This is a genomic window from Variovorax boronicumulans NBRC 103145, from assembly GCF_001591345.1.
GTDB lineage: Bacteria > Pseudomonadota > Gammaproteobacteria > Burkholderiales > Burkholderiaceae_C > Variovorax > Variovorax boronicumulans.
The window spans coordinates 55,616-111,606 of sequence record NZ_BCUS01000002.1; the positions used below are offsets into that span (position 1 = coordinate 55,616).

Consider the following 55,991-nt stretch of genomic DNA (forward strand, 5'->3'; position numbering starts at 1 on the left):
ACCAGAAGACGTCGTGTACCTACTACCAGGGAGTGTCGTCCCGCCGAACGGGCGCTCCGCACGATGAGAACTACATGGGGATCACGGCAGAGGGGAAGCATCGATTTCGAGTAGTGAAGGGCCTTCCGATTGAGGAGCAGGAGCGCCGCTTCTCGGCGCTGCGAGAAGCCGAAAAGGCGAGGGCTCAAGCTCGCAAGGAGGAGGAATATCAAGCGTCTATCGCGCGGCTGGCGCAGCGTAAGCGGGAGAGCACCGCAGCCGTTCTTCGCGATCAACTGCAGGTAGGCGTGGATAGTCTTCGCCGCACGCTGCGTTCTTGTCAGCAGGGCCAGGATCTGTTGCACGACTGGTGTCTGCCGGAGGGGGACTTGCAGCGCGTTCTTCGCCAGGTCGAGATGCTGGACCGCGCGGTGCGAGAGGTAACGCCTATCCGTCACAGCTCGCACTCGGTGGCCCGTCTGTCGCTGGTGCAGTCATGAGGCGGCAAGTCATGCCCATATGCGACGGCATAGGTAGCGGCGATCTTGCCGGGCTACTGGGCATCCTCCGCGCGGTCGATGTTGTGCTCGATGGCAATCAGTCCGAGTTGCGCGGTGCTGTCGAGACATTGGTTTTCTGACAAGCCGCGGATCTCAAATAGTCGCCCGATCGTCGCGAACGCTACATTTCAAACGCCAGCCCTAGGCTGATCCCCGAAAACCCGCTTCCCTGACGGGCTGGGCTGGCAATCTCTCAGGGGTGCGAGGGGCGCGAATGAAATCGGATAGTCGACAGAAGACGTACGGCGACGCTGGCACAGTGAAGTATCAAGGTGCGCTTGAACGGCCAATTGTTGCGAACGACGTCCGCGGACTGCTGGCCGACGAAGCGCGCATTGCCGAAGCTACCCGTCAGGTCAACCTTATGCTCGAAAAATTGCCGCAGCTCGCTCAAGCACACGGGGTTGAACCCGGCGATTGGTTCGCACTAGTGATGGCAATGGCGAAGGAGCACGTGCCTGGATTTCGGGTAATCGCCAAGGCTGGGCGCGATGAGTTGTGGAGTGATCTCGAGAAAGCTGAGCTGAAGATCGAGGTCGATGCTTACCGAAAGGCTGGGCGAAACCTAAAGCAAGCGATCGAAGCCGTCTTAGCCAACGGCAGGTGGGAGCAAAAACGGCCTACGCACAGCGCACTGGATACGCACTACAAGCGTGCTGACAAGAGCCTGGTGGCAATGGTGCTCGATGCTCGAGCTTTCAGGGCGATCAACGACGAGCGCTAGGTTCTTCAGGGAGAAAGTGTTCCAGGGGTATTTCGCCCCGATTTTTGGCGCGAAGATGAGTGCTTATCAACTTGCCGTGAGGCGTAAGGATAAGCAGTCATGCAACCGAAGACCATTCAACAGTTTCCACCGCTGGAATCTGTTACTCGTCCCACTGTGCCGACAGAGTGGGCGGCTCACTTTCTCGACCGGCAGCCCCAGACGCTCCGAAACTGGGCGATGGGGAAGGGTTCCGGACCCATCCGGCCGCTGAGAATCAACGGCCGACTAGCTTGGCCAGTCAGCGAGCTCAAGCGCGTCCTCGGGGTTTCGCAATGAGGGCCACGCAGCCGATCGAGTCGGCCACCCATCCCGCAGCCCTGCTGCGCTTCTCGACTGTGCAGGCTCTTACAGGGCTGAGTAGGTCCACCATCTACACCCGTATCGGGGCGAAAACTTTCCCACAGCCAATCAAGCTCGGCACCCGCTGCACGAGGTTCAGGGCGGGAGAAATCGCAGCCTGGTTGGAGTCGATCAAGTGAGCACCGTCAATGGCACGCAGCAAAGCTCCAGCCGACCCACGCGGCGGGCACATTCGGCTCTACTGGGCGATCGTGGACAGTCCCGCTTGGCGAGTGCTGACGCATGCGGACGTGCGGGTATATCTCGCATTGCGACGCAAGCTGGGGCGAACCAACAACGGCGACATCAATGCCACGCTGGCGGAGCTCAAGCACGCCGGCATCTCAAGCAGTTCGACGCTTGCGTCAGCGCTGAGACGCCTGGAGTTGCTCGGCTTCATCGAGAAGACCCGGCAGGGCGGTATTGCCAACGGCGGGAAGCTCTGCAGTCTGTATCGCTTCACCGACGAACCGACTTTCGAGATCAAAAAGGCGGGGGTGTCAGCTGGCGCGGCGACGAACGAATGGCAGAGTTTCACGTCGATGACGGAGGCTCGTGCGGCGCTTCGATCGGAGGCTCCAAAAATTGCATCGAAGGTTCGACTATCGAATCGGAGCGCTTCGACTATCGAACCGGAGAGGGCGTTTTCCGCTTCGACTATCGAACACGAGGCCGATTCTCCGATTCGATCATCGAAGCGGAAGAAAAAGGCCCCAATCGTCCCGGAACCCGCATGAACACTGGGTTTGCGGCGAATTTCAGCGGTCGATCGGAAAAAAGCGCTCCGCTTCGACTATCGAACACCATTGCATGTTGCCAGGGTAAGCGTTGCATGACTGCCTTCCCGGCCACCAAGGAAGGGTCTCAAGCATGACGACCACCTACACCATCCCCGGGCTCGACATCGAGATCCAAGGAACGCATGCGGAAGGGCGCGCGGTCTTGTTGAAGCAGGAGTTCGGCGGCAACGTGCACCAGGTCGAGCTGCAGGAGTTGCATGTGCGCTGGCTCGCGCAGCAGTTGGGCATCCTGGAAACGTGCAACCTTCAGCGTGCATTGGGGCGGTCACTTGAGATGGCAAGCAAGCTGTGTCGCCTCCTGCAGATCACGAACGATCTCGGGCACGAAGACCTCGACATCGAGTTGGCCCACGCGGTTGAGTTGGTGGACTTCCTCGAGTTCATCTGCGACGGCTTCCGAGACCAGCACGCGCCAGCGTTACAGGAAGTCAACACGGCCGCACTCAAAACCACAAGCGAGACCGGCGAGCTCTTCGCCGAAGGAGTAAAGCAATGAGCAACATCACCCTCTTCAACTTCGAAGGCGCCGCGGTGCGCGCCATGCAGATTGACGGCGAACCGTACGTTGTGGGTAAGGACGTAGCCGAAGCGCTGGGCTACAGCGACACCACGAACGCTATCAAACAGCATTGCAAGGGGGGGGCAAAACACCACCCCCTTCCGACCGGCGGCGGCGTGCAGGAAATGCGCGTGCTGTCCGAGCCGGATGTGCTGCGGCTGATCGTGAACAGCAAGCTGCCGGCGGCCGTGCGCTTCGAGCGCTGGGTGTTCGAAGATGTGTTACCGAGCATCCGCAAGACCGGCGGCTATTCCGTGAACCTCGCCGATCCTGCTCAGCTGCGCCAGGTGCTGCTCGGCTACACCGAGAAGGTGATCGCCCTAGAGTCGCAGGTGTCCGTCATGGAGCCCAAGGTCGAGGCGCTGAACCGCATAGCGCTGGCCGACGGCTCCATGTGCCTGACGGACGCGGCTAAGCATCTGCAGGTGCAGCCGAAATGGCTCTTCCGCTGGCTTCAGGAACATCAGTGGATCTATCGCCGCGCTGGTGGCTCGGGCTTCATCGGCTATCAGAGCCGCATCCAGGTCGGGTACCTCGAGCACAAGGTTTCGACGGTCGAGCGCTCTGACGGCAGCACGAAGGCCACTGAGCAGGTGCGGGTGATGGCCAAGGGGCTGGCAAAGCTGGCCGAGATGCTCAGCTCGAAGGAGGTCGCATGAGCAACAGTCATATCGTCGACGATGACGCGCTCATCGCCGAGCTGCCTGACCTGCGCATCGAGGTGAGCCACAGCGAAGACATGGTCATTCTGGAACAGTGCGGCAGCAGCGGAAACGAGGCCGACCGGATCGCGATCCATCGCTGGCAGGTCCGCATGCTAGCCGAGCAGTTCGGATTGCTACCGGCTCGCACGCAGGCTCGAGCGACCGTCGAGACGTTGGCGCGGCGGCTGCTCAAGTTGCGCGAACGCATCGATCACCTCGGAGAACACCTTCACGTGCACGTCGAGGACCAGTACTCCCTTCAGTACGCCATCGCCACGTGCGAGATCGCCGATGAGTTCATCGCAGACCTCGACGTGCTGACCGGTGGCACGGTCACCGCGCCGAAGCGCGCGAGCGAGGTGCCCCAGTGAAGAAGTCCACTCTGCCCTTGAATCTGGCGAAGCTGTGTGCTCAGGTTGCCAACGAACAAACCAGGCGGCAAACCTGGGAGCTTGGGCATGAGCTCAAGCGTGAGTTCGAAAGGAGGATTGCCGATGGCGAGACCGTCGAAGCTGCAGAACGCGAACTGCTCCTGAGGCTCAAGGCGGCCGTGATTGAGCAGATGAAGCGGTGAACCATGGCTAGGCAACCCATTCCGCACAGGCATGTGTGCGCGCGCGCAAGGCCATGGAATTTTAGGACGGCGGGTGTCCTGGAGGCCTCGCCGTGATCGCGGGCCTAAGCGCTGCTGAGCGCATTGAGGCAACCACGGTTTTGCTGGCCGCGTTTGCGGTAGCCGAAGACGTCACCGTCACAGCGGACATGCGCGTCAGCGAAAAGGATGCTGCAGACCTGCTGGGTTACGCGCCAGGGCACCTGAAGAATCTGAGGCAAGAGGGCCGCGGGCCAGTGAGCTATCAGCGAGGTGTCGGCGGTTCGCGTGTCAGTTACCGACTGACTGACCTTTCAGCTTGGATCGAAGCGGGCCGAGAAGGAGCAGGAAATGACATCTAACGGTATGGAGTTCCTATGACCGCACGCCGAGACTTCAAGGCATCAGAACTCAAAAACGGAAGTAGTGTGACGATTGACGAGCAGCTTGGTGTAGTCCATCACTTCGGTGGTGGCGTCTATGCAAAAGAGACGGTGGTGCCTGCGGGCTTTGTCCTGGTGCAGCACAAGCACGAACACGACCACCTATCTGTGCTGGCCTCTGGCACCGTGGAGCTGCTGGTCGACGGGGTGCGAAGCGAGATGACGGGCCCTGCATGCATCACGATCGCTGCGGGCAAGCATCACGGTGTCAAGGCGCTCACCGATGTGGTTTGGTACTGCATTCACGCCACCGACTGCACGGACCCCGAGCAGGCCGACAAGGTGCTGATCGTGCCTTCGGATGAAGACATGGACGCCATCGCGCGCAGCATGCTGTGAGCCCGATCAAGCTACTCCACCGCGGCCTGAACGTCGAGCCGATGCGCGCGGCGCTCGCGGCGCATCCCGACCTCTGGCACCAGAACAAGGCACGCACGTCGCCTGAGGATTCGCCGCATCACGGCCTCTCCGACATCTGGGCGCGCTTCGCTGATCCGGCCACGATGCGGCCGGACGGCTCGCATGAAAGCGTCTGGTATCAGCCGGCAGACGTGCTGCCCGTGCGCGACCTGGTGTTTCCGCTCATGGCCGCCGTGCGCGGGGAACGCCTGGGCGGCGTTCTCATCACGCGCATCAGGCCCGGCCAGACGTGCAAGCCGCACACCGACCCTGGCTGGCACGCGCGCTATTACGAGAAGTTCGCGGTGCAGATCGCGTCTGCTCCCGAGCAAGCATTCCATTTCGAGGGCCACACGCTGGTGACGGCGCCTGGCGACGTCTTCTGGTTCGACAACTCGCACACCCACTGGGTGACCAACGAGAGCGACACCGACCGAATCACCATGATCGTCTGTATCAAGACGGAAAGGAACTGATATGCCATGGGGTGCAGCAGTTGGAGCGGGCATTGGCCTTTTGGGTGATGCCATGAAAAGCGACAAGAACGGCGGGGCCGGGTCGCAATCGCAAAGCAAAGAGCCGTGGGCGCCCGCGCAGCCGTGGCTGATGCAGAACCTGATGCAGGGCCAGCTCCTGCAGAACCAGTACACGGCGCAGCCGTTCAGCCCGCGGCAACAGGCCGCCTACGACAACAGCTACGCGCAGAGCGACTACATGCGCGACCTGGTCCCGAGCCTGCTGGGTCAGATGCAAGAGCAACCGGTGGGCTTCGATCCCGCGAACCCTCTGGCGCGCTCGAAGGCATGGGACTGGAACGCGCTCGCGGGCACCGGCAACGGGCTCGGCCAGCGCTCACTGCGTGACGTTGCAGATTCCGCTCCCGTGAAAAAGGAGCAGTCGCTGGGCGACTTCATCCAGCAAAACGGCATCGTCAGCGGCATGAACATGACGGGCACGAGCGACACGGGCCTGATGGGCAACGGCGGCTTCGGCGCCTTCCGCTACGGCATGCCGGCGCCCAAGGCTGGCACGCAGGCCTACCGTGACATGACCGAGTATTTCAACTACGGCGGCTCGGACCCGAACAACTACTACGGGCGCGCGGCCAGCAACCCCTACGTCGATCCGAACGCGAACCCGAACGCCTGGATGTGGACCAGCGGATTGGCAGGCGGGGCGCCCGGCGAAGCCGAAGGCCCCAGCTCTGGCGCACCTGGCGGCGCGGCGAGTTCCGGCCCCGGCGGCACTTTCTAAGGAGGCACCATGGGCGGCTATTTCGCCATCCAGCCTTCTGCAGAGTCCGCGCAGGAGCAGCACGCCCCGGCATTCCACAGCGAGTGGAGCGATCCCATCGGTGGCCTTGTACCTGCGGACCCACGTCGTCACGACGCCTTTGTCGCCTACGCCAAGCTCGTAGCCGGCGTCCTCAGGCCGCACCTTCTGCCGTTCCTCGCCGGGGGCCGGGCGCGGGTATTGATCGGGCCGGAGATGTTCAGCTTCGACCTACCCGCAGCGCGCGGTACTTGGATCAGTGTGCCGGAGATCGCGGCATGCCTGCAACTTCTTCCTTGGGCAGAGCCCGATGAAGCTATTCACTGAGGAACCTATGAGTCTTCTCGACTTTCTGAACACGCCTGACGCCCAGCTCGGGCTCGGCCTTCTCGCTGCCGGTGGCCCGTCCGCTACGCCCATGAGCTTTGGTCAGCGCATTGCACAGGGTGTCCAGTACGCTCAATCGAGCAAAGATGCCGATCTGCGGCGTCAATACGTGCGCTCGCAGATCGACGAAAACACTGCGCAAATCGCCGCCCGCAACCTACAGGCGCAGCGCGACCAGGCAATCAACGCCCTAGTGACGGGCCGCTTGGCTGGTCAAGGCGCAGACGCACCAGCCGCGGTGCCGTCTGTCGGGACGGGGACGAAAGCGCCCAGCGCCGCGGCGGCCCTGCCTGGCGGGCCTCTTGGTAGTGCGCGTCCGAACGTCGGGTCTAGCGGCTCGTTTCCCTTCTCGCTTGACGACATCACCGCGCTCCAAGGGTATGGATACAAGGGTGCCGATGGCTTGTTCAACATGTACAAGTACGCCACTGATGGCGTGAAGCGCGAGGCCGGAAACTACTATCAAGATCCTCGGTCTGGCGAGATCCGGTACATGCCAAAAATAGGCGAAGGGCAGACCATTGGTCCGAATGGAGAAGTCGCGACTGCGAGGGGATACGCCGCGTCAAACGCGAACATCAAGGGCCTCGAGACGCAGGCAAGTGAGGCGGCCAAGTATCCCTTCACAGTGGGGGCGGATCGATCGAGGCAACTGACCCAAGCGGCGCTTGACCCTCAGGCCTATATCGGCGAGGACAACAACACGTATAGCGGCACGCGCTTGCAGGGTGTACTCGCCTCCGGCGGCGGTCCTCTCATCGGCTTGCTGCCGCAAGCAGGTCCCGGCGTTGGCCCTACTGCCGGCGCGGCGCCCTTGATCGGGCGCGAACTGGGCGGCAGCGCAGGCACCCCGCGACCGTTCATGACCGGTCGCAACCCGGTGACCCAGCAATCCGGTATTGCGCTCAACGACAACTGGATCAAGAACGCCTATCAGCCCGCGCTCGATGCAGGAAACGCTGCATCCGACGCTCTGACGAACATTGAGGCGCTACGCACCATTGACCTGAGAACTGGATGGGGCGCGGACGCGAAGGCGACCGCGGCCAACGTGCTGGCCGGACTGGGCATCGCGCCGAAGAGCGCCGAGATGTTTGCCGCCAACGCGCAGAAGTTCCAGTCGGTGGCTATGGACCGGTTGATGAAGAAGCAGGTCGAGCAGAAGGGGACCGCGACGGAAGGTGATGCGAAGCGCATCAGTCAGACCTACGTTTCGCTGCAGAACACGCCGTCGGCGAACGACTTCATTCTGGATCTTGCTCAGGCCCAAGCCAACCAAGATCAGCGCCGCGCGCAGTACTACGAAGCGGCTCTGCCGCTGGCGCAGAAGGCCGGCGACCTGACGCGCGTGGATCGCGAGTGGCGAAAGATCAAGGGTTCGATCTGGGCCGATCCGGCCCTGCAGCGCTGGAGTCGGTGATGGAACTGTTCAACCTGCTCGAGTCGCAGTACGGCCTGCCGGCGGGCTTGCTAGACAGTGTCTGGTCGGCCGAGTCCGGACGCGGGCGCAACATGCGCTCCCCGAAGGGCGCAGAGGGGCACTTCCAGTTCATGCCGGCGACCGCGCAGCAGTACGGCGTGGCCGACCCTAGCGACCTGGGGCAATCCGCCGCCGGCGCCGCGCGCATGTACGCGGATCTTCTCAAGCAGTACGGCGGCGATCTGCCACGCGCGCTGGCCGGCTACAACTGGGGCCAAGGAAACATGGCTCGCAAGGGATTCGAAGCCGCCCCGGCTGAGACCCGCAACTACATCGCGAAGGTGACGAACGCCATGGGACAACCGCAAGCACGCGCGCCGCAGCAGGATGCGCCTTCCGATGACTGGGCCACGCTGAACGCGCAGTTCGCTCCGGGATCCACGCGGAGTACGCAGGAGTCCGATCCCTGGGCCGAGCTCGGCGCGAAGTTCGCGCAACCTGTGCCGACAGATGCACCTCGCGCCCGTGCAGCCCGCTCTGAAGTTGGAGCGACGACCGCGGCGCCGTCCACCAGCTTTGGCCGCCGCGCGCAGACAGCAGCGCTCCCGCTCGTGGGGCCGACGCTGGCCGCGTTGGACATCAACCCGGACATGCCTGCAATTGCGAAAGGCATTGCTTCCGGCTTCGCAGACCTGGGGAACACGATCATCAACCGTGGCACCAAGGTCGGCGCCGACATATGGGCGGGTATCGACGACCCGTACGGCTTGATGGATCCGAGACTCAAGCGGCCTGCGGCCAATTTGACCAACCTCGTGACGGGCGAGAAGCCGATGAGCCAGGCCGAGCGTGAGAACGCTGTGCGCGCGGCGTCGCTGGAGGACTTCAACCGCGAGAACGCCAGCGCCTGGTTCTCCGGAGGGCGCCTGGCCGGCAATATCGCGGCGACCTTCCCTGCGGGCGGCGTCATCGCTGCGCCAGTACGTGCGGCCGCGCCTGTGCTGGCACCATTGGCCGATGCGCTGGCGACGGGCGGCTTTCGCACGGGGCTCGCGCCGGCGACGCTGGCCGGGCGCGTGGGGAATGTAGCGCTGCGCGCCGCAGGTGGCTCAGCAACCGGAGGCGCAACTGCGGGCCTGGTGAATCCGGATGATGCTGCCGTCGGAGCAATGATCGGCGGCGTTCTTCCGCCAGCCCTTCAAGGCGTCAACAAGGCGGGTGATCTCGCTGGCAGGGCCTACCGCGCATTGGCCGTCTCTCCGGCTACCGCCGCAGCCCGAAGTGTTCTCGATGTCGGTGGGTTCACCACGCCGGCACAGATTGCCGAGGTGCAGGCTGCGCTGCGTGCGCAAGGGCCGGCCATCGTGGGAGAAAGCCCGACCGTCTCGCAGATTCTGCAGAACCCGGAGATCTCGCAGCTCGAGCGCACGGTGCGCAATACGCCCGGCGGCGCCCCCGCGCTGATTGCGCGTGACCAGGCGCAGAACGCGGCGCGGCTGAATGTGCTCAACGACGTGGCCTCTGTGGCAGCAGATCTGCCCGCCGCGCGCACAAACTTCGGCAACACGATCGCACCGCGCGCGGCTGACGCACGCAATGCCGCATCGAAAGCGGTGCGTCAGGCCTTCGATGCGGTCGACCCGCTTAACGACACGCAGTTCTATTTGCCGTTGCCCGAGATGGAGGCCGCGAAGGCGAAGTTTCTGGGGCCGGGTACGTTCGGCACCGGTAGCAAGGCTCAGTCAGCGATCGACACCGCTACCGGCATGGGCACAGAGATGCGTCCCCGGACCAGCCTGACGGGCTCAGACACGGTACGAAAGACTGTGCCATTCCAGACCGTTCAGAACCTTCGCAGCTCAATCGGGGAGGCCGCCGAGCAGGCGCGCATGAGAGGCGCGAACAAGGAAGCCGCGGCGCTCGAAAGCATGAAAGCCGACATCGATAACCGGGTCAATCTGGTGGCCGCAGGCAAGGGCGATGCGGCGGAGAACTTCCCCGCCGACATCGTGGCGCAGTGGCGCAAGGCCATCGACCTGCACGCCGACAAGCAGAATCGCTTCGCTCGCGGGCCGCAGGCTGGGATGTTCCGCAAGGGCGGCGACGGCAACTACGCGGTTGAGGGCGGCGAGCTCGCGCCGAAGTTCTTCTCGCCACGGCTGTCGCAGTCGGAAGACATCGAGGCCCTCAAGCGCATGCGGCTTGGCACCCCAGTAATTGACTCACTCAAGAGCTATGCGACCACTGACGCATCGCGGCGCGTGACCGGTGACGGCACGCTGCGGAGCAAAGCATTCAACGACTGGCTGAATGCGCACGGCGGCGCGGTGCGAGGCCTCTTCGACGATGGTGAGCGGGCCCGGCTGACGGGCGTGGGGGTCGACCTGAAGCGCGCATCGGATGCCAGGGACCTGGGTCGCGCCACGGGCTCCAACACATCGCAGAACGTGCAGAACGCGCTGGGTCTCGGAATGCTCGACAGCCGCGCCGTGAACCTTCTGGCCAGTCGCACGCCGTTTGTCGGGAAGTTCACTGGCCCCATGCTCGATGCTTTGCGTGAGTCAGCGAAGCGCGGGAAGGCTGGGCGGCTGGGTGGCCTGTTGTCAGATCCTGCGGAGCTGGATCGCGCTATCGCTGACTACTTGAGTCAGTCGGTCCGTGGTCCTGGACTGCTGGGGCATGACTCGCAGACCGTCCCTTTTCTGCTGCGTTCAAGTCCTCTGTTAGCGAGCGACCGGTCCTGACGCGGTAGAAGAAGCTGACCACGAACACCAGCACGGCAAGACCGATGGCCTTCCAGAGCAGGTACTCAGTGAACAGTGACGAGGTCATCGGCCGATTCTAGATGCCGCTACTGTGTTCTCGCTGTGTGATGCCAGCGCATCCAGTTGGTCCCCGCGCGACTCCTTCCGAGCGGATTCGATCGAAGCCTCAAGTTCTATGGCGAATGTCGTCCAGGGGCAGAAGGCCCCAAGTCGCTGTTGGCGATACCTTCTAGGAGCATGACGCGGAGGCGTCTGCGTTTTCTCTAGATCGGTCATATTCCGTATTTCTGGCTAGCTTCAGAGGAGTGAAATGCGGAAACACAAAGAAATCCGAGCTTCTGCGTTGCCTGAGTCCTTTCAGGACGCGCAACAAGCCATCCTCCAGCGCCTCGACACGGTGACGCATGCCCTCGTGGCGCTCGCTCGCATCGCGGGCGCGCGGCTCACCCGCACACAGATGTGCGAGCGGCTGGGCGTCACCAGCCACACCATCACCTACCGCGTGCGCCGCGGCGACCTGCCCAAGCCCGGCGCCGATGGCCGTTGGCTGCTGGCCGAGCTCATCGAGTGGGAGTCACACATCGGGTAGCAACCGATCCAGTGTGCACCACAGATCGAGGGCGGAAAGAGGCCTTGGGGTCCTGCCATTCGCGCTCCTTCTCACCACGTCTCAGTCCGTCTCAACTTTTCTCATGGATTTGCGCAGCGTCTCAGGGGGGATTAATTCGTCTCACGTTCGGCGCAGATTCTCAAAGAATCTCAGGTTTTCTCATCTGCACGCCGCATCTTTCAAAGCCGTGGTCACGGAGGCACGCTTAGTATGTTTACAGCGGCTACGCCTCGAAAATACTCGTGCTTTCCGGGCTACCCCCCGGTGAAGGAGCGGATGTTTGGCATGCGAGCGGTCGTACCGCCGGCATGACGAAGGAACATCGCGATGAACCCGGCGTTGCACCGATGGCGGATGCGATGGCGAAGCTGCGGGCTACGACCGCCGAACCCCGCCGGTGTCGCTCCGATCCTTCCGGTGCCCGCTGGGCCGCCGCCCGCGGTTGTGGTGGAAGTGGCGGGCACGCCGGGTGTAGCCGAAAACACGAGTCCTGCACTGCCACCCGTGGTGCCGGGGCCTGGCTCACCGTTGGATGGCAGTGGAAGCGGCATTGAAACGCAGCGGTTCAGCGACAACGGGATGGCTACTTCAGTTTCATGAGGTAGCGAGTGAGCACCCAACCTGCCATCTCGAGGCCTTCTGAATCTCTCCAGACGACTTGTGTCCACGCGTCTGCAGACTGCACAAATTCGACAACGGCTCCCGCCGGAAGTTGGCCAACCACAGGCGAAAGCACCTTTCCATTCAAGTGAACAGTTAGGTCCTCCGTGGTGATCCTGCGCATGGCGGCATACGCTGGAGGGAACTCAAGCTTCTTGATTTCGCGTGCAATATCCTTTGCAAGAGCTTGCCGATCTTCATTCGCACTCACCTTGGAGAGTTTGTCTTTGACGTAAAAATCCCAATAGGGGGTGATCATGAAGAGGGCGATCATCAGAAGGATTGATAACGCTTGGAGGGGGTCTACCTTTTGGAAAAGCAATTCGGAAAAGCTCCGAAGTCCAAATTCGACGGTTCCATTCGCCTGTGCAACGGCATGTGAAGCTTCCGCGTTGGCTTCCTGCACCGCCCCGCGGAAAGAGTCATCTTGAATTTGGCCCGCTGCTGAACTGATGCTCTCTTGCAGTTCCGGCCACTGTGATCTCTTTAGAACGCCACTCGACGCCATGGCTTCGGAGATTGCGAGCCATCGGTTCATTGGGTTGTCTGCGTTCTCAGTTCCGAGAATTTTGGACACTCGTCCCGGCATGTCCAGCATGGAGCGGTACCAGTCAAGCTGCATCAGCCTAGCGGCCGGCGGAGAGACCAGTGCAGCCACGTTCTGCAGCTTGTTGGCGTTCAGGTAGGGAAACGCGACGTCGACAAGCATGCGCCGTGCACTCGCGGTTTGCTGGAACATGCGCTGGAGTTCGGTGGGTGTCTTGAATTGCTCTGCCAATGAACTCATCGCCTTTAACTGGTCCGCCGCGCGCTGCTGACTTGTTATCAGTTTTTCCAGTGGGGTACTTGTCAGCAGCAGGTTCAGCCTATTTTTCGCGTCATCCATAACTTCTCCTCGTTGCAAGGATGTTAGTTGCGATTGGTGGGCCCTCAGTAGGGTTCGCTTGCCTCGTTCTGCCTCGACACCATCACGCCCAGCAACGCCACTCCGGCGAAGCACTACCAAGGCCTTGGCGGCCACGGCGAGATGTGGCAGCTGACGGGTGCGATGCGGCGGCGGCACAACTGCCAAAGACGCCGGCGCGCCCGCCGCAAAGGGACACGACGTTTCGTGTCGCTGGGGGCGAGACGGCTTCGTGCAGGTGATGGTGTTACGGAGCCTGCGGAAGGTGCAGCACCCAGAGTTGCTGGGAGGGTGCGACTCATGGTCATACACAAGACCTGGCAGAGCTAAGGGCTCTCAAGAACCTGACTCGTGGTGCGGTTGGAAGACTTGGCGCCACTGCTGAGCCGGCTGTTGCCGCAACGATGAACCTCAACTTCAAATAGTCGGCGCCCCAATCCGCCGGTTGCGTCTGGCTACGAAACTAAGTGAGGGGTTTTCGAAACATGATGGGAAAAATTCGATTTTTGATATGAAGATACGAAACAATGCGGTGATTTTTCGTGACGGCGTGTACACTGAACCGTTAGCGAAGCATCAATGTGGAACACATCTCCGAAGTCCTGAAAATTCTTGACGGCGCGCTCAAGTCGAATGCGAGCCTGGCGATGAGCTACGCGGGCCTCTTGGCTGACAAGCTTCATGACCAAGGCGACCGCGCGCAAGCGCGAATGATCCGAGAACGGCTTGCTCGCGCGCCCGCTGCGGTTGCTTCGGCCCAGGATGCAGAGAGGGGAGTAAGTTTCTCAAGCCTGCCTGTCGATGGGGAAAGCAGGCTTCATACCGTGGATGTCAGTCAACCTCGTAGCGAAGATATTCATCTGGTGCTTCCGAATGCGCTCGAAAGGCGGGTTGAAGACTTTCTTTCTGGCGTGCGCCACTATGACCAACTCGCACGCGTTGGCGCGGCGCTTCCCAATCGGATGTTGGTATACGGTCCGCCAGGTACCGGAAAAACGCAACTGGTCAGGTGGCTGGCCGCACAATTGAACCTTCCTCTGCTGACGGTGCGCTGCGACACGCTGGTCAGCAGCCTGCTAGGGCAAACCAGTCGGAATCTTCGCCGTGTATTTGACTACGCGGAACATCGGCCATGCGTGCTTTTCTTGGATGAGTTCGACGCGCTTGCGGGTGCTCGGGGCAACGAGCGAGATGTGGGTGAACTGCAGCGCGTCGTGATTGCGCTGCTTCAAAACATGGACGCGCTCAGTGCGTCTACCGTTCTGGTTGCCGCAACGAACCACGAGCGACTCTTAGATGCAGCCGTTTGGCGCCGTTTCAGCTTTAACCTGCCGATGCCGCTGCCTGCTGATGACGCACGACGCGCCCTATGGGGGCGATTCTTGGGCACCATGGTTTCAGATCCGCAGGCCATCGAGGAGCTTGTCGCAGCCTCCCTTGGCGCGTCCGGTGCACTCATCGAGCAAGTCAGTCTGGATGGCAAGCGAGATGCGGTTCTCAAACATGCCGGATTGATCGATGTTCCCGGTCTGTTCCGTCGGTTGGGCATTTCGATGGCGCTGGCAAAGGGCGTTGCGCTGAGCACGGAGGAAGAAGAGATGCAGTGGCTGAGGCAATGGCAGCCGCAAGTGTTCACGCTTCGTGCGCTCGCTCATCTCTACGATACCTCGACGCGGCAGATTACAAATATCACCAAGGAGAAGGCAGATGGCAACTCGGAGGGAAGCGACGCCGCGTCGCGGCGCAAATCGAATCGAACCCGTCGCAAGTAATCCGTTTCAAAGAGTTGAGTTTCGAGCTACGGATCTCACGGGTGTGGCTCCCGGCGGGGACGGGCCCACTGAGTTTGTGGATGTCGATGCCCGGTATCGATTGCAACTGGTCCAATCGCTGGATCAAGCGTCCGCCCAAATGCATGCCGAAGTGCAGGCGTCGCGAAACAAGCTGGGAACGTTCATTCTTCGGCTTCGGCAGCAAGCCATTGCCAAGAGCCACCGCCCGATTCAGCTGATCGCTGAGACGGGCCTGTTGCCTGCAGGGCATGAGCAAATAGACGAAGTGCTGGTCGCCGCGCATGCCGGTAGCCTCACCACCTTGCGCGACGTAGTTCTTCGGCGCAACACGAAGGCAATTCGTGCGAACCTCAGCGCGATTACGATGATCGAGCCTTGGGGGGCCGAACGGCGTGTTCCTTCAGGACGTCAATCGTTGCGCGCGCGTGGTCGAGCCATCGTGCGCCTTTTTCGATACGGAAACGACCAAGCGAATGTGGCCGTCGAAGAAGCTGTTATCGATGAGCTTCGTGGGTTGCATCTGAACGTGCAGCACCTAGATGCGGCTGCGTTTGGATGGTCCATCTTTCGACTCGCAGGACTGGAGGATGCGTCAGATCAAGTCTTAGATCGCTTGTCGCTTCTGGCCGGGATTCGGCGAATCGCGCCAGAACCTATTGCGGAGCCTTCAGCAACGCGTACAGGAGCACCGTCCAGAGTCAGCGGCCCGTCGCCCGCGATAGGCCTTCCTCCAGATGGTCTACCGACGGTCGCCGTGTTTGACACTGGAGTGAGCGCGCAAGCGCAGCAACTTCAACCGTGGGTCGACGGCTTCGACACTTATGTGCTCCCGCCGGATACCGACTATGAGCACGGAACCCATGTGGCCTCATTGGTGACCAGTTCTCACACGATGAATGCCAACCACCCCGAGCTGCCTGCGTACGGGAGCTTGGTTTATGACGTCTGTGGTCTCGAAGCGGGAAGCGCGAATATTACAGACCTGATCGAGCGCCTGAAGGAAGCCATTCCGAAACGGCCCGATGTGAAGATTTGGAACTTGTCACTGGGCGTTCCTGTGCCTTGTGACGAGCAGTCCTTCAGCGAGTTTGCGATGGCGCTGGATCGACTGAGCGATCAACACGGCGTCTTGTTTGTGGTGGCTGCGGGAAACTATCTTCAACAACCGCGTCGGATTTGGCCGGCGGGGGCTCTCCTTCAGGACAGGATCGGCAGTCCTGCCGAATCGATACGGGCGTTGACTGTGGGCTCGGTGTGCCATGCTGCTGGGACCGACTCCCTGAATGCTGCGGGTGAGCCTGCAGCCTATTCTCGCCGGGGCCCGGGGCCGGTGTTCACGCCCAAACCGGACATCGTCCACGCGGGTGGCAATGTGCACACCCCTTGGAATACAGGCTCCTCCAGCATGGTTGTTCTCAGAGCAAACGACACCATGGGGCACAGCTTCGGGACGAGCTTTGCTGCACCGGTGGCTGCAACCATGGCCGCTCACGTGTGGCAATCGTTGGCGGGCGCAGGGCGAACACCGACGCCTTCGTTGGTTAAGGCGTTGATGATTCATGCTGCACAACTGTCCTCCACCGCCTATTCGCCTGCCGAGCGTCGCTACTTCGGGACCGGTTTGCCGTTGGATGTCATGGACTGTCTGTATGACACGCCAGACAGCTTCACCCTTCTATTTGAAACAAGTCTGGTGCCCGGTATGCGCTGGCGCAGGTCGCCTTATCCGCTGCCCGCTTCACTGATACACGAGGACAAGTTCCGCGGTGAAGTGATCATCACCTGTGTCTACGCGCCCCCCCTGGACTCCAATGCGGGGGCGGAGTATGTCCGTGCGAATGTCGAATTGAGCTTTGGTGTTTTGTCCGGTGACAACATCACCAGCAAGGTCCCCATGAAGGGCGAGGACTACACCGATGGTTATGAAGCGGCGCAGATTGAACATGGAGGCAAGTGGGCTCCGGTCAAGGTCCATCGAAAGGCGTTCCCTGGCGGGATTTCTGGCAGCGAATGGGCGCTACAGGCCCGTCCCTACCTTCGCGCCTTCGAGCCGCCGCTGACGCAGCCGATCCAAGCGTACATTGTGTGCACCTTGCGCAGCCTCTCGGGTGACATGTCCGTCCATGCTGACGGCCTAAGGGCACTGAATGCCACCAACTGGATCAGCAATTCGGTTCCCGTGCGAGTGCCTGTGCGGATTTAGGGAGCAGCCGCTGGCATCAGAAGGCGAGGGAATCTAACTGTGAGCACTGGAAACCAGAGCTACCGCATCATGGGAGGCCGTCCGGTCTTCACGACCCTCTGCAAGCGCTCCTATGCGTTGACCATTTGAGGCGTGCGAGATCCCGCGCTGGGCATTTCGCGGTAACGTTTCGCGAAGAGCGAAGCCTCTTTCTGCGCGAATGTCCACTTGGCCTTATCGATCTGATCGGCTTCGATTTTCATCAGGCGGTCCCAATAAAACTTGAAATGAGCGTTATCTGGTGACTCAATCATGTCCTCAAGGATGCTTGCAAGGCTCGCCAATGCGTCTTTTTTTCGATATAGATCAACCACATCGAGTCCGCTGATTGCTTGAGTCATGGCCGGATTCTCCGCGGTATTTTCGCGATTCAGCGCCATAACCCATTGACCGTGTGCGAGCTTGTTGCGCAACATGCTGGGGTCAAAAATATACTCATCAATCAACGTGTTGAGCTTCTGACGCACATTAGGGACATGGCTGCTCTTGGGCGAAACTACGAGCATCAGTGTGAGCTCCGCGCATTTGGTCCATCCGGCTTTGACTCCGTTCGAAGTAATCGCCTTCTTTATCTGGCTAATGTGTCCCAAATTTAACCCATACGGTGTATGAATGAGTTTGGAGAAGGTCGCTTCTGCCAGCGCGCAATAGAGCAGTGCGAGAAATTTTGTATTGATCGAAGTTGCGTGGACATTCTTCGCGCGAATCGAATCATTCAACTGGCGGTTTGTGTGTTTCCAAGCGCGTTCTAGTTCCCGCACGTTTTCTGTTTGAGCTTGAAAAACCGCCAGGCGCTCATTGTTATTGATCGTCACACATTCCCCTCCACCGGTAGCTACAAGGCACTTCGGTAAATGCCCTCTAGCTACCTGGAATCGAACCAGGATCTCACCTTGAAAGGCGCGTCTTTGCCAAATTAGACGACAGCTCCGTCACTGAATGTATCTGTTTTTAACTGCTACCGCTACTTCGGATTAGAACTGCAAGGTGCCGCGCTGAGCTCGAAGGTGGAGCAGGTGGCGAGTCGGTTCTTGTCCCAGCGATGCCTGCGTCGGCGGCTGTTCGGGGCTTGGGCGCTCGAAGTCTCGACGCCCGCTGTAGACCCTCTCGTGCGTCTTCAAGGGAGTGAGCATCGCGTGTTTTGGCCGCTATGCAGCCTTGAAGGCAATGATCTTTGCTCACTGGCGCAACTGGTTCAGGCGGTCGGCTCACGAATGCATCATCTTGCGACGCTTGACTACGAACTCCGCGCGATCGTCGGTGGCGCCGAGCGGCCAGCTCTTCCCATGTACGAGCAGCGCCTTGATGCCGCTCTTGGCTTCAAGTGTGTGCTGAACACAACAGGGCAAAGCCTGCTGATGGCGATGACCCGGGCTGCTTGCTGATGAGGTCACGTAATCGGCCAGCCAAACGGATTTGGGGGCATCGTAGGGGGCATCGACGCTGGGCTGATTTCTTGATCGGCAGCATTCATGCGCTGTGCAGCCCGAAATGCTGCCGCCTCCCTCCCCAGATTCAAGCCCCTGTAGCAGCCTTGCTACAGGGGCTTTGTCTTTGGGCCGCCCATGCGCCTCATGGCGCCCGCTGCGGCCCCCCGCACCCCCTGCGCTGCAGCACCGGCAGCAACTGCGGTCCCAGCGACTTCAGCAGCTGCGTCGGCAGCGCGCTCGTGAACCGATGACGGGCGGCGTGGGGCTCGTGCACGTAGGCCAGGATCGTGCCGAAGTAGCGGTCGCCGATCATGAACACGAAGGTGGCCGAGCGGTCGATCTTGCGCTGCGAAATTACCCGTCCGCCGCGGCCGGTCTGTTCGTAGCGATGGTCGCCGGTGCCGGTCTTGCCGCCGATCTCGAGGGCGCGGCCGCTCTCGTCCACCAGCGCGCCCTTCAGCCGCCGCGCAGTGCCGTCGTTCACCACCTCGACCAAGGCCCGGCGCACCGTGGCGGCCACCTCGGCGGGTAGCACCTGCTGTGCGCTCGCATGGCGCGGCTCCAGCCGTGTCTCGTAGGGCGTGTCGCGCGCGAAGTGCAAGGCGCCGACCCGTTGCGTGGGCAGCCGCACGCCGTCGTTCGCGAGGATGCCCATCAGCTCCGCCAGGGCGGCCGGCCGGTCGCCCGACGCGCCGATCGCGCTCGCATACGACGGCGTCAGCGACGCGAACGGGTAACCCACGCGCTGCCATGAGCGGTGGATCTGTGCAAAGGCGTCGAGTTCGATCAGCTCGCGCAGGCGCCTGTCCTGCGCGCTCTTGTGGCGCGTCTTGAAGAGCCAGGCGTAGACCTCCTGGCGTTCGCGCACGCTTGCGTCCAGCACCTCGGTCAGCGAGGCGCCGGGGTGACGCCGCAGGTAGCCGACCAGCCAGAGCTCCAGCGGATGCACGCGCGCGACATACCCGCGATCGGCCAGCGACAGGCCGGCGCAGGTGCGGCGCAGCGCCCCCAATGCGCGCGGCGAGTCGGCGCCGCGGCCCAGCCGCTGCACCAGGAGCGCGTCGAGCCGTGCGTCGTCGGCCTCGGGCTCGATGGTGAAGAGCACGCTCGCCAGGCGCGGTGCCGACGGCCTCAGGCCGCGCAGCAACAGCGCCTCGGCGTCCGCGGCCGGCAGGTGCTGGTACTTGCGATGGAAGCGGGTGAGGAAGGCCGAACCTTCGCGGTCGGCAAAGCGCGCGAGCAGTTCGCGCCGGCCCGGGTCGGCAGGGTCCTTCAGTAGGCGCTCGGCGCCCGACGCGCCACCGAACATGCGGTGGCGCACCAGGTCGCGCATCAGGCGGATGAACACCAGGTTGACCGAATGCTTGAAGCCTTCGCGCACGGTCATCGAACTGCTGTTGCGCGAGCGTTCGAAGTTCTCGAACTGGTGCAGGCCGCCGCCGGTGAAGAAGGCCTCGCCCGGGTTCGCCGAGTACTTGCGCTCCATCGCCGCCTCCAGCATCGGCGCAAGACGCCGATCCTTGGCGCGCAGGAGGTACTGCCGGGCCCACATGCCCAGCGGGTCGCGCGGGTTCGGCGCCAGTGCCGACAGCTGGGCCGGGCTCAGGTCGACCCAGCCCGCGTGCAGCTCGGCCACGAGCTCCAAGTAGCTCACCAGGGTGCGCAGCTTGGCGGTCGAGCCCAGGTCCAGCCGCGCGCCCTGGTTCACGTCGAACGGCTGGTCGATGTTGTCGGCCTGGATACGCAGCAGGTTGCTCCCGGCGCTGCGCTCGAACAGCGTGAAGCTGTAGATCAGCGGGCTGGGGTCGGCGCCCGGGTCGAGCATGTGGGAGCCCACCAGCCCCGCGGCCTTCGTCGCGGCGGGCGTGCGCAGGCCGGCCAGCACGCGCGCCACGAGCGCCTGTGCTTCACCGTCCAGGCTGGTCTCGGCCTCGAGATCGAGGCGCTCCAGGTCGTAGGCCCGCGGCACGTCGAGCAGCGTGCCGATGTGGGTGCGCAGCGCGGTCGCGGCCTTGCGCTGCACGAAGTCGGGCCGGGGCGTCGGCGGCAGCGGCGGCTGCAGGTGCAAGGACAGCGGCAGCGCCGCGTCGCGCAGCGTGGGCGAGATCAGGCCGGCCTCGGCCATCAGCCGCAGGTAGCTGTCGGTCAGCCGCGCCAAGCTGGCGCCGTCGCCGAGCAGGTGCTGCGACGGGCGGCGCTGCGCGATCATCAGCGACAGCGCCTGTTTGAAGGCCTCGGCCTGTTGCCGCAGCGCCTCGTCCGTGGGCGCTGCCGCCTCTTCCGCCTGGTCGGCGAGCAGGCGGTTGATTTCACCGAAGTCGCGCCCGTACCAGGCCCACAGGCCGTCGCCCAGGCCGTGCACCTCGCCCATGCCCGGTCGCGCGGCCAGCGGCACGGTGTCGAGGTAGTCGACGACGATCTGGCGGCGCCGCGCCTGCGTGTCGTCGCCGTCCTGGTAGGCGCGCAGCGAGGCCGACGCCATCTGGCGCAACTTGTCGCCGACCGACCCGGTGCGGCCCTGCGGCGAATGGCGGTACTTCTCGAGCTGGGTGGCCAGCGTGCTGCCGCCCGTCGCCGTCTGGCCCAGGCCGACCGCGCGCAGCGCCTGCTCGAGCGCCGCCTTCGCGAAGCGTTCCGGATCGATCGCGGGGTTGCGCTGCAGCGGCTGCGCGTCCAGCAGGTGGCGGTCCTCGACGAACAGCAGGGCGCTCACCAGCAGCGGCGGCACCTCCTCAAAGCGCTCGTAGGCGCGCTTGGGCACGCGGGTGTGCAGCAGCGCCGTGTCCCGGCAGTCGCGCACGGTCAGGCCGGCCTGGTTTTTCTCGCGGTAGGGCGCGAAGAGCCCGTAGTCCTGCAGTTCGATCAGCCGCGGCGACATGCGGGCCTGGCGGGTGACGACATAGCCCTGCGGCGCCAGGCGGTCGATGTAGCCCGGCAGCTGGTGGTAGCCCAGCCGCTCGTCGTAGGGCCCGGTCCGGGGAAAGCGGATGGCGTCGCTGGCACCGTCTTCGACGCTGAAGCGGGCGCCCTCGGCCAGGTCGCGCCACAGGGCCGATTGCAGCCGGGACGTCTTCAATTCGTCCAGCACGAACAGGGCAAGCCCGCCTCCCACGGCGAGTCCCGCGCCGATCCAGACAAGCTTCTTGAACCAAGTCATGCTCTGCCTCGCGAACAGTCCACACCATGGGTTCGTCAGTGACGATGATGCGCTTTTTGAGGCGATTTGGCATGCGTGCGACGACGCAATCGGCCGGAGTCATGCCCTCCCGCCGCGCGGCAGAAGAGGTACCTCGACACACATGGCGCATGTCGATCTGCACGGACGTGCGGATCTATCTCAGGGCGAACTGACCTGCTAACCCTTCACGACCCCGGACACCCCACTAGTCGTCGGAATCCTGCGGGCCCGCCAGCAGCCCGAGCACCAACCCGCCGAGGACGATGGCCAGGGCAAGAATCAGCGATGCCTCTGCGAGTAGTCTCATGGTGTCCTGCAATGAATCTCCCCCTCACGATGTGCCCGCCATTGAACGTGCGTTCGCTGACTGGCGGCTGAGTGCGGAAGCAGAAGGGTTTTGTGCGGGGCTTCAGCCTGTCTTCAGGTAAGGCGCGGATACTGGCGGCGACGGTCTTCTGGCGTTGGTAGAGGACGCTTCGGCACCCGCCCTTCGGGGTGGTTCCTCGAGGCCGGAGGTCGTCACGGTTTTTTCGTCGCGCGGGCGCATGCTCAGGCCCGCGCGCTTTCGCCGAGCCACACCGGCTCGTTCGAGGTGTCGGGGAAGTCCGCGGTGTCGATCAGCGGCGCCTCGTCGACCTCCGACGCGCGCCGCGCGGCCGGCGCCATGTGCCGCAGTTCGTAGCCGCGCCCATACACCGAGACCAGCACGAACTCGCCGCCCTTGTGCAGCGACAGCTTGCGACGGATGCTGGCCACGCAGCAGTCCAGCGTGCGGCTCGTGCGTTCGATGCGCGCATCCACCCACAGCGAGGCCAGCAGCCAGTCGCGCTCCAGCAGCCGGCCGGCGTTGCGAAACAGCAGCAGCGCCAGTTCGAACTCGCGCGGCTTCAGGCGCACCTCGGTGCCGTGGCACACCACCACGCGGCGCTCGCCCAGGAACTGGTAGTCGCCGAAGCACGCGGCCGTGGCGTGCGGCTGCAGCAGCGTGCGGTTGCGCCGCAGCGATTCGCGCACGCGCAACTCCACCTCGAACTCGTCGACGGGCAGCACCGCGAAGTCGATGCTCGCGCCCTGCGTCTCGCCGCCCGCGGCCGACAGCACGTCGACCAGCAGGTCGCGCTGCGAGGCGCGTGCCACCAGAAAAATGGGAATGCGCAGCGCGCGGCACATCGCCGTGAGGATCGGCCAGGCGCCTTCGTCCTTCAGCACCACCAGCAGCAGGCCGAACTGCAGGCCCTGGGTGATCGCCAGCAGGAAGTCCGTGCTGTCGTCGAAGCACACGGGATCGCAGCCCATCAGGCGCAGGCGGTTGCCCCAGCCGGCCTGCTGCGCCTCGTCGCAGCCCACCATCGCGATGCGGCGCGCGCCCTGCTGCGCGGCCATCACGCGCGGGCTCCCCGGCGTGCGACCTTCTCGTGGCGGGGCGTTGGCGTGGCAGGAGAGGTCTTCATGTCGGTGGCATCCATGCGAAGGTGGTGAAGGGCGTCCCGGGGCGATGGCGTGGGCTCAGGGGCGGGCGGCGGCCGTGCTGCGCGGCAGCTTCCAGCCGATGCCCGCGTTGAAGCCCCAGTCCCGGCCCGTGCTGGACACACCCATGCCCCAGGCCATGTCGCCGTCGTCCGAGCTGCGCTTGAAGCCCAGCGCCGCGGCCGAATAGCCCCGGTAGCTGCCGAAGGCCAGGCCGATCGACTGTTCGCCCGGCCGGTACGTCGGCACGTAGGCGGCCGACATGGCAATGGCCATGGCCGCGCCCGAGTAGGCGATGCGCGCCGTTTCGCCGACGGCCGCGCGCACCGGGTGCAGCTGGCCCAGGTTGATGGCGTCGTCCGGGCGCACGGCGGGTGCCAGTTCGAAGGCATGGGCGCCGGCGCACGCGAGCCACAGCATCAGCACCCGCAGGATCGCGGTGCGTCGGGGGGCGAAGCGTGCGGATGCGTTCACGGCTGCTGTTTCAGCCGGCGGCCAGCCGGGTGCCGGCGCCGGGTTGCGTCTTGCGCACGCCGTCGGGGCCGTAGAAGGGTTGGGCGCGGGCCTGCAGGAAGTGCAGCGCCTGCTGCGTGAAGTCCAGGTGCGCGTACACCAGCGTGCCGTTGTGCAGGTTGCGGTTGCGCGCGTCTTCGGCGAGCGCGAGCAGTTCGCTCCAGGCCTGGCGCGTCGGCGCACCGCCCGCTGCAGCGGCGGCATCCGCACCCGCGCGGCCGGGCCCGAAGCCCAGCGCCGCCTGCAGCGATTCACGCTGCCGGTCGAGTTCGGCCATGCGGTCCAGCAGCGCGGTCTTGCGGCCGGCGATGCCGTTCAGTGCGTCGAAGACGCTGTCCGACATGGCCTGCGCCTCTTCGTCCAGCACCGCGAGAAATTCCTCGATGCAGCCCGCTTCCGCGCGCAGGTGCGCCAGCAAGGTGCTCATGCCTCGCCCTTCGGTGCGAGCAGCTCGCGCACGCTGGCCAGCAGGCCGTCGGCGATGCGCTCGGGGCGGATCTCGTAGCGGCCGGCGCGGATGTCCTCGCGGATCGCGGCCACGCGCGCGGCGTCGAAATCGCTGCCCCCCCCGGCGGCGGGCATCGCATGGACGAGCGCGGAAACGGGCGCCGCTTCCTTCGGGCGCTGCACGGACTCGGCGGACGTCGACGGAGCCGGTGCGCCCGGCGCGGGCGTGCGGTGCAGGGGCGTGGCCGAAGGGGCGGTGGGATCGATTTTCAAGGTGATTCCTCAGGGGCTAACCCGTATATCGGCAGCCGGTGCAAGAACTTTAGGAAGGGCGTGCATGAAGTGAAGCCTGCGCCAACGCGGCGGCCGCTACTGCACCAGCCGGACCTGTCCTTCCTCGTCGGCCACGCCCCGGATCACCCGGCCGTCCAGCGTCCTGGCCTGCACCACCGCGCCCACCGCGGCGCCGCTCAGGGCCTTGGCCTCGGTGCTGACGACAAAGCCCGGTCCCTGCGCCACCACCTTCACGGCCTGGCCCTGCTGGATCACGGCGACGCCGCGCAGCAGCTCCTTGCGGATCGGGGCGCCGGGCGCGACGCGGTTGGCGCTCACCACCCCGACCAGTTCGGCCGCGCTGGTGACCACCGAGCGCGGCAGCCGCGTGAGGTCGCCGGTGCGCTCGACCACGTCGCCCGCGCCCAGTGCCCGGCCCGCGTCGATGGCGCGCGCGGCCACCAGGTAGCGGCCCTCGACCGCGACACGCGCCTGCACGAAGCGCGTCCACGGCCGCTCGGCATGGCAACGCACGCCCACCGAGAGGCGGCCCCACGGCGTGACGCCCGGCGGCAGGAACACCTCGGGGGCTTCGCACGGGGGCAGGGCATCGGTGCCGCGCCCTTCGAGGCTGGCCGTCACCTTGCCCGGCAGGCCGGCGCTCTGCACCTGGAGGTAGGTCTCGACCGCCTTCGCAGCCGTGTCGCCTGCGATCGCACCGGTCGACACCGCGCACGACAGCCCCATCGCGCAGGCAGTGCGCAGCAGGTGTTGGCGAAGCGGCGAGAGGGTCATCGAAAGCGAAAGAAGAGGGCCAGAAAAATGAGGTCGCCGGTGCAGGAAAGCCGCAACCGGCGCCCCTGGATTCTTATGAATTCACCCCGCCGGCGAAGGTGCGAGCAGCAGGCGAAACCCCCCTTTGTTCGGACGATTGCCAACGCGCCGCATGCATAGACTTGCTTTCCATCGGTCGCTGCGCCCCGTGCACTGGCGACGCCTCAACAGATGGAACAAAGATGATCGACAAGCTGGATGCGGCGTTTCGCTTCCACCGCGAAGCGCTCCATCTCCGGGCCCAGCGCCAGGAGGTGCTCGCGGCCAACATCGCCCATGCCGACACGCCGAACTACAAGGCGCGCGACTTCGACTTCGGCGCGCGCCTGAGCGAGGCCGTCGAGCGCGGCCGCGCCGCATCGTCGGTGTCGATGGCCACCACCTCGTCGCGCCACCTCGCGGGCCAGGCGCAGGCCACGGCCGGCGACGACCTGCTGTACCGCGTGCCGCACCAGTCCAGCCTCGACGGCAACACGGTCGAGATGGACGTCGAACGCGTCGCCTTCGCCGACAACGCGCTGCGCTACGAGTCGAACCTGACCCTCATCAACGCCAAGATCAAGTCGCTCCTGTCGGCGGTACAGCCATGAACATCTTCGACGTGGCGGGCTCCGCCATGACCGCGCAATCGCAGCGCATGAACGTGACCGCGAGCAACCTCGCCAATGCCGAGAGCGTGGCCGGCCCCGACGGCCAGCCCTACCGCGCCAAGCAGGTGGTGTTCGAGGTGGCGGCTTCGGGTCGCCGCGACATCGGCGGCGTCAAGGTGGCGGGTGTCATCGAAGACCCGTCGCCCGCCAAGCTGGTGTTCGACCCCAAGAGCCCGCACGCCAACGCCGAGGGCTACGTGGCGATGCCCAACGTCAACGTGGTCGAGGAGATGACAAACATGATCTCGGCCTCGCGCAGCTACCAGGCCAACGTCGAGGTGCTCAACACGGCCAAGACGCTGATGGTCAAGACGCTGACCATCGGCCAGTAACCCACGCACGCCCACGCGCCTCCCGCAGGAAGAACCCCGATCCCATGGCCCTTTCCGACACCTCGTCCATCAGCGGGCTGAACGCGCCCACGGCGGCGAACAGCAACAACAACGTGTCCAGCGCCGACAGCGAGCAGCGCTTTCTCAAGCTGCTCGTCACGCAGCTGAACAACCAGGACCCGCTCAACCCGATGCAGAACGCCGAGCTCACCTCGCAGCTCGCGCAGATGAGCACCGTGAGCGGCATCGAGAAGCTCAACGCCACGCTCTCGGGCCTCGTCAACCAGACCGGTGCCAACCAGCTGCTGCAGGCCACCTCGCTCATCGGCTACAACGTGCTGTCGCCCGGCGACGTGCTCACCACCAAGAAGCCCGAGGACGGCAAGGACCCCGCCACGCAGGCCTTCGCCGTGCAGCTGCCGGGCACCGCCGCCGACGTCGAGATCAAGATTGTCGACAGCACCGGCAAGGTGATCCGCACGCTCGACGCGGGCGCCATGAAGGAAGGCGTCAACGCCGTCACCTGGGACGGCAAGGACGACCTGGGCGTGGTCGTGCCGCCGGGCGCCTACCGCTTCACGGTCGATGCCAGCAACAACGGCACGACGGTGAAGGCCACCGCGCTCACCTTCTCGCAGGTGGCCGCCGTGAAGCAGGGCGCCGGCGGCGTCACGCTGGAGCTGGCCTCGGGCGCCAGCATCGGGCTGGGCGACGTGCGCCTGTTCCTCTGAGCTTTCGTCTTCGTCTTCGGCGTGGCCCGTGCGGGCCGCGCCCTTCGCACTCTTCTTCCTCGCACCGAACAAGGACCCCCTCATGAGTTTCTCCCAAGGCATCAGCGGACTCGGCGTGGCCGCGGCCAACCTCGACGTCATCGGCAACAACATCGCCAACTCGGGCACGGTGGGCTACAAGTCGGCCGCCGCCACCTTCCAGGACGTGTACGCCGGCTCGCGCGTGGGCCTGGGCGCCTCGGTGTCGGGCGTGACGCAGAACTTCACGCAGGGCGTGACGCAGTCGAGCACGCGCCCGCTGGACGTGGCCATCCTCAACGGCGACGGCTTCTTTCGCCTGGCCAGCCCCAGCGGCGAGGTCTTCTACTCGCGCAACGGCCAGTTCACGCGCGACAAGGACGGCTACATCGTCAACGCGCAGGGCCTGCAGCTCACCGGCTACGGCGCCAACGCCAGCGGTGGCATCAGCGGCGGCACGCCGGGGCCGATCCAGGTGCAGGGCGGCATGATGCCGCCCAAGCCCACGGCCAACATCGACGCGCAGTTCAACCTCGACGCGCGCAGCACGGTGCCCACCAAGACGCCGTTCAACCCCACCGACGCGGCCACCTACAACTACCCGAACGCCATCGGGCCCATCTACGACTCGCTGGGCAACCCGCATGACGTGGCCGTGTACTTCGTGAAGACCGCGGCCAACACCTGGAAGGTGTACGGCACCTCTGACGGCGCGCCGCTGAACGGCGGCGCCGCGCTGTCCAACGTCACGTTCGACGCCAAGGGCGTCATGACCGCGCCGGCTTCGGGCGCGTTCAACATCGGGCCGCTCACCTTCACCAACGGCGCCTCGCCGCTCACCGCCTCGGTCGACCTCACGGGCACCACGCAGTTCGGCAGCGCCAACGGCATGAGCAAGCTGGGCCAGGACGGCTACAAGTCGGGCGAACTCACCGCGTTCTCGATCAACCCCGACGGCACCATCACCGGCAAGTTCTCCAACGAGCAGACGCGCCTGCTGGGCCAGGTCGTGCTGTCGTCGTTCGCCAACCCGAACGGCCTGGAGCCCAAGGGCAACAACGTGTGGGCCGAGACGCAGGCCTCGGGCAACGCGCTCACCGGCACGCCGGGCGAAGGCACCAAGGCCGGCTCGCTGGCCTCGGGCGCGCTGGAGTCGTCCAACGTCGACCTGACCTCCGAGCTGGTGAACCTCATCGTCGCGCAGCGCAACTACCAGGCCAACGCGCAGACCGTGAAGACGCAGGACCAGGTCATGCAGACGCTCATGAACATCCGCTGAGCAGGAGCACTTCGTGGATCGAATGCTGTATGTCGCCATGAGCGGCGCCAAGCAGGCCATGGAGCAGCAGGCCGTGGTCGCCAACAACATGGCGAACGTCTCGACGCCGGGTTTCCGCGCGCAGATCGCGACCTTCCGCGCCGTGCCCGTGGTCGGCGAAGAAGCGCCCACGCGCGCCTTCGTCGCCGCGACCACGCCCGGCGCCGACTTCACCCACGGCCCGCTCACGCAGACCGGCCGCGCGCTCGACGTGGCCGTGGGCGGCCAGGGCTGGCTGGTGGTGCAGGCGGCCGACGGCGGCGAGGCCTACACGCGCGTCGGCAACCTGCAGATCGGCGCCGACGGCCAGCTCACGACGATGGGCGGGCGCCCCGTGGTGGGCGACAACGGCGCGCTCACCGTGCCGCCGGGTTCGGCCGTGAGCATTGCGTCCAACGGCCTCGTGGGTTCGCGCGACGCGGCTTCGACCACGCTCACCGGCATCGCCGAGGTGGGCCGGCTCAAGCTGGTCAATCCGCCGACGACCGACCTCGTGCGCGGCGACGACGGCCTGTTCCGCATGCGCGCCGACCTGCCGCCGGCCGAGGCCGACGAGGCCGTCACGCTCATCTCCGGCGCCATCGAGGGCAGCAACGTGCAGCCGGTCGATGCCATGGTGGCCATGATCGCCAACGCCCGCAGCTTCGAGATGCAGATGAAGTCGCTGCAGACCGCCGACATCAACGCGCAGACCGCCAACAAGCTGCTGGCCTACGGCTGACCCTCTTCCAGGAACTCCTTTCAATGATCCGCTCCCTCTACATCGCCAAGACCGGCCTGGACGCGCAGCAGACGCAGCTCGACGTGGTCTCCAACAACCTGGCCAACGTCGGCACCACCGGCTTCAAGCGCAGCCGCGCCGTGTTCGAAGACCTGGTCTACCAGAACCTGCGCCAGGTCGGCGGCCAGAGCTCCGACCAGACGCGCCTGCCTTCGGGCCTGCAGGTCGGCACCGGCGTGCACGTGGTCGCCACCGAGCGCATCCACTCGCAGGGCAACCTCACCAAGACCGACAAGCCGACCGACGTGGCCATCAGCGGCAGCGGCTTCTTCCAGGTGCTGATGCCCGACGGCACCACCTCGTACACGCGCGACGGTTCGTTCCAGACCGACCGCGACGGCCAGCTGGTCACGGCCAGCGGCTTCCCGGTGCAGCCGGCCATCACCATCCCGGCCAACGCCACCAGCATCACCGTGGGCCGCGACGGCATCGTGTCGGTGGTGCAGGCGGGCGGTACCAACACCGTGCAGGTCGGCCAGCTGCAGCTCGCGACCTTCGTCAACCCGACCGGCTTGCAGAGCCAGGGCGAGAACCTGTACGCCGAGACCGACGCCTCGGGCGCACCCAACCAGGTGAACCCCGGCGTGGACGGCGCGGGCACGCTGAGCCAGGGCTATGTGGAGGCCTCCAACGTCAACGTGGTGGAAGAGCTGGTCAACATGATCGCCACCCAGCGTTCGTACGAGATCAACAGCAAGGCGGTCCAGACCTCGGACCAGATGCTGCAGCGCCTGGCCCAGTTGTGATGCGTGCGGGGGTGCGTCTTCTTCGCCGGGCGGCGGCGCTGCTGCTCGTGGCCGCGCTGGCCGCCGGCTGCGCGCAGGTGCCGCGCGAGCCGCTGGTGCACCAGCCGATGACGGCGCGTGCCGACCAGTACGCGGCGGTGCAGGCGCGGCGTGCCCCGGGCGCGATCTTCCAGGACGGCCCCGGCGCCAACGCGCTGTTCGAGGACCGCCGTCCGCGCAACGTCGGCGACATCCTCACCATCCTCATCAGCGAGAAGGTCAACGCGACCAAGAACTCGGGCGCCAACGCCAGCCGCACGGGCAACACGACCAGCGTGTTCGCGGCCATTCCCAAGCTCATCGGCGGTTTGCTCGACGGGCAGGAGACCAAGCTGTCGGGCACCAACACGCTCAACGCCAAGGGCGGCGCCAACGCCAACAACACCTTCAACGGCGTGATCACCGTCACCGTGACCGACGTCATGGCCAACGGCAACCTGCTGGTGAGCGGCGAGAAGCAGATGGGCATCAACCAGGGCACCGAGTACATCCGCTTCTCGGGCGTGGTGAACCCGCGCACCGTGTCGGGCAACAACACCGTGCCCTCGACGCTGGTGGCCGATGCGCGCATCGAGTACTCGGCCAAGGGCTACATCGACGAGGCCCAGCACATGGGCTGGATGCAAAGAATTTTCCTGAACGTGATGCCTTTCTGATGACGCACCTCCAGGCTTCACCCTCTTCGAATCGCTGGCGCATCGCGGCGCTGTGCGCGCTCCTGTTCATCGCGCCCGCACACGCGGAACGCCTGAAGGAACTCGCCAGCATCCAGGGCGTGCGCGACAACCCGCTCATCGGCTACGGCCTCATGGTCGGCCTGGACGGCACGGGCGACCAGACGATGCAGACGCCGTTCACCACGCAGAGCCTGAACAACATGCTGCAGCAGCTGGGCATCACGATCCCGCAGGGCGTGAACATGCAGCTGAAGAACGTGGCGGCCGTCATGGTGACGGCCACGCTGCCGTCGTTCGCGCGGCCGGGGCAGAACATCGACGTCACCGTGTCGTCCATGGGCAATGCCAAGAGCCTGCGCGGCGGCACGCTGCTGATGACGCCGCTCAAGGGCGTGGACGGCGCGACCTACGCGGTGGCGCAGGGCAACATGGTGGTGGGCGGCGCGGGTGCGTCGGCCAACGGCAGCAAGGTGCAGGTCAACCAGCTGAGCTCGGGGCGCATTCCCGCCGGCGCGCTGGTGGAGCGCACGGTCGAGGCGCCGGTGGGTGCGGAAGGCTCGTTCACCATCGAGCTGAACCGCTCCGACTTCGGCACCGCGCAGCGCGCCACGGACGCCATCAACCGCCAGTTCGGCGCCGGCACCGCCGAGGCGATGGACGCGCGCGTGATCCGCGTGCAGGCGCCCGAGCCGCAGCGGCGCGTGGGCTTCCTCGCGCAGCTGCAGGAGCTCGAGGTCACGCCCACACAGGCGGGCGCGCGGGTGGTGGTCAATGCGCGCACGGGCTCGGTCGTGATGAACCAGGCGGTGCGCGTGAAAGACTGCGCCATCGCGCACGGCAACCTGTCGGTGGTGATCAACACCGAGCCGGTGATCAGCCAGCCGGGCGCGTTCTCGGGCGGCAGCACGGTGGTGGCGCAGACCTCGCAGATTTCCGTCAACCAGGGCGGTGGCGCGATCCAGATGGTGCGTGGCGGCGCCTCGCTGGCCGATGTGGTGAAGGGGCTGAACAGCCTGGGCGCCAATCCGCAGGACCTGGTGTCGATCCTGCAGGCCATGAAGTCGGCCGGCGCCCTGAGCGCCGAGCTCGAGATCATCTGAGGCCGACGGCATGACCATCTCTCCCCACACCGCGTGGACCGGCACCGACGCGGCCAGCCGCAGCGGTGCGCTCGACCAGCGTTTTGCGCTCGACGTGCAGGGCGTCGATGCGCTGCGGCGCACCGTGCGCACCTCGCCCGAAGAGGGCCTGCAGCAGGTCTCGCGCCAGTTCGAGGCGCTGTTCATGAACATGGTGCTCAAGAGCATGCGAGAGGCCACGCCTTCGAGCGGCCTGCTCGACAGCCAGGACCAGAAGGTCTATTTGTCGATGTTCGACCAGCAGCTCACGCAGAACCTCTCGGGGCGCGGCGTGGGGCTGGCCGAGGCGATGCTGGCGCAGCTGCGGCGGCAATTGCCTTCGGCGGCGACCGAAGCCGACGACGGCATCGGCACGCGGCCGATGTCGCTGGAGCCGCCCGCCGGCCTGCCGTACGGCCCGCGCGCGGGCATTCCCATCGGCTCGTCGCCCGGCGCGCGCGTGTCGACGGCGGCCGACCTCGGTGTCTACCAAGTCAGGAGTGGCCCCGCACCGGCCGCGAACGCCTCGCTGCAAGGCCAGGTCGATGCGTTCGTGGACCGCATGGGCGCCTCCGCACAGGCGGCCAGCGCCGCCAGTGGCGTGCCCGCGCCGCTGATCCTGGCGCAGGCCGCGCTCGAATCCGGCTGGGGCAAGCGCGAGATCCGCGCCGACGACGGCACGCAAAGCTTCAACCTCTTCGGCATCAAGGCCGACAAGGGCTGGAAGGGCGCGACGGTCGAGACCACCACCACCGAATACATCGACGGCGAGCCGCAGAAGGTGCGCGCGAAGTTCCGCGCCTACGCCTCGTACGAGGAGGCCTTCACCGACTACGCGCGCTTCATCACGCGCAACCCGCGCTACGCGAACGTGCTGGCGACTGCCGACCCGGCCGAGGCGGCGCACGGCCTGCAGCGCGCGGGCTATGCCACCGACCCGAAGTACGGCGAGAAGCTGGTTCGCATCATGCAGAAGTTCGGCTGAGCCGCTCGCACAGCCTGACTGCCCGGACCCGAGAACAACGACACGAGAGGCCCCGAGAGGAGACAAGCGAATGACGATAAAGAACTGGACGATCGGAATGCGGCTGGGCGCCGGCTTTGCGCTGGTGCTGGCGCTGCTGGTGGCCGTGGCGGGCATCGGCGTGCTGCGGCTGCAGGGCGTGGGCGAGGCCACGCAGGACATGGCGTCGCGCACCCTGTCGAAGGAGCGCCTAGCCACGGCCTGGCAGCTGGGCACGGCCACCAACAGCGTGCGCACCTTCTCGCTGCTCAAGAGCGACGACGCGCAGGTGCAGGCCCACCTGCAAAAGCAGATCGCCGCCACCAGCGCCACCATCTCCGAGACGCAGAAGGCGCTCGAGGCGCTGCTCGTGTCGCCGGAAGAACTGGCGCTGAGCGCCGACATCCAGAAGCGGCGCGGCGAGTACGTCGCGCTGCGCCAGCAGATCCTCCAGCTGAAGACCGAAGGCCGCAAGGACGAGGCCGCGACGCGCACCGACACGCAATTGCTGCCGATGCTCGACGGCTACGACGCAGGCATCCGCGCCATGGTGGCGCACCAGCAAAAGCACATCGACAGCACCGCCGCCGCCATCGACGCGCAGTACCGTGCGGGCCTCATCTACATCGTCGCGCTGGCCGTGGCCGCGCTGGCGCTGGGCGCGGTGCTCGCATGGCTGCTCACGCGCAGCATTGCCGATCCGGTCGCCGAGGCACTGCTGATCGCCGAGACCGTGGCCTCGGGCGACCTGAGCCAGGAGTTCGAGACCGAACGCGGCGGCGACTTCGGCCGGCTGCTGCGCGGCATGGGCGAGATGGAAGACACGCTCACCGACCTCGTGACGCGCATCAAGGCTTCGACCGATTCGATCGCGGTGGCGTCACGGCAGATCGCGGCGGGCAACCAGGATCTGTCGTCGCGCACGGAAGAGCAGGCCAGTTCGCTGGAGCAGACGGCGGCGTCGATGGAGGAGCTGACCTCGACGGTCAAGCAGAACGCGGACAACGCGCGACAGGCGAACCAGCTGGCCGTGTCGGCTTCGGAAGTTGCAGTGAAAGGCGGCGCTGTCGTGTCGCAAGTGGTGGACACGATGGGCTCGATCAATGCGTCGTCCAGGAAGATCGTCGACATCATCGGCGTGATCGACGGCATCGCGTTCCAGACAAACATCCTGGCGTTGAATGCGGCCGTTGAAGCCGCACGCGCTGGCGAGCAAGGTCGCGGTTTCGCCGTCGTGGCTTCGGAAGTTCGCAGCTTGGCTCAACGCTCCGCAGCCGCCGCCAAGGAAATCAAGACCCTGATCGGCGACTCGGTAGAAAAGGTCGAAGAAGGCAGCAAGCAGGTCGCCGAAGCCGGCCGCACGATGGAAGAGATCGTGGGCAGCGTCAAGCGCGTGACCGACATCATGGGCGAGATCACGGCGGCGAGCCAGGAGCAGACCTCGGGCATCGAGCAGATCAACCAGGCGATCACGCAGATGGACCAGGTGACGCAGCAGAACGCGGCGCTGGTCGAAGAAGCCTCGGCCGCCGCGCAATCGCTGCAGGAACAGGCGGGCGCTCTGGTCGAGGCCGTGAGCACCTTCAAGCTCGACGCCGACGAAGCCGTTGCGGCCTGAACACCCCGTGTCCACGCATTTCCATCCGAAAGCCCTGCGCCGCGTCGGCATGGGCTTCGCCGCATTGCTCCTGCTGCTGGCCGTGGCGCTCTTCCTCGGCTTCCATGTCGGCACCGGTTGCGCCTGGGCGCTCCATGCCGTGTGGGCACTCGCGGGTGCCGCCTGCCTGACGGGCCTGGGGCTCGCGGGCTTCGCGGCGCATGCGCGGGCCCGTGCAAGTCACCACGACGCCAAGGTGGCCGAGCGGCTGGACCGGGTGTTCCAGCACGTCAACGCCACCGACGCCTGACAGAGAACGCATGCGCCCGCGCCCTGATCCGCACCGATATTCAGAAAAAAGACTCAAGTCTGGCGGCGTGCTGCCGATAACAGGGAGACGGGGTGGCGCAGGCCGCCGTCCCGCCATGCCGTCATGTCATGCCGGTGGCCCGCCGCGCGATGCGGCCACCGTCCCCCGTTATTGAAGGAAGAGAAGCGCAATGAGTTTGAAGGATCTGAAAATCGGCACCCGCCTGGGGCTCGGCTTCGCGGTGCTGCTGCTGCTGATGGCGTTCATTGCGGGCACGGGCGTGCTGCGCCTGACGAACGTGGGCCAGGCCACCGACGAGATGGTGCAGGGCGCGCTGGTCAAGGAGCGGCTGGCGGCCGAATGGCTCAGCCTGCTCAAGTCGAACACCGTCGCCAACTACGCGATGGTCAAGACCACCGACCCCGAGGTGGCGGCCTATTTCGCCAAGCTCCAGGCGGCGGGTTCGGCGCGCATCACGCCGGCGCAGAAGCAGCTGGAAGCCATGCTCGCCACGCCGGAAGAAAAGGCGCTCTATGCCGCGGTGGTCGCGGCGCGCGTCGTCGTGCTCGAGACCGTGGGCACGCTCAACAAGCTCAAGGACGAGAAGAAGATCGACGAAGCCAATGTGCTGGTCGACACTAAGTTCAGCGCGGCGCTCGCCGTCTACGCCGGCGCCGTCGAAAACCTGGCCAACCACCAGCGCGAGAAGATCGACGCCGCCGCCAAGGGCATCGCGGCCGACCACACCGAAGGCCGCACCACGCTGCTCGTGCTGTCGGCCATCGCGCTGGCGCTGGGCGCGCTGTTCGCCTGGCGCCTCACGCTGGGCATCGTGCGCCCGCTGGGCCATGCGCTCGAAGTGGCCGAGACGGTGGCCGCCGGCGACCTGAGCGCGAACATCCGCGTGGACAGCCGCGACGAAGCGGGCCAGCTGATGCAGGCGCTGAAGGACATGAACGCCAACCTGGCGAAGGTGGTGGGCGAAGTGCGCACGGGCACGGAGACCATTGCCACGGCCTCGGGACAGATCGCTTCGGGCAACCAGGATTTGTCGTCGCGCACGGAAGAGCAGGCCAGCTCGCTGGAGCAGACGGCCGCTTCGATGGAAGAGCTGACCTCGACGGTGAAGCAGAACGCGGACAACGCGCGGCAAGCCAATCAATTGGCGGTTTCTGCTTCGGAAGTTGCAGTGAAGGGTGGGGCGGTCGTGTCGCAGGTCGTGGACACGATGGGCTCGATCAATGCATCTTCCAAGAAGATCGTCGACATCATCGGTGTGATCGACGGCATCGCGTTTCAGACCAACATCCTGGCGCTGAACGCTGCTGTTGAAGCCGCACGCGCTGGCGAGCAAGGTCGTGGCTTTGCCGTGGTCGCCTCCGAAGTCCGCAGCTTGGCCCAACGCTCCGCAGCCGCTGCGAAGGAAATCAAGACCCTGATCGGCGACTCGGTGGAGAAGGTCGAGGAAGGCAGCAAGCAAGTCGCAGAAGCCGGCCGCACGATGGAAGAAATCGTGGGCAGCGTGAAGCGCGTGACGGACATCATGGGCGAGATCACGGCGGCGAGCCAGGAACAGACCTCGGGCATCGAGCAGATCAACCAGGCGATCACGCAGATGGACCAGGTGACGCAGCAGAACGCGGCGCTGGTCGAGGAAGCCTCGGCCGCCGCGCAGTCGCTGCAGGAGCAGGCGGGCAGCCTGTCGCAGGTCGTCGGCGTGTTCCGCCTCGGCGGCAGCAGCAGCAGCCACGGCAACGCGCTGGCCCTGGCCTGAAGGCGACGCACCGGCCATGCGTGTCAACCTGCCCGTCACCGACATCGAATACGAACTCTCGAAGGAAGAGGCCCTGGTGTCCCGCACCGACCTCAAGGGCCGCATCACTTACGTCAACCCGGCCTTCGTCGCGGCCAGCGGCTTCACGGCCGGCGAACTGCTGGGCAAGGCGCACAACATCGTGCGCCACCCCGACGTGCCGCCCGAGGCCTTCGCCGACCTGTGGCGCACGCTCGACCAGGGCCTGCCCTGGACCGGCCTGATCAAGAACCGGCGCAAGAACGGCGACTTCTACTGGGTGCTGGCCAACGTCACGCCGATCCGCCACCAGGGCCGCGTGGAGGGCTACATGTCCGTGCGCAGCCGCCCCGCGCGCGAGGACGTGGCCGCCGCCGATGCCCTCTACCGCCGCATGCGGGAAGGCGAGGCCAAGGGCCTCGAGCTGCTGCAGGGCGAGGTGGTGCGCAGCGGCTGGGCCAATCCGTTGGCGCGGCTGCGGCGCATTCCGGTGCGGCGCCGCGTGTTCGGCGTGACCCTCGCGGCGGCCGCGCTGTCAGCGGGCCTGGGCGCGCTGGGCTGGATGGAAGCATCCCGTCTGGCCGCTGCGTCCGGCGCGCACAGCTGGCTGCCCACCGCCGTGGCAGCGGGCAGCCTCGGCGCCGCGCTGGCGTGGCTGGGCCTCGGTGCGTTCCTTGGGCGCACGGTGTTCCGTCCGCTCGATGAAGCCATCGAGGTCGCGCGCACCATCGCGGGCGGCGACCTGGTGCGCTTCACGGTGCGGCCGGGCGACGAGATCGCGGGGCTGCTGCGCGCGCTGAACCAGATGAGCGCCAACCTCTTCGCGATCGTCGCGGACGTGGGCGCGAACGTTGCGGGCGTGATGTCGGCGTCGAGCCAGATTGCCTCGGGCAACGAAGACCTGTCCTCGCGCACCGAGCAGCAGGCCAGCTCGCTGGAGCAGACGGCGGCGTCGATGGAAGAGCTGACCTCGACCGTCAAGCAGAACGCCGACAACGCCCTGCAGGCGAACCAGCTGGCCGTCTCCGCGTCGGAAGTGGCGGTGAAGGGCGGCGCCGTGGTGTCGCAGGTCGTGGACACGATGGGCTCGATCAACGCCTCGTCGAAAAAGATCGTCGACATCATCGGCGTGATCGACGGCATCGCGTTCCAGACCAACATCCTGGCGCTGAACGCGGCCGTGGAAGCCGCGCGCGCGGGCGAGCAGGGCAAGGGCTTCGCCGTGGTCGCGTCGGAAGTGCGCAGCCTCGCGCAGCGCTCGGCCGCTGCGGCGAAAGAAATCAAGACCCTGATCGGCGACTCGGTGGAGAAGGTCGAGGCGGGCAGCAAGCAGGTGGCCGAGGCCGGCCGGACCATGCAGGAGATCGTCGGCAGCGTGAAGCGCGTGACCGACATCATGGGCGAGATCACGACGGCGAGCCAGGAGCAGACCTCGGGCATCGAGCAGATCAACCAGGCCATCGCGCAGATGGACCAGGTGACGCAGCAGAACGCCGCATTGGTCGAAGAGGCCTCTGCCACGGCGCAGTCGCTGCAGGAACAGGCGCAGGGCCTGGTCCGGGCCGCAGGGGTATTCAGGACCGGGGCGGGCGAGGGTGCCGGCGCCCGGGATGCGTATTGAACGAGGAGAAGAACACATGTTGAACAACACCAGAGACACATCACCGCGATCGAATGGCGCGGCGCCGTCCGCATCCGCCGTGGCCAACCGCTTGGAGGTCGTGACCTTCAAGCTCGGCGACGAGGAATACGGCATCGACATCCAGAAGGTGCAGGAGCTGCGCGGCTACGACGCCGTGACGCGCATCGCGAACGCGCCGGACTACATCAAGGGCGTGGTCAACCTGCGCGGCATCATCGTGCCGATCATCGACATGCGCATCAAGTTCGAGCTGGGCGCACCCACCTACGACCAGTTCACGGTGGTGATCGTGCTGAACATCGCGGGCCGCGTGGTGGGCATGGTGGTGGACAGCGTGTCCGACGTGATCACGCTCACGGCCGAGCAGATCAAGCCGGCGCCCGAGATGGGCTCGGTGCTCGACACCGACTACCTGATCGGCCTGGGCACGCTGGACGAACGCATGCTGATCCTGGTGGACATCGACCGGCTGATGTCCAGCGAAGAAATGGGCCTCATCGAAGCCGCCGCCACCGTTTGAGGACCACCCCATGACATTCTTTTCGAACCTTCGCATCGGCACCCGCCTGACCCTTGCCTTCGCCATCGTGCTGGGGCTGACGCTCATCTCCAGCGCGGTGGGGCTGATGTCGGCGCACAAGAACGCCGAAGCCACGCGCATCATGATGCAGAGCCCGCTGGCCAAGGAGCGGCTCATTTCCGACTGGTACGTGCTGACCTACTCGGCCATTGCGCGCACCTCGATGATCGCGCGCACCACCGACGAGGCGCTGCCGATGCTGTTCGCCGACGTGATCTCCGAGAGCGTGAAGAAGGGCAGCGAGACCATGGCCAAGGTCGAGGCGCTGCTGGTCACCGACGAGGAAAAGGCGACCTACAAGTCCATCGTCGAGCTGCGCGCCAAGTACCAGGCCGCCAAGGACGAGGTGACCCGTGCCAAGGCCAGCGGCAACACGGTCGAGACCGTGCGCGCCTACCAGCTGTCGTTCCAGCCGGCCGCCAAGGCCTATGAAAACCGTGTGCTCGAGCTGCTGGCCATCGAGCGCCGCGCCATCGACGACATGAGCCACGCCATCGACGCGGCGAATGCGAAGAGCTTCAACCTGCGGCTGCTGCTGACGGCGCTCACGGTGCTGCTGGGCGGCCTGTTCGCCTTCTTCATCTCGCGCAGCATCGTGCGCCCGCTGGCCAAGGCCGTGGGCGTGGCCGAGACGGTGGCGGCCGGCGACCTGAGCGCGAACATCCGCGTGGACAGCCGCGACGAGACGGGGCAGCTGATGCAGGCGCTGAAGGACATGAACGCGAATCTCGCCAAGGTGGTGGGTGAAGTGCGCACGGGCACGGAGACGATCGCTACGGCGTCGGGGCAGATCGCTTCGGGCAACCAGGATTTGTCGTCGCGCACGGAAGAGCAGGCGAGTTCGCTGGAGCAGACGGCGGCGTCGATGGAAGAACTGACCTCGACGGTGAAGCAGAACGCGGACAACGCGCGTCAAGCGAACCAGCTGGCCGTCTCCGCTTCGGAAGTCGCAGTGAAGGGCGGCGCGGTGGTGTCGCAGGTCGTGGACACGATGGGCTCGATCAACGCTTCGTCGAAAAAGATCGTCGACATCATCGGCGTGATCGATGGCATCGCATTCCAGACCAACATCCTGGCGCTGAACGCTGCTGTTGAAGCCGCACGCGCTGGCGAGCAAGGCCGAGGCTTCGCAGTCGTGGCTTCTGAAGTCCGCAGCCTCGCCCAACGCTCCGCAGCCGCCGCCAAGGAAATCAAGACCCTGATCGGCGACTCGGTAGAAAAGGTCGAAGAAGGCAGCAAGCAAGTCGCAGAAGCCGGCCGCACGATGGAAGAGATCGTCGGCAGCGTCAAGCGCGTGACCGACATCATGGGCGAGATCACGGCGGCGAGCCAGGAACAGACCTCGGGCATCGAGCAGATCAACCAGGCGATCACGCAGATGGACCAGGTGACGCAGCAGAACGCGGCGCTGGTCGAAGAAGCCTCGGCCGCCGCGCAGTCGCTGCAGGAACAGGCCGGCGCCCTCGTGCAGGCCGTGAGCGTCTTCAAGCTCGACGCGAACGCGGTCGCAACGACCCGCGCCAGCTTCACGCGCATCACGCCGATCCCCAAGCCGCCGAAGCCGACGCCCAAGCCGCGTGCCAAGGCGCTGCCTGCACGCCGTGAACCGAGTGGCGCACCGCAGCTCGCCATGGCCGGCGATGCCAAGGGCGACTGGTCGGAGTTCTGAGCCAGGCGCAATGACACCGCGCGCCCTCAACTTCGGGCGCGCGCTGCCGATAACCATGGGGAGGCATCGCGTGATGCCGCTCCCCCACACCCCTTTGACAGGTAAAGCCTTATGTCCGGAAGCATGTTCTACACAGGTCTGAGCGGCCTCGCGGTCGCCCGCACCGCGCTGATGACCACGGCCCACAACACCGCCAACGTGTACACGGCCGGCTACAGCCGTCAGATCGCGCAGATCGCCTCCGCCGGCGGCATTGCCAGCGGCTCGGGCTTCATCGGCTCGGGCGCCAACGTGACGACCGTGTCGCGCAGCTACGACCGCTACCTCACGGCGCAGCTGGCCACCGCGCAGTCGCAGTCGGCCGCGCTGGCCACCAACGGCGTGCAGGTCAACCGCATCGACCAGCTGCTGGCCGACAAGACCTCGGGCATCGCGCCGCTGATGCAGAGCTTCTTCACCAGCGTGCAGGGCGTGGCCAACACGCCGGCCGACCCGGCGGCGCGCCAGCAGATGATCAGCGCGGCGCAGTCGCTGGCCAGCAAGTTCCGCGCGACCGACCAGTACCTGTCGGACCTGAACACCTCGGTGAATGAGCAGATCGTGGGCAGCGTGAGCCAGATCAACACCTATGCCGCCAAGATCGCCAGCCTGAACCAGCAGATCAGCCAGATGAGCGCGGTGGCCGGCGGCCAAGCGCCGAACGACCTGCTCGACCAGCGCGACCAGCTCGTGAGCGAGCTGAGCCAGGTGGTCGACGTGCGCGTGCTGCAGCAGGACGACGGCAAGTACAACGTGTTCATCGCCACCGGCCAGTCGCTGGTGGTGGGCGACCACGCTTCCAAGATGGCGGCGGTGACGTCGTCGGCCGACCCCACGCGCCAGGTCGTGGCGCTGTCGGGCTTTGCCGGCAACACCGTCGAGCTGGACGACAGCGCCTTCACCGGCGGCGTGCTCGGCGGCCTCATGGCCTTTCGCAAGGACACGCTGATCCCCACGCAGAACGCCATCGGCCGGCTCGCCATGTCGGTGGCCGACGCGGTGAACGCGCAGCACAAGCTGGGCGTGGACCTGAACGGCGCACTGGGCCAGAACTTCTTCTCGCAGGCCGTGCCGGGCACCATCGCCAATGCTGGCAACGCCGGCAACCTCGAGCTCGGCGCCACGCTGACCGATGCGTCCAAGCTCACCACCAGCGACTACAACGTGAGCGTCACCGACGTGGGGGGCACGCTCACCTACACGGTCACGCGGCTCTCGGACAAGACGCCGATGGGCAGCTTCACCACCTTCCCGATCAGCTTCGACGGCGTGAGCCTCACGGCCGCGAGCGGCACGGCGCAGGCCGGCGATTCGTTCCTGGTGCAGCCCACGCGCACCGGCGCGCGCGACCTCGAGGTGCTGGTGCGCGACCCGGCCAAGGTGGCGGCCGCCTCGCCCGTGATCACCGGCAACACCGCGGGCAACAAGGGCAGCGGCGCACTGGGCGCGGCCAGCGTCGATGCCGCCTACCCGGGCTCGCCGCTGGCCGGCAACGTCACGCTGAGCTTCAACGCGGGCACCGGCACGCTGTCGGGCTTTCCGGCCGGCTCGGCCGTGACCGTCACGCGCGCCGACGGCACCGCCACCAGCTACCCGGCCGGCACGCCCGTGCCGTACACGGCCGGCGCGAAGATGAGCTTCGACGGCATCACCGTGGCCATGACGGGCGCGCCCGCGCAGGGCGACACCTTCACCATCGGCAAGAACACCGGCGGTGTTTCCGACGGCGGCAATGCGCTGCTGCTGGGTGCGCTGCAGCGCAAGACCACGATGTCGAACGGCACCGCGACCTTCAACGGCGCCTACTCGCAGCTGGTGAGCGACGTCGGCAACCGCGCCATGTCGATCAAGGTGGCCGCCGTCACGCAGGACAGCGTCACCGGCCAGATCAAGGCCAGCCAGCGCGCGATTTCGGGCGTGGTGCAGGACGAGGAAACCGGCAACCTGCTGATGTTCCAGCAGATGTACCAGGCCAACGCCAAGGTGATCCAGACCGCCTCGGCGATGTTCGACGCCATCCTCGGCATCCGCAGCTGAACCCTTTTGTACAGATTCCAGGACCCGCGATGCGCATCAGCACCCAATCCTTCTACGAACAGAGCCTGCAGTCGATGGGCCTGCAGCAGCAGAAGCTGTTCAAGGTCCAGCAGCAGCTGGCGACCAACTCCAAGTTCCTGTCGGCCGGCGACGACCCGGTGGGCGCGGCGCGCGCGCTCGGCGTGAGCCAGACGCTGGCGGAGGGCGCCCAGTTCGCCACCAGCCGCCAGCGCGCGGCGCTGGCGCTGTCGACCGAAGAGAACGCGCTCGACTCGGTGACGTCGATCCTGCAGCACGTGAAGACGCTGGTCGTGCAGGCCGGCGGCGGCGGCCTCTCGGACGCCGATCGCGGCTCGCTTGCCACGGCCATCCAGAGCAGCCTGGAGCAGCTCGTGGGCGTGGCCAACAGCGACAACGGCAGCGGCCAGTACCTGTTCGCCGGCTTCAAGAGCGGCAGCCCGCCCTTCGTGATGGCCGCCGGCGGCGGCGTGCAGTACGTGGGCGACCAGGGCGAGCGGCTGATGCAGATCGACGTGGCGCGCCAGATGTCGACCTCGGACGACGGCCGCAGCATCTTCCAGTCGGTGCAAGGCGGTGCGGGCTATGTGACCTCGGGCTCGCCTGCCAACACCGGCTCGGGTGTGTTCGGCGCGGTGAGCATCACCGACGCCACCGCACCGAACTACGGCAAGGACTTCACGATCCGCTTCACCGGCACCGACTACACGGTGATGACGAAGGACACGCCGCCCGTGGTGGCCGCGAGCGGCGCCTTCACCGCCGGCACCCCGATCTCGTTCGGCGGCGTGCAGATCGCGATCAGCGGCACGCCGGCCAACGGCGACAGCTTCGACGTGTCGACCGCGCAGAACGCCGGCACCGACATCTTCGCAGCGCTGGGCGAGCTGGTGACTGCGCTGCGCGCACCGCTCAATGGCGGCGGCGCGGCGGCCCAGGCGCAGCTGCGCAACGCCTTGAGCACCGCCAACGTGAAGGTCACGAACGCGCACGACAACGTGCTCACCGTGCTGTCGTCGGTGGGCTCGCGCCAGGTCGAGCTGCAGGCGCTCGACAGCGCGGGTGCGATGAACAAGCTGCAGGAAGAAAGCTACCTGTCGTCGATCGAGGACCTCGATCCGTACACGGCGATTTCCGAGTTCTACCAGCGGCAGTCGTCGCTGCAGGCGACGCAGATGACGTTTGCCAAGCTGAACAGCATTTCGCTTTTCAACTACCTGTGAGGGTGGGGTGGCCAGCGGCTGCGTGCTGGCCACTGGAGGAGGAAGCCCATCGTCGCGATGGACGCGGGCAGAATGCGTCGACTGGCTGCCGCCGGTCGTCCGCCTGGCAGCCGCGCACCACCCCCACCTTCCTCGGAGAATCGATCCATGGCCGAACGTGCATATGGGGCACCGGCACCTGCGACCCAGACCACGCTGGCTGGAGAGCGCTGGTACGGCAAGGACATCGACCGGCAAACCTACACCGCCGTCCTGTTCAGCGATCTGGACATGACGGAGGCCAGGAACACCGGCTCGGTGTTCACCGACTGCACGTTCCGGAGCGCGCGCTTCAATGCGTCGGTCCACACGGATGCGGCTTTCGTCAATTGCACGTTTGTCGCCTGCAAGTTCTTCGATGCCAGCTTCATCGATTGCAAGTTCATCGGCAGCATGTTCGATGGCTGCATGTTCGAGGTGATGAAGGCCGTCGGCGGCGACTGGTCGTTTGCCGGCCTGCCGGGGGCCGACCTGCGCAAGGCGTCGTTCAACGGCACACGGATGCGGGAGGTCGACCTCACGGGCGCTCGGTGCGACGGCGGCGTTCTTCGCGATGTCGATCTGTCGGGGGCCTGGCTGCACAGCGCCAACTTCTCGCGGTGCGACCTGCGTGGCAGTGACCTGAGCGCACTCGAACCGCAGCACGTGCAGCTCCAAGGCGCAGTCATCACCGCCGTGCAAGCCTTGACCATCGCCGAGGCGCTGGGAATGGACGTCAGGCCGGAGGAATAGAAACGAGACAGCGCGGGTGCGATGAACACGAGGCAGGAAGCAAGCTGCCTGCCGTTGGCGTGGGATTGCTTCTCCACTTGCGTCTTGCGAGGCGGGCCACCGGTTCCCGTGGCCTCCCACAAAAGCGGTATTTCGTTTGCGAATCGGCCGGCTAGATTCAGGCGCCATCCTGGAGGAGAAAAGCATGCCGATCGTTCGCAACCTGGCCCTGAGCGTCTTCCTGCTGGGCACGGCCTTGCCCGCCCTGGCCGCGAACGACGGCACCGACAGCCATTGCGTCATCGGCAAGGACAGCACGCTTTTCAACCAGTGCAACTACAGCGTCGACGTCGGCTTCTGCGTCGAGAACCCGCGGCAGACCAAGCACTTCTTCGACAGCTCCGAGGCCTTCCAGTGCCCCAACGGCGGACTCAGCACACTGGGCCCCGGCAAGAAGGAGGGCAACCTCCTGCACGGCACCGTGCACTGGTGGGCCTGCTCGACCAAGCACCGGGGCACGGGCCGCTGGCGGTATGTGGAAGGGCGGGGCTACAGGGGGTACTGCTTCTCCGAGAAGGAGGCGAAGGCCGCGAATCCTGCGCCCTCGCAGCGAACGCGTGCCTCCTCGGAAGAATGCAAGGCGCTGCAGCAACGCGCCACGCAGGCCTCGGGTCCCGGTGCGGACCGGGTCCACAACTACACGATGATCGAGTACCTCGATCGCAGCTGCGGCAACCTGACGCCCGAAGATCGCGCGGCCACGCGCAAGGTCTATCAGCAGGAGTACGTGCGGCTCGTCTCCGAATGCAGGCATTCGGGCGCCAGGAATTGCGACTCGGCCGCCATGCCGAACGAGGCCGCGGCGCCGGAACGCCCGACGGTCCAGGCGGGCAGCGTCCCCGCGGCGAGAGCATCCTCGCGCAGCGAACCCTCCGTGGACATGCTGATGTCGCGGTGTTCGGACGCCCTGCGGACCGCCATCGACACCTTCTATCAATCGGAGGTGGAGGCCGACCGCTACTACCGCCGCACGCACACCGGGTCTCGCGAGCGCGTGCAGGGCTGGATGACGGAAAAAGCCAGGGTCGAATACGCCGCAGGCGCGCTGGCGGTTCCGCCCCAGTCGCTGGCCGAGTACCACGCCGGAGCGCTGCAGGAGGCGGCGAGCCGGACCCGGCCGATGGGCAATGGCCTGCACGATCCCCATCGCGAACAGGCGCTCCTGCGGGCCTGCTACATGAAGGCGCGCCTCGACAGCCGCTAGAGGCCCGTGCGGGAGCGTCCTGTTCAGGCGCGGATGTGAAGGGGCGCGAACGACTTCACCAGGTCGTCCAACGCCTTCAGCTGCGTGAGGAAAGGCTCCAGCTGGTCCAGCGGCAGGGCGCTGGGACCGTCGCATTTCGCCTGCGCCGGGTCGGGATGCGCTTCGAGAAAGAGGCCCGCCAGGCCCACTGCCAGGCCCGCACGCGCCAGTTCGGCCACCTGCTCGCGCCGTCCGCCCGAGGCGATGGCGTTGGCCTCGCGCTGCTGCAGCGCATGGGTCACGTCGAAGATGACCGGCAAGTCCCCGGTGACCTTCTTCATGGTGCCGAAGCCGAGCATGTCCACCACCAGGTTGTCGTAGCCGAAGCAGGTGCCGCGGTCGCACAGGATGACGGAGGAATTCCCCGCCTCCTTGAGCTTCTCCACGATGTTGAGCACCTGCGTCGGGCTCAGGAACTGGGGCTTCTTGACGTTGATGACCTTGCCGGTTTGGGCGAGCGCGACGACCAGGTCGGTCTGGCGCGCGAGAAACGCAGGCAGTTGCAGAACGTCCACCACTTCGGCGACGGGTTTCGCCTGCCAGGGCTCGTGCACGTCGGTGAGCACGGGCACGCCGAACGCGGCCTTGACGGCCTCGAAGATCTTCAGGCCCTCTTCCAGGCCGGGGCCCCGGTAGGAATGGATGGACGAGCGATTGGCCTTGTCGAAGCTCGCCTTGAAGACATAGGGAATGCCGAGCTTCTGCGTGACCCGGACGTATTCTTCCGCGGCACGCAGGGCCATGTCTTTCGACTCGAGGACGTTCACGCCGCCGAACAGGACAAAGGCACTGCTGTTGCTGACGGTGATGGCGGGGGTGATGGCGACGGTGGTCAAGGCGAGCTCCTCTGAAGTGTCTGTTGCCCCGCATTCTCGCGGTTCGGCTTCTGGCCCAGAATGGGCTACGGCCTGAACCTGCCTGGCCGATAGGGACGGTGCACGACCTCGACGCGGGGCCGGTGCGCCGCGATCCGCGTTAGGCTGCAGCGAACGCCATGAAAGTACTTTTCCCCAATCCCTTTGGCCGCGCACCGGCCTCCTCGCAAGCGGTCGACGCGCTGCAGCGCCGCCTCGGTTTCTCCGACGCCTACGCCACCTTCCTGCGAACCCAGAACGGCTTCTCGCTGTACGAGATGGAGCAGGCCGGCGACATCGCGGCCTATGTGCAGCCAGACGGCACGGCGAGCAGCGCGTCGCATGCCAACTTCCGAGCGCTCAACAGCTTCGGCGCTTCGGACCCCCACTGCGACCTGGAGACACTGCAGGCCGAGAGCCTGCTGGCCGACTGGTTTCTGGACATCGGCAGCGACCCCGCGGGCAACCCGTTCGTGGAGGTGCTGCACGGCCGGCACAAGGGCCGTATCGCCAGCCTCGACCACGACCTCTTTGCAGGCAAGCTGGACACGCAGGAGTTCCTGGCCGACATGGAACTGGCCCACCTCCCATCGCTCGGCCTGGACGCGCAGGCCGATGCGCTGTGCGACGAGGCGCAGGGCCTGGTGTGGTTCCACGCCAGCGGCATGCAATCCTTCCTGGACCATTGCATCCACTGCGACGACGATTTCTGGGGCTTCGTGGTGGACGAACGCGCGCCCTGACGCGGTCGGATCAGTTTCTTGCCACGCTCCTGAACGCCGCAGACAGGGCGTCCACGGCCTCCCGCGCCCGAGCCTCCCGGACCCGGGAGTGCAGCAGGACGGGCAGGCGCGGCAGGTCGGGCAGGCCCAGCTTGGGCCCCACGTCGACGCAGCCCAAGGGCAGCATGCGCGGTGCCAACGCCGCGACGCCCAGTCCGGCCACCACCGCCGCCGCGACGGCTGCGACGCCGCCGCCCACAAACACCTCGGTCCACGGGATGCCGGCCGTGTCCAGGAGCTGCTCCGCCAGCGCGCGCACGCCGCAGGGCTGCGCCATCGTGGCCAGCGGCAGGGGCTCACCCACGCGGTGCTGCCAGCCTGCGGCAGCGAACCAGCCGAAGCGCTCCTGCGTCAGAAGCTTTCCGTCCGTGCGTCCCGCGTGCAGCCGGACGATGACCGTGTCGAGTTCGCGTCGGTCGTAGCTCTGGAGCAGATCGCCCGAGGAGCCGATCCGGATGTCGATCAGCAGCTGCGCGTCTTGCGCGTTCATGCGGGCGATCAGCGCGGGCAACTCCGGGCCCGCCACGTGGTCGCTGATGCCGATGGTCAGGCGCTGGCGGGCGCTCGCAAAGGCCGCCAGCGTGCGATCGTGGACCGCCAGGAGTTCCCGGGCATGTCCCAGGAAGGCGGCACCGCGCGCCGACAGTTCCACGTGCCGGGGTGTGCGCTCCAGGAGCCGGCAGCCCAGCCTGTCTTCGAGGCGTTTCAGTTTCAGGCTGATCCCTGCCTGCGTGGTCTGCATGACTTCCGCGGCGCGCGTGAAGCTGCCCAGCTCGGTGATGCGAACGAAGGCCTGAACGGCGTCGAGATCCAGCGGGCGATCAGTCATGACAAAAGATTGTTATTGAGATAAGTATCAATAGCAAATCTGAATACATAACATCCGCTGTTCCACCATGACCCGGAGCAGCGATGCCCACCATTCACATCTCGATGCGCGCGGGAAAGCCAGAGGCGTACCGGCAGGCGATCTTCGACAGCCTCTATCGCGCCCTGCGCGACACGTTGAACGTGCCGCAAGACGACCAGTTCATGACGATCACCGAGCACGAGGCCGCCAACTTCCGATATGGAGGCGCCTTCGGTGTCGCGCGCAGCGACGATCTCCTGTACATCCAGATCACCGTTTTCAACACGCGCACCGCGCAGCAGAAGAAGGCGCTGTTCCAGCGCATTGCGCAGCTGCTGGCCGAGAGCCCGGGGATACGGCCGGAGGACGTGTTCGTGACCCTGGCCGATGCACCCAGGGAGAACTGGTCCGTCGGGCATGGGCTGGCGCAATTTGCCTGAGGAATGGCTCCTTCAGCCTCAAGAAGAAAGCCTGCATCCATCGCGCGATTCCAGAAAACTGGTGGACGGAATTTGAAAGAGGCCGGCGTCCTCTTCCCGACCGGACGCCCCCCGACAACGCCGCAGACCCAAGGTCCTGGTTCGGTCGCTCACCGCCCGCCTACTTCGCCAGGAGCGACGCAATCGCCGGCCCGGCCAGGCCGATGGTGGCACCCAGTGCATCGGCGTGGCCGTTGGGACTGTTCATCTCGACATACTCTGCCGGCGTGCCTTGCGCCTTGAGGATCTCCACGGCGCGTTTGGACAGGAGCGGCGGAAAGATCTGGTCCGAGCTGATGCCCACGAACAGCGACCTGGCCTTGATGCGCTCTGGTTTGGCGCTGGGCAACTGCAAGGCCTTCAGCGTGTACAGCCAGCTGTTGGCGTCCATGCCCTTGGCACGCGCTTCGCCGATCTTCTCGAGGGTGGCATCGACCGCAAACTGGTTCGCAGCCGCTTCGCCGGGGTTCTTGCCCGGGTCGGCCCACTTCTGGCCGAAGGCCTTGTCGGCCCAGGCGAAGCTGAGCGCGTCGAGCGTGACCAGCCGCATGGCCTGCGTCATGCCGGCCAGCGGCTCGGCCTTGCCGTGGTAGTCGCCGTGGGACCAGTTCGGGTCCAGCCGCACGGCCGCGCCCCACGAGCTCATCTTGGCGATCGCGTAGGCCGGGCTGTCGACGCCAGGCCCCACGATGGACACTAGGCGTTGCACGCGCTCCGGGTAGGCCGAGGCCCATTCCACCGACATCCAGGCGCCGGCCGACGCGCCCGCCACGGCGTAGAGGGTTCGAATGCCCAACGCATCGAGCAGGGCCTTCTGCACCTCCACCGTGTCCCGCGCCGCCAGCACCGGGAAGCGCGGGCCGTACGGTTTGCCGGTGGCGGCGTCGATGCTGGCCGGGCCGGTGCTGACGACGGTGGCCGATGCGCGATTGGGGTTGGCCAACGCGTCGGTCGCGATGACGAAGAACCGATCGGTGTCGATCGGCAGGCCGGCGCCGATGATCGTGTCCCAGTAACCCGGCGCGGCGTCGCTCGCCGCATACCGGCCGGCGGCGTGCGAGGTGCCGGTGATGAAGTGATTGATGAGGATCACGTTGTCTCGCGCCGCATTCAGGCGGCCATAGGTTTCATAGCCGATGCGCACGCCCTTGATGACCTGGCCATTCACGGTCGTGTAGGTGGGCAGGTTGAACACCTGCTTTTCCACGATGCCGTCGAAGGCCTGTGCGTGCGTCGTGACGAGGGCGGCACAGACGGCGGCCGCGGCGCAAAGCAGCGTGTTCGAAAGAGAAGAAGATCGTTGCATGGGGACTCCCGGGTGGTGAGGTCCGCACTGTCGGCGGCCGCTGCCAGGCGCGCATCCGGTTTGGCGCCCAAACGCCCGGTGGAGGGCATCAACGGTCGTGAGGCGGCATCGAGCGGTCGCCGTTCGGTCCCCTCAAACGACGGCTCGAGGACAAACTCGCTCCCACCGGCTCTGGATCGGTAGCGGCATGGCGTGTCAACCTCTACAGTGGCGCGATGCATGCAGCCGACGGCCCCCCGTGATCCGCGTTGATTCACCCATTCCCGCCCACTGGCTGGGCGCCGCGCGGCTGACGGCCGGCGCGTTCCTGCTGTGCGCGATCGCGGCCGGGCTGCTCTTCTGGGCCGCTCCTGCGCTCGAAACACCGGCGCGCCTGTTCGTCTTCGTCGAATGCGTCGGCATGGTGTTCATCGCGTGCGTCGCGGTGCTGGGCCGCTTTGGACGGCTGCGGCGAATGCAGGCGCTGCCCCGTTGGCTTCTGACCGGCGCGATCGCCATCCCGACGGGGTACTTCGGCGGTCACCTGGTCGCGCTCCTGATATTGGACGAACCGATCGGCCGCGTCGTGGGTCATGACAGCGACTACATGGTGGCGTTCGCCTTCGGCCTGGTGCTGGCCATGTTCGTCCTCTACGTCGCCGCGACGCGTGACCAGCTTGCCAAGGAGGCGGTCGCCCGATCCGACGCCCAGCGCCTGGCCACCGAGTCGGAACTGCGGCTGCTGCGCGCGCAACTCGAACCCCATATGCTGTTCAACACGCTGGCGACTCTGCGCTCGCTCGTCGACGAAGACCCGCGACAGGCCGAGCGCATGATCGACCAGCTGATCGTCTACCTGCGCAGCACGCATGCAGCGTCACGCGACGAGGTGACGACGCTGCAGTCGGAGTTCGCCCAGCTGAGGGCGTACCTCGACATCATGTCCTTGCGCATGGGGCCCAGGCTGGCCTACCGGCTCGACCTGCCCGCCGAACTGGCGCGAGTCGCCATCCCGCCGATGCTGTTGCAGCCGCTGGTCGAGAACGCCATCAGGCACGGCCTGGAGCCGAAGTTGGGCGCAGGACGCATCGAAGTGCTGGCACGGTCGATCGAGGGCGGCATCGAGGTCGCGGTAGACGATTCCGGTCTGGGCTTGTCGCCGCACCCGCCCGCTTCGGGTGACGGCGAGGTCTGCGGGGCCGGACTGAAAAATGTGCGTGACCGCCTCCAGACCCGCTATGGCTTGCGTGCGTCCCTGTCTCTGCAAGCGCGATCGCCGTGCGGCGTTCGCGCGGTCGTGAGGATTCCATCGTGAGCGCGTGGCGCGGCGTGATTGCCGAAGACGAACCGGTGCTGTCGAGAACACTGCAGCGCTTGTTGCACGAAGCCTGGCCCGAGCTGGAGATCGTGGGCGTTGCCGACGATGGCCTGAAGGCGATCGAGCTGGCCCAGACCCTGGCGCCCGATGTGATGTTCCTGGACATCAAGATGCCGGGCAAGACAGGCCTGGAAGTCGCCGAGTCCGTCGCCGACGAGTGGCCCGACGACCAGGCCGAACCGCTCTTCGTCTTCATCACCGCGTACGACAATTTTGCGATTTCGGCGTTCGAGCATGCGGCGATGGACTACATGCTCAAGCCGGCGACGCTCGAACGCCTGCAGGTCTGCGTGCAACGCCTGAAGCAAAGGTTGCACGAGCGCGCGCGGACACCGGCGGCCGGTGGCATGGCGGCCCTGATGCAGCGCGTGCAGTCGATCACCGATCCGGCGGACGCGTCCGAAAAGATCAAGGTCATCCGCGCCGGCGTCGGCAACACCGTGCGGATGATTCCGGTCTCGGAGGTGATCTGCCTGGAAAGCGCCGAGAAGTACGTCAATGTCGTCACGGCCCAGGGCGAGGCGCTGGTGCGCATGAGCCTGCGCGATCTGGTGTCGCGGATCGACGCCACCGACTTCACGCAGGTGCATCGCGGCGTGCTCGTCAACACCCACTGCGTCGTGAGCGCCACCCGCGACGAGAACGGGCGCTACAGCCTGTCGGTGCGTGGCCTGGCGCGATCGCTCAAGGTCAGCCGGGCGTTCGGGCACCTGTTTCGCGCGATGTAGCGGCAGCGGGCTCGTGGATGGACGGGGCCAGGGCCGGGCTCATCGTCTCGGGGCGCGCAGCCTCGCAATGCCGAAGCCCAAGGCCACGGCGACGCACAAGAATGCCAGCACGGCCAGCCAGGTGGATTGGGTGAAGTAATAGGCGCCCAAGGCCGCACCCGCCGCCACGAAGGCGCCCAGCCATTCCAGGGCGGGGTCGAGCCAGCTCTTGGCCGCGTGCGCCTTGGGTTCCGCGAACGCGCGATCGTGTTCGTCGATCTGCTGTGGGGTCGGCGATCTGCGGGCCTTCCGTTGTCGCGGGTCGGGGAAGTGTTCTCGCAACGCCGGCGTGGGCCAGGCGCCATCGCTGGATGACGCGAGGCCGCTCAATGTCCAGACCGGGTCCGCGTCGTGCCTCGCAAGATCCGACATCAGGCTTTCGAGCGCCTTGCTGTCGTGGAGACCGTCGATGTCCTCAAGATCGGCGCGCAGCCATGACTCGGCGTCGGCCGCATCCGGCAGGCCGGAGGTGCGCAGCAGGAGGTAGTCCCCGAAGTGCTGCGCAATCAGTGCTTCAAACGACGCGTAGATCGGGCGGTAGCGCTCTCCGACAGCGCCGAGGATCGCTTCACGCCGTGTCGCCAGCCGCGCAACCGCTGCGGCCTTGTCAATGACGAGGTAGGGGTAGGTCGCGTCGGCGCCGAAATCCTCGATGCATTCCTCGCGGTCGACGGCCGAGGCTTCGTCGTCCATGTCGTATTCGTCGATGAAGCGCGCGTACCGGATGTCGCTGGGGCTGAAGAGTGCCCGCCAGAACAGCGGGAAGAACGCGTTGGCCTCCAGCTCCGCGCCATGGCCGAAGAAACTGCGCCATTCGTTGCGGCTGCCTTCCGGCATCCGGGGCAGGGAGGAGCTGGACAGATAAATGGGGTGTGACATGCGCGATCTTCCGTGTTGCGGCCGGAATCATCTTAGTGGGAGTGGCGCGTCATCCCGTGACCCTGCTGTCCTTCAAACCAGCGGACTGGCCGCAAGCAGCCCTTCACCCGTCAGCGCCGCAACCCCTGCGTGAACCGCAGCATGTTCGAGAGCGACTCCGCAAACCGCGGCTCCAGGAACGCCGCCAGGTGCGGCATCAGCAGCTGCAGCATCACCAGCCCCGCCAGCAGCGTCAGCGGAAAGCCCACCGCGAAGATGCTGAACTGCGGCGACGCGCGGTTCAGGATGCCCATGGCGAGGTTGAGCGTGAGCAGTGCGGTGATCAGCGGCAGTGCCAGCAGCAGGCCGCTCGCGAAGATGTCGCCGCCCGCGAGCACGAGGAACATCCAGCCGCCGGCCGCCAGCGGTGCATCGGCGATGGGCAGCGTGTGAAAGCTCGCGGCCAGCGCCTCCAGCATGAGCAGGTGGCCGTCCAGCGCCATGAAGATCAGCATCGCCAGCATGTTCAGCAACCGCGACACCACCATCGTGCTGCCGTGGCTCATGGGGTCGAAGAAAGACGCGAAGGACAGACCCATCTGCAGGCCGATGTACTCGCCCGCGGCCAGCACTGCGGTGAACACGAGTCGCATCGAGAAGCCCATGGCGGCGCCGATCAGCACCTGCTGCACGATGATCCAGAGGCCGCCCGCCGACACCACGGGCACCGCCGGCAGCGGCCCGAGCGTGGGCGAGATCACCAGCGTCAGCACGGCGGCGATGCCCACCTTCACCTGCCGCGTCGCCCAGGGCTCGCCGAACACCGGCGCCGTGGAAATCATGGCCAGCATGCGCACGAAGGGCCAGAGGAAGGCCACCAGCCAGGCCTCGAGCTGGCCCGAGGTGACGGAAAAGACCGAGGGCGTCACGCCAGCATCTGCGGGATGCTGGCGAACAGGGCGCGCATGTAGTCGAGCATGCGGTCGAGCATCCACGGCCCGGCGATGACCAGCGTCGCGAACACCGCGAGCAGCTTGGGAATGAAGGACAGCGTGGCCTCGTTGATCTGCGTGGCCGCCTGGAAGATGCTGACCACCAGGCCGATCACCAGCGCCACCAGCAGCAGCGGGGCGCCCAGCAGCAGCGAGATTTCCATGGCCCGGTGGCCCATGGTCATGACGGATTCGGGCGTCATAAATAAAAGCTCTGCGAGAGCGCACCGATCAGCAGCTGCCAGCCGTCGGCGAGCACGAACAGCATGAGCTTGAAAGGCAGCGCGATGGACGCGGGCGGCACCATCATCATGCCCATCGACATCAGCACGCTCGCCACCACGAGGTCGATGATGAGAAAGGGAATGAAGATGGTGAAGCCGATCTGGAACGCCGTCTTCAGCTCGCTGATGACGAAGGCCGGCAGCAGGATGCGCAGCGGCACGTCTTCGGGCCCCTGCATCTCGGGCGCCTTGGCGAGCCGCGCGAACAGCGCCAGGTCGGTCTCGCGCGTCTGCTTGAGCATGAAGGTCTTGAAGGGCGCGATGCCGCGCTCCAGCGCCTTCTCGGCGCTGAGCTTGCTTTCCGAGAAGGGCACGTAGGCCTCGGTGTAGGCCTTGTCGAACACCGGCGACATCACGAAGAAGGTGAGGAACAGCGACAGCCCCACCAGGATCTGGTTGGGCGGCGAGGTCTGCGTGCCGATGGCGGTGCGCAGCAGGCCCAGCACGATGAGGATGCGCGTGAAGCTGGTCATCGACAGCAGCAGCGCGGGCAGGAAGGTGAGCGAGGTCAGCAGCACCAGCGTCTGCACGCTCAGCGACCAGGTCTGGCTGCCGCCGGGGCCCGGCGTGCTCGTGAGGCCGGGCAGGCCCTGGGTCCACGCGGCGGCGGGCAGCGTGGCGGCGAGCAGCAGCAAGGCGGTGCGCAGGCCGCGGTGCAGGGCGGGGCGCGTCATGGTGCGGTGCGCGCTTTGCCGGCGAGGGAATCGCGGAGCTTCTGGGCGAACAGGCCCATCGGATTTTGCGCAGGCATAGGCGTTGCAACGGAAGGCGTTGCCTGCGCCGCCAGCGTGTGCAGCGTGCGGACCTGGCTGCTGGTGACGCCCAGCACCAGCCACTGGCCGGCCACGTCCACCACGACCACGCGCTCGCGCGGGCCGACCATGGCGGTGGACACCACCTTCACCACCTGGCCGCCGCCCAGCCGCTGCAGGCCGAAGCGCCGTGACAGCCACGCGCACAGGAAGATCAGGCCGACGACCGCCGCCATGCCGAAGCCCGCCTGCAGCAGGCCCGCGCCGCCGACCGCAACGGGCGGCGCGGCTTCGCGCACCGGCGTGGGCACGGTGGGCAAGGCGGCGTGGACTGCATGCGCTGCATGCAGGCCCAGCGCAAGCAACGAAGACACCCGCGCCAGGTTCATGCGCGCGCGAGCTTCTGCATGCGCTCGGAGGGCGTGACGATGTCGGTCAGGCGGATGCCGTACTTCTCGTTCACCACCACCACCTCGCCCTGCGCAATGAGGTAGCCGTTGATCAGCACGTCCAGCGGTTGTCCGGCCAGGCCGTCGAGCTCCACCACGGAGCCCTGCGACAGCTGCAGCAGGTTCTTGATGGTGATGCGCGTGCGGCCGATCTCGGCGGTGAGCTGCACGGGCACGTCGAGCACGCGCGCGATGTCCACGGGCGTCGCGGACGATGCAGCCGGTGCATCCTGGATCTGCTGGAAGACCTGCGCCGTTGCGGGAGCCACGGCCGGGTCGGGCGCGGGCGCGCTGGCCGCGGTCTGCTCGGCCAGTGCGCTGGCCCAGTCGTCCGCGTCGCTGGCGGCAGAGGTGTTGTCAGTCATGGTCGTTCTTCGAATCGCTGTCTTGGTGGGAGATCATGTGTTGCACGCGCAGGGCGTAGCGCTCGTTGGAGGTGCCGTAGCCGCAGGCCATCACGGGCACGCCGCCGACCTTGGCGACCACCGTCGCCGGCAGCTCGATGGGAATCACGTCGCCCACGCGCAGCTTCATCACTTCGCCCAGCGTCGA

60 protein-coding genes and 1 tRNA gene (2 of these 61 running past the window's edge) are annotated in these 55,991 nt (G+C 65.9%); 42 read left to right on the top strand and 19 right to left on the bottom strand.

The window, feature by feature from the left end; all coding sequences use genetic code 11:
• From VBO01S_RS01075 to VBO01S_RS01140, 16 genes are all read left to right on the top strand, one after another.
• A protein-coding gene (locus tag VBO01S_RS01075) for a hypothetical protein (protein ID WP_062469165.1) crosses the window boundary here: on the top strand, positions 1 to 479 show its 3' portion. 28 nt of this gene lie to the left of the window's left edge; the window shows 479 of its 507 coding nt (coding positions 29–507); the start codon falls outside the window, past its left edge; its stop codon occupies positions 477 to 479.
• A 319-nt stretch (positions 480 to 798) separates the two neighbouring features.
• On the top strand, positions 799 to 1,263 hold the full coding sequence (locus VBO01S_RS01080; protein WP_157627245.1) for a hypothetical protein: 465 nt from the start codon (positions 799 to 801) through the stop codon (positions 1,261 to 1,263).
• Between the two features lie 314 nt (positions 1,264 to 1,577).
• Positions 1,578 to 1,784 carry a helix-turn-helix transcriptional regulator gene (locus VBO01S_RS01085; protein WP_062469171.1) on the top strand — a complete coding sequence of 69 codons (207 nt, stop codon included), beginning with the start codon at positions 1,578 to 1,580 and terminating at the stop codon, positions 1,782 to 1,784.
• Positions 1,785 to 1,793: 9 nt separating this feature from the next.
• On the top strand, positions 1,794 to 2,381 hold the full coding sequence (locus tag VBO01S_RS32165; protein WP_157627246.1) for a hypothetical protein: 588 nt from the start codon (positions 1,794 to 1,796) through the stop codon (positions 2,379 to 2,381).
• A 133-nt stretch (positions 2,382 to 2,514) separates the two neighbouring features.
• On the top strand, positions 2,515 to 2,940 hold the full coding sequence (locus VBO01S_RS01090) for a hypothetical protein (protein WP_062469174.1): 426 nt from the start codon (positions 2,515 to 2,517) through the stop codon (positions 2,938 to 2,940).
• Positions 2,937 to 3,662, top strand: a complete 726-nt coding sequence (locus VBO01S_RS01095) for a phage antirepressor KilAC domain-containing protein (protein WP_062469176.1) — start codon at positions 2,937 to 2,939, stop codon at positions 3,660 to 3,662. Before VBO01S_RS01090 ends, VBO01S_RS01095 begins: the two co-directional genes overlap by 4 nt.
• The gene (locus VBO01S_RS01100) at positions 3,659 to 4,078 is read left to right on the top strand and encodes a hypothetical protein (RefSeq protein WP_062469179.1); all 420 of its coding nucleotides are present in this window, start codon (positions 3,659 to 3,661) and stop codon (positions 4,076 to 4,078) included. Before VBO01S_RS01095 ends, VBO01S_RS01100 begins: the two co-directional genes overlap by 4 nt.
• Positions 4,075 to 4,281 carry a hypothetical protein gene (locus tag VBO01S_RS01105; protein WP_157627247.1) on the top strand — a complete coding sequence of 69 codons (207 nt, stop codon included), beginning with the start codon at positions 4,075 to 4,077 and terminating at the stop codon, positions 4,279 to 4,281. The genes VBO01S_RS01100 and VBO01S_RS01105 overlap by 4 nt, the downstream gene beginning before the upstream one ends.
• Before the next feature lie 92 nt (positions 4,282 to 4,373).
• Positions 4,374 to 4,661 carry a helix-turn-helix domain-containing protein gene (locus VBO01S_RS31600; protein WP_082817916.1) on the top strand — a complete coding sequence of 96 codons (288 nt, stop codon included), beginning with the start codon at positions 4,374 to 4,376 and terminating at the stop codon, positions 4,659 to 4,661.
• Positions 4,662 to 4,676: 15 nt separating this feature from the next.
• Complete coding sequence (locus VBO01S_RS01110) at positions 4,677 to 5,081, top strand: hypothetical protein (RefSeq protein WP_157627248.1); 405 nt, start codon at positions 4,677 to 4,679, stop codon at positions 5,079 to 5,081.
• Positions 5,078 to 5,617 (top strand): aspartyl/asparaginyl beta-hydroxylase domain-containing protein, encoded by a 540-nt coding sequence (locus VBO01S_RS01115; protein WP_062469187.1) that lies wholly within the window; start codon positions 5,078 to 5,080, stop codon positions 5,615 to 5,617. Before VBO01S_RS01110 ends, VBO01S_RS01115 begins: the two co-directional genes overlap by 4 nt.
• A gap of 1 nt (position 5,618) precedes the next feature.
• A complete protein-coding gene (locus VBO01S_RS01120) occupies positions 5,619 to 6,395 on the top strand; it encodes a hypothetical protein (RefSeq protein ID WP_169805011.1) in 777 nt (258 codons plus the stop codon).
• A 9-nt stretch (positions 6,396 to 6,404) separates the two neighbouring features.
• Positions 6,405 to 6,740 (top strand): hypothetical protein, encoded by a 336-nt coding sequence (locus tag VBO01S_RS01125; protein ID WP_062469192.1) that lies wholly within the window; start codon positions 6,405 to 6,407, stop codon positions 6,738 to 6,740.
• Between the two features lie 7 nt (positions 6,741 to 6,747).
• Entirely contained in the window at positions 6,748 to 8,220 is a 1,473-nt protein-coding gene (locus tag VBO01S_RS01130) for a hypothetical protein (protein WP_062469194.1), read from the top strand.
• On the top strand, positions 8,220 to 10,964 hold the full coding sequence (locus VBO01S_RS01135; protein ID WP_062469197.1) for a lytic transglycosylase domain-containing protein: 2,745 nt from the start codon (positions 8,220 to 8,222) through the stop codon (positions 10,962 to 10,964). The genes VBO01S_RS01130 and VBO01S_RS01135 overlap by 1 nt, the downstream gene beginning before the upstream one ends.
• A 364-nt stretch (positions 10,965 to 11,328) precedes the next feature.
• A complete protein-coding gene (locus VBO01S_RS01140; RefSeq protein ID WP_062469200.1) occupies positions 11,329 to 11,574 on the top strand; it encodes a helix-turn-helix transcriptional regulator in 246 nt (81 codons plus the stop codon).
• 604 nt (positions 11,575 to 12,178) lie between these two features.
• Here the strand turns inward: VBO01S_RS01140 and VBO01S_RS01145 are convergent.
• A complete protein-coding gene (locus VBO01S_RS01145; protein WP_062469202.1) occupies positions 12,179 to 13,141 on the bottom strand; it encodes an SH3 domain-containing protein in 963 nt (320 codons plus the stop codon).
• A gap of 599 nt (positions 13,142 to 13,740) precedes the next feature.
• On the opposite strand from VBO01S_RS01145, the gene iteA reads away from it, so the two are divergent.
• Together iteA and iteS are read left to right on the top strand one after the other, a co-directional pair.
• On the top strand, positions 13,741 to 14,931 hold the full coding sequence (gene iteA, locus VBO01S_RS01150) for an anti-phage ATPase IteA (protein WP_062469205.1): 1,191 nt from the start codon (positions 13,741 to 13,743) through the stop codon (positions 14,929 to 14,931).
• Complete coding sequence (iteS, locus tag VBO01S_RS01155) at positions 14,867 to 17,155, top strand: S8 family anti-phage peptidase IteS (RefSeq protein ID WP_062469208.1); 2,289 nt, start codon at positions 14,867 to 14,869, stop codon at positions 17,153 to 17,155. The genes iteA and iteS overlap by 65 nt, the downstream gene beginning before the upstream one ends.
• Before the next feature lie 110 nt (positions 17,156 to 17,265).
• Here the strand turns inward: iteS and VBO01S_RS32170 are convergent, their stop codons facing one another.
• Positions 17,266 to 18,009, bottom strand: a complete 744-nt coding sequence (locus VBO01S_RS32170; RefSeq protein ID WP_157627249.1) for a hypothetical protein — start codon at positions 18,007 to 18,009, stop codon at positions 17,266 to 17,268.
• A gap of 45 nt (positions 18,010 to 18,054) precedes the next feature.
• Positions 18,055 to 18,125, bottom strand: a tRNA-OTHER gene (locus VBO01S_RS01165).
• Between the two features lie 205 nt (positions 18,126 to 18,330).
• Between VBO01S_RS01165 and VBO01S_RS32175 the strand changes: the two genes are divergently transcribed.
• Complete coding sequence (locus tag VBO01S_RS32175) at positions 18,331 to 18,579, top strand: hypothetical protein (protein ID WP_157627250.1); 249 nt, start codon at positions 18,331 to 18,333, stop codon at positions 18,577 to 18,579.
• A 187-nt stretch (positions 18,580 to 18,766) separates the two neighbouring features.
• On the opposite strand, the gene VBO01S_RS01170 is transcribed toward VBO01S_RS32175, so the two are convergent.
• From VBO01S_RS01170 to flgA, 6 genes are all read right to left on the bottom strand, one after another.
• Positions 18,767 to 21,781 carry a transglycosylase domain-containing protein gene (locus VBO01S_RS01170; RefSeq protein WP_062469215.1) on the bottom strand — a complete coding sequence of 1,005 codons (3,015 nt, stop codon included), beginning with the start codon at positions 21,779 to 21,781 and terminating at the stop codon, positions 18,767 to 18,769.
• A 570-nt stretch (positions 21,782 to 22,351) separates the two neighbouring features.
• Entirely contained in the window at positions 22,352 to 23,185 is an 834-nt protein-coding gene (locus VBO01S_RS01175; RefSeq protein ID WP_062469218.1) for a response regulator transcription factor, read from the bottom strand.
• Positions 23,186 to 23,308: 123 nt separating this feature from the next.
• The gene (locus VBO01S_RS01180; protein WP_062469221.1) at positions 23,309 to 23,743 is read right to left on the bottom strand and encodes a YadA-like family protein; all 435 of its coding nucleotides are present in this window, start codon (positions 23,741 to 23,743) and stop codon (positions 23,309 to 23,311) included.
• A 10-nt stretch (positions 23,744 to 23,753) separates the two neighbouring features.
• The gene (locus VBO01S_RS01185) at positions 23,754 to 24,209 is read right to left on the bottom strand and encodes a flagella synthesis protein FlgN (RefSeq protein WP_255221026.1); all 456 of its coding nucleotides are present in this window, start codon (positions 24,207 to 24,209) and stop codon (positions 23,754 to 23,756) included.
• A complete protein-coding gene (gene flgM / locus VBO01S_RS01190) occupies positions 24,206 to 24,502 on the bottom strand; it encodes a flagellar biosynthesis anti-sigma factor FlgM (protein ID WP_062469223.1) in 297 nt (98 codons plus the stop codon). Before flgM ends, VBO01S_RS01185 begins: the two co-directional genes overlap by 4 nt.
• Before the next feature lie 96 nt (positions 24,503 to 24,598).
• The gene (gene flgA / locus VBO01S_RS01195) at positions 24,599 to 25,297 is read right to left on the bottom strand and encodes a flagellar basal body P-ring formation chaperone FlgA (RefSeq protein ID WP_062469226.1); all 699 of its coding nucleotides are present in this window, start codon (positions 25,295 to 25,297) and stop codon (positions 24,599 to 24,601) included.
• Positions 25,298 to 25,518: 221 nt separating this feature from the next.
• Between flgA and flgB the strand changes: the two genes are divergently transcribed.
• The 19 genes from flgB to VBO01S_RS01290 all read left to right on the top strand — a co-directional run bounded on the left by flgB (position 25,519) and on the right by VBO01S_RS01290 (position 45,670).
• The gene (flgB, locus tag VBO01S_RS01200) at positions 25,519 to 25,926 is read left to right on the top strand and encodes a flagellar basal body rod protein FlgB (protein ID WP_062469229.1); all 408 of its coding nucleotides are present in this window, start codon (positions 25,519 to 25,521) and stop codon (positions 25,924 to 25,926) included.
• Positions 25,923 to 26,318 (top strand): flagellar basal body rod protein FlgC, encoded by a 396-nt coding sequence (flgC, locus tag VBO01S_RS01205; RefSeq protein ID WP_062469232.1) that lies wholly within the window; start codon positions 25,923 to 25,925, stop codon positions 26,316 to 26,318. Before flgB ends, flgC begins: the two co-directional genes overlap by 4 nt.
• Positions 26,319 to 26,362: 44 nt before the next feature.
• The gene (locus tag VBO01S_RS01210) at positions 26,363 to 27,049 is read left to right on the top strand and encodes a flagellar hook assembly protein FlgD (RefSeq protein ID WP_062469236.1); all 687 of its coding nucleotides are present in this window, start codon (positions 26,363 to 26,365) and stop codon (positions 27,047 to 27,049) included.
• A gap of 82 nt (positions 27,050 to 27,131) precedes the next feature.
• On the top strand, positions 27,132 to 28,346 hold the full coding sequence (gene flgE, locus VBO01S_RS01215; protein ID WP_062469239.1) for a flagellar hook protein FlgE: 1,215 nt from the start codon (positions 27,132 to 27,134) through the stop codon (positions 28,344 to 28,346).
• A 13-nt stretch (positions 28,347 to 28,359) separates the two neighbouring features.
• A complete protein-coding gene (locus tag VBO01S_RS01220) occupies positions 28,360 to 29,106 on the top strand; it encodes a flagellar basal body rod protein FlgF (RefSeq protein WP_062469242.1) in 747 nt (248 codons plus the stop codon).
• Between the two features lie 23 nt (positions 29,107 to 29,129).
• Entirely contained in the window at positions 29,130 to 29,912 is a 783-nt protein-coding gene (flgG, locus tag VBO01S_RS01225) for a flagellar basal-body rod protein FlgG (protein WP_062469245.1), read from the top strand.
• Positions 29,912 to 30,607 (top strand): flagellar basal body L-ring protein FlgH, encoded by a 696-nt coding sequence (locus tag VBO01S_RS01230; RefSeq protein ID WP_062469249.1) that lies wholly within the window; start codon positions 29,912 to 29,914, stop codon positions 30,605 to 30,607. The genes flgG and VBO01S_RS01230 overlap by 1 nt, the downstream gene beginning before the upstream one ends.
• Positions 30,607 to 31,728, top strand: a complete 1,122-nt coding sequence (locus tag VBO01S_RS01235; protein ID WP_062469251.1) for a flagellar basal body P-ring protein FlgI — start codon at positions 30,607 to 30,609, stop codon at positions 31,726 to 31,728. The genes VBO01S_RS01230 and VBO01S_RS01235 overlap by 1 nt, the downstream gene beginning before the upstream one ends.
• A 10-nt stretch (positions 31,729 to 31,738) precedes the next feature.
• Positions 31,739 to 32,731: a flagellar assembly peptidoglycan hydrolase FlgJ gene (gene flgJ / locus VBO01S_RS01240; protein WP_062469254.1), complete on the top strand. Its 993-nt coding sequence runs from the start codon at positions 31,739 to 31,741 to the stop codon at positions 32,729 to 32,731.
• 70 nt (positions 32,732 to 32,801) lie between these two features.
• Positions 32,802 to 34,367 (top strand): methyl-accepting chemotaxis protein, encoded by a 1,566-nt coding sequence (locus tag VBO01S_RS01245; RefSeq protein WP_082817918.1) that lies wholly within the window; start codon positions 32,802 to 32,804, stop codon positions 34,365 to 34,367.
• 7 nt (positions 34,368 to 34,374) lie between these two features.
• Positions 34,375 to 34,656 (top strand): hypothetical protein, encoded by a 282-nt coding sequence (locus tag VBO01S_RS01250; protein WP_062469256.1) that lies wholly within the window; start codon positions 34,375 to 34,377, stop codon positions 34,654 to 34,656.
• Positions 34,657 to 34,846: 190 nt separating this feature from the next.
• Positions 34,847 to 36,430: a methyl-accepting chemotaxis protein gene (locus VBO01S_RS01255; RefSeq protein ID WP_062469258.1), complete on the top strand. Its 1,584-nt coding sequence runs from the start codon at positions 34,847 to 34,849 to the stop codon at positions 36,428 to 36,430.
• A gap of 16 nt (positions 36,431 to 36,446) precedes the next feature.
• On the top strand, positions 36,447 to 38,069 hold the full coding sequence (locus VBO01S_RS01260) for a methyl-accepting chemotaxis protein (RefSeq protein ID WP_062469262.1): 1,623 nt from the start codon (positions 36,447 to 36,449) through the stop codon (positions 38,067 to 38,069).
• A gap of 16 nt (positions 38,070 to 38,085) precedes the next feature.
• A complete protein-coding gene (locus VBO01S_RS01265) occupies positions 38,086 to 38,610 on the top strand; it encodes a chemotaxis protein CheW (RefSeq protein ID WP_255221027.1) in 525 nt (174 codons plus the stop codon).
• 10 nt (positions 38,611 to 38,620) lie between these two features.
• On the top strand, positions 38,621 to 40,339 hold the full coding sequence (locus tag VBO01S_RS01270) for a methyl-accepting chemotaxis protein (RefSeq protein WP_062469270.1): 1,719 nt from the start codon (positions 38,621 to 38,623) through the stop codon (positions 40,337 to 40,339).
• Between the two features lie 123 nt (positions 40,340 to 40,462).
• Entirely contained in the window at positions 40,463 to 42,415 is a 1,953-nt protein-coding gene (gene flgK, locus VBO01S_RS01275; protein ID WP_255221028.1) for a flagellar hook-associated protein FlgK, read from the top strand.
• 29 nt (positions 42,416 to 42,444) lie between these two features.
• A complete protein-coding gene (flgL, locus tag VBO01S_RS01280) occupies positions 42,445 to 43,656 on the top strand; it encodes a flagellar hook-associated protein FlgL (RefSeq protein WP_062469277.1) in 1,212 nt (403 codons plus the stop codon).
• 147 nt (positions 43,657 to 43,803) lie between these two features.
• Complete coding sequence (locus VBO01S_RS01285; RefSeq protein ID WP_062469280.1) at positions 43,804 to 44,427, top strand: pentapeptide repeat-containing protein; 624 nt, start codon at positions 43,804 to 43,806, stop codon at positions 44,425 to 44,427.
• A 184-nt stretch (positions 44,428 to 44,611) separates the two neighbouring features.
• A complete protein-coding gene (locus tag VBO01S_RS01290) occupies positions 44,612 to 45,670 on the top strand; it encodes a hypothetical protein (protein ID WP_062469283.1) in 1,059 nt (352 codons plus the stop codon).
• A 23-nt stretch (positions 45,671 to 45,693) separates the two neighbouring features.
• Here the strand turns inward: VBO01S_RS01290 and kdsA are convergent, their stop codons facing one another.
• Entirely contained in the window at positions 45,694 to 46,545 is an 852-nt protein-coding gene (gene kdsA / locus VBO01S_RS01295; protein WP_062469285.1) for a 3-deoxy-8-phosphooctulonate synthase, read from the bottom strand.
• Positions 46,546 to 46,703: 158 nt separating this feature from the next.
• Between kdsA and VBO01S_RS01300 the strand changes: the two genes are divergently transcribed.
• The gene (locus tag VBO01S_RS01300) at positions 46,704 to 47,306 is read left to right on the top strand and encodes a hypothetical protein (protein WP_062469288.1); all 603 of its coding nucleotides are present in this window, start codon (positions 46,704 to 46,706) and stop codon (positions 47,304 to 47,306) included.
• A 10-nt stretch (positions 47,307 to 47,316) separates the two neighbouring features.
• On the opposite strand, the gene VBO01S_RS01305 is transcribed toward VBO01S_RS01300, so the two are convergent.
• Complete coding sequence (locus tag VBO01S_RS01305) at positions 47,317 to 48,174, bottom strand: LysR family transcriptional regulator (protein WP_062469291.1); 858 nt, start codon at positions 48,172 to 48,174, stop codon at positions 47,317 to 47,319.
• A gap of 83 nt (positions 48,175 to 48,257) precedes the next feature.
• Here VBO01S_RS01305 and VBO01S_RS01310 point away from each other — a divergent pair, with 83 nt between their 5' ends.
• On the top strand, positions 48,258 to 48,635 hold the full coding sequence (locus tag VBO01S_RS01310; RefSeq protein ID WP_062469294.1) for a tautomerase family protein: 378 nt from the start codon (positions 48,258 to 48,260) through the stop codon (positions 48,633 to 48,635).
• 160 nt (positions 48,636 to 48,795) lie between these two features.
• On the opposite strand, the gene VBO01S_RS01315 is transcribed toward VBO01S_RS01310, so the two are convergent.
• Positions 48,796 to 49,980, bottom strand: a complete 1,185-nt coding sequence (locus VBO01S_RS01315) for an alpha/beta fold hydrolase (protein WP_062469297.1) — start codon at positions 49,978 to 49,980, stop codon at positions 48,796 to 48,798.
• Between the two features lie 238 nt (positions 49,981 to 50,218).
• Between VBO01S_RS01315 and VBO01S_RS31605 the strand changes: the two genes are divergently transcribed.
• Entirely contained in the window at positions 50,219 to 51,274 is a 1,056-nt protein-coding gene (locus tag VBO01S_RS31605) for a sensor histidine kinase (RefSeq protein WP_169805012.1), read from the top strand.
• A complete protein-coding gene (locus VBO01S_RS01330) occupies positions 51,271 to 52,065 on the top strand; it encodes a LytR/AlgR family response regulator transcription factor (RefSeq protein ID WP_082817920.1) in 795 nt (264 codons plus the stop codon). The genes VBO01S_RS31605 and VBO01S_RS01330 overlap by 4 nt, the downstream gene beginning before the upstream one ends.
• Positions 52,066 to 52,104: 39 nt before the next feature.
• Here the strand turns inward: VBO01S_RS01330 and VBO01S_RS01335 are convergent, their stop codons facing one another.
• From VBO01S_RS01335 to fliM, 7 genes are all read right to left on the bottom strand, one after another.
• On the bottom strand, positions 52,105 to 52,983 hold the full coding sequence (locus VBO01S_RS01335) for a hypothetical protein (protein ID WP_062469306.1): 879 nt from the start codon (positions 52,981 to 52,983) through the stop codon (positions 52,105 to 52,107).
• A 110-nt stretch (positions 52,984 to 53,093) separates the two neighbouring features.
• Complete coding sequence (fliR, locus tag VBO01S_RS01340) at positions 53,094 to 53,891, bottom strand: flagellar biosynthetic protein FliR (protein WP_062469310.1); 798 nt, start codon at positions 53,889 to 53,891, stop codon at positions 53,094 to 53,096.
• Positions 53,888 to 54,157, bottom strand: a complete 270-nt coding sequence (gene fliQ / locus VBO01S_RS01345) for a flagellar biosynthesis protein FliQ (protein WP_062469313.1) — start codon at positions 54,155 to 54,157, stop codon at positions 53,888 to 53,890. Before fliQ ends, fliR begins: the two co-directional genes overlap by 4 nt.
• Complete coding sequence (gene fliP, locus VBO01S_RS01350) at positions 54,154 to 54,912, bottom strand: flagellar type III secretion system pore protein FliP (protein WP_062469318.1); 759 nt, start codon at positions 54,910 to 54,912, stop codon at positions 54,154 to 54,156. Before fliP ends, fliQ begins: the two co-directional genes overlap by 4 nt.
• Entirely contained in the window at positions 54,909 to 55,379 is a 471-nt protein-coding gene (fliO, locus tag VBO01S_RS01355) for a flagellar biosynthetic protein FliO (RefSeq protein WP_062469322.1), read from the bottom strand. Before fliO ends, fliP begins: the two co-directional genes overlap by 4 nt.
• Positions 55,376 to 55,804: a flagellar motor switch protein FliN gene (gene fliN / locus VBO01S_RS01360; RefSeq protein ID WP_062469325.1), complete on the bottom strand. Its 429-nt coding sequence runs from the start codon at positions 55,802 to 55,804 to the stop codon at positions 55,376 to 55,378. Before fliN ends, fliO begins: the two co-directional genes overlap by 4 nt.
• Positions 55,797 to 55,991: the end of a flagellar motor switch protein FliM gene (gene fliM, locus VBO01S_RS01365; protein WP_062469328.1), read on the bottom strand. The gene runs 807 nt beyond the window's last position; 195 of the gene's 1,002 nt are visible here — the last part of the coding sequence; its start codon lies off the right edge, out of view — the gene reads right to left on this strand; its stop codon occupies positions 55,797 to 55,799. Before fliM ends, fliN begins: the two co-directional genes overlap by 8 nt.

Coding starts and splice junctions, on each gene's coding strand:
- VBO01S_RS01315 (WP_062469297.1), bottom strand. CDS start 49,980: ATGCAACGATCTTCTTCTCTTTCGAACACGCTGCTTTGCGCCGCGGCC.
- VBO01S_RS01245 (WP_082817918.1), top strand. CDS start 32,802: ATGACGATAAAGAACTGGACGATCGGAATGCGGCTGGGCGCCGGCTTT.
- VBO01S_RS01170 (WP_062469215.1), bottom strand. CDS start 21,781: ATGACTTGGTTCAAGAAGCTTGTCTGGATCGGCGCGGGACTCGCCGTG.
- VBO01S_RS01300 (WP_062469288.1), top strand. CDS start 46,704: ATGAAAGTACTTTTCCCCAATCCCTTTGGCCGCGCACCGGCCTCCTCG.
- flgE (WP_062469239.1), top strand. CDS start 27,132: ATGAGTTTCTCCCAAGGCATCAGCGGACTCGGCGTGGCCGCGGCCAAC.
- flgG (WP_062469245.1), top strand. CDS start 29,130: ATGATCCGCTCCCTCTACATCGCCAAGACCGGCCTGGACGCGCAGCAG.
- VBO01S_RS01210 (WP_062469236.1), top strand. CDS start 26,363: ATGGCCCTTTCCGACACCTCGTCCATCAGCGGGCTGAACGCGCCCACG.
- VBO01S_RS01310 (WP_062469294.1), top strand. CDS start 48,258: ATGCCCACCATTCACATCTCGATGCGCGCGGGAAAGCCAGAGGCGTAC.
- flgK (WP_255221028.1), top strand. CDS start 40,463: ATGTTCTACACAGGTCTGAGCGGCCTCGCGGTCGCCCGCACCGCGCTG.
- VBO01S_RS01095 (WP_062469176.1), top strand. CDS start 2,937: ATGAGCAACATCACCCTCTTCAACTTCGAAGGCGCCGCGGTGCGCGCC.
- VBO01S_RS01100 (WP_062469179.1), top strand. CDS start 3,659: ATGAGCAACAGTCATATCGTCGACGATGACGCGCTCATCGCCGAGCTG.
- VBO01S_RS01235 (WP_062469251.1), top strand. CDS start 30,607: ATGACGCACCTCCAGGCTTCACCCTCTTCGAATCGCTGGCGCATCGCG.
- iteS (WP_062469208.1), top strand. CDS start 14,867: ATGGCAACTCGGAGGGAAGCGACGCCGCGTCGCGGCGCAAATCGAATC.
- VBO01S_RS01185 (WP_255221026.1), bottom strand. CDS start 24,209: ATGAGCACCTTGCTGGCGCACCTGCGCGCGGAAGCGGGCTGCATCGAG.
- flgL (WP_062469277.1), top strand. CDS start 42,445: ATGCGCATCAGCACCCAATCCTTCTACGAACAGAGCCTGCAGTCGATG.
- VBO01S_RS01265 (WP_255221027.1), top strand. CDS start 38,086: ATGTTGAACAACACCAGAGACACATCACCGCGATCGAATGGCGCGGCG.
- VBO01S_RS01120 (WP_169805011.1), top strand. CDS start 5,619: ATGCCATGGGGTGCAGCAGTTGGAGCGGGCATTGGCCTTTTGGGTGAT.
- VBO01S_RS01090 (WP_062469174.1), top strand. CDS start 2,515: ATGACGACCACCTACACCATCCCCGGGCTCGACATCGAGATCCAAGGA.
- flgA (WP_062469226.1), bottom strand. CDS start 25,297: ATGACCCTCTCGCCGCTTCGCCAACACCTGCTGCGCACTGCCTGCGCG.
- VBO01S_RS01290 (WP_062469283.1), top strand. CDS start 44,612: ATGCCGATCGTTCGCAACCTGGCCCTGAGCGTCTTCCTGCTGGGCACG.
- fliQ (WP_062469313.1), bottom strand. CDS start 54,157: ATGACGCCCGAATCCGTCATGACCATGGGCCACCGGGCCATGGAAATC.
- fliP (WP_062469318.1), bottom strand. CDS start 54,912: ATGACGCGCCCCGCCCTGCACCGCGGCCTGCGCACCGCCTTGCTGCTG.
- VBO01S_RS01305 (WP_062469291.1), bottom strand. CDS start 48,174: ATGACTGATCGCCCGCTGGATCTCGACGCCGTTCAGGCCTTCGTTCGC.
- VBO01S_RS01260 (WP_062469262.1), top strand. CDS start 36,447: ATGCGTGTCAACCTGCCCGTCACCGACATCGAATACGAACTCTCGAAG.
- VBO01S_RS01135 (WP_062469197.1), top strand. CDS start 8,220: ATGGAACTGTTCAACCTGCTCGAGTCGCAGTACGGCCTGCCGGCGGGC.
- VBO01S_RS01085 (WP_062469171.1), top strand. CDS start 1,578: ATGAGGGCCACGCAGCCGATCGAGTCGGCCACCCATCCCGCAGCCCTG.
- flgC (WP_062469232.1), top strand. CDS start 25,923: ATGAACATCTTCGACGTGGCGGGCTCCGCCATGACCGCGCAATCGCAG.
- VBO01S_RS32165 (WP_157627246.1), top strand. CDS start 1,794: ATGGCACGCAGCAAAGCTCCAGCCGACCCACGCGGCGGGCACATTCGG.
- fliO (WP_062469322.1), bottom strand. CDS start 55,379: ATGAACCTGGCGCGGGTGTCTTCGTTGCTTGCGCTGGGCCTGCATGCA.
- VBO01S_RS01230 (WP_062469249.1), top strand. CDS start 29,912: ATGCGTGCGGGGGTGCGTCTTCTTCGCCGGGCGGCGGCGCTGCTGCTC.
- VBO01S_RS01145 (WP_062469202.1), bottom strand. CDS start 13,141: ATGGATGACGCGAAAAATAGGCTGAACCTGCTGCTGACAAGTACCCCA.
- flgJ (WP_062469254.1), top strand. CDS start 31,739: ATGACCATCTCTCCCCACACCGCGTGGACCGGCACCGACGCGGCCAGC.
- fliN (WP_062469325.1), bottom strand. CDS start 55,804: ATGACTGACAACACCTCTGCCGCCAGCGACGCGGACGACTGGGCCAGC.
- flgB (WP_062469229.1), top strand. CDS start 25,519: ATGATCGACAAGCTGGATGCGGCGTTTCGCTTCCACCGCGAAGCGCTC.
- VBO01S_RS01130 (WP_062469194.1), top strand. CDS start 6,748: ATGAGTCTTCTCGACTTTCTGAACACGCCTGACGCCCAGCTCGGGCTC.
- VBO01S_RS01175 (WP_062469218.1), bottom strand. CDS start 23,185: ATGGCCGCGCAGCAGGGCGCGCGCCGCATCGCGATGGTGGGCTGCGAC.
- VBO01S_RS01335 (WP_062469306.1), bottom strand. CDS start 52,983: ATGTCACACCCCATTTATCTGTCCAGCTCCTCCCTGCCCCGGATGCCG.
- VBO01S_RS01285 (WP_062469280.1), top strand. CDS start 43,804: ATGGCCGAACGTGCATATGGGGCACCGGCACCTGCGACCCAGACCACG.
- VBO01S_RS01110 (WP_157627248.1), top strand. CDS start 4,677: ATGACCGCACGCCGAGACTTCAAGGCATCAGAACTCAAAAACGGAAGT.
- VBO01S_RS01125 (WP_062469192.1), top strand. CDS start 6,405: ATGGGCGGCTATTTCGCCATCCAGCCTTCTGCAGAGTCCGCGCAGGAG.
- VBO01S_RS01270 (WP_062469270.1), top strand. CDS start 38,621: ATGACATTCTTTTCGAACCTTCGCATCGGCACCCGCCTGACCCTTGCC.
- VBO01S_RS01255 (WP_062469258.1), top strand. CDS start 34,847: ATGAGTTTGAAGGATCTGAAAATCGGCACCCGCCTGGGGCTCGGCTTC.